We start from the raw sequence: 55,303 nt of genomic DNA on the forward strand, positions 1-55,303 counted from the left end.
GGGCCCCTGACGAAAGTCGGTCCGGGACCTGCCCGGGACGTGTCCGGGACCTGCCCGAGGCCTGCCCGGGACGTGTCCGGGACCGGCCGGGCATCTGACGAAAGTGGGACAGCGACCCTGACGGGGGACGAGTGGCTGTCCGCCTTTAGGAGGTGGGGGCAACCCCACCCGTACAACTTGAGAGGGAGGGCCCTTCGGCACCTGGGGGCGATCCGTCACGGCCCCTCGCGCTTCTAGCGTTGGACCATGACCACGCCAGTGTGCACCAGCGCCTCCCGCGCCGCTGTGTTCCCGTCGTTCACGTCGTACGTACGGGCCCGCGGGCCGGTGCTGCTGCGGACCGCCCGCTCGCTCACCGCGAACCCGAGCGACGCCGAGGACCTGCTGCAGACCGCGCTGACCAAGACATTCGTGGCGTGGGAGCGGATCGAGGACCACCGGGCGCTCGACGGTTACGTGCGCCGCGCCCTGCTGAACACCCGCACCTCGCAGTGGCGCAAGCGCAAGGTCGACGAGTTCGCCTGCGAGGAGATACCCGAGCCCGACCCGGTGCCGGCGCCCGACCCGGCCGAGGCCCAGGTGCTGCGGGACGCGATGTGGCGGGCGGTGCTGCGGCTGCCGGCGCGGCAGCGGGCCATGGTCGTGCTCCGCTATTACGAGGACCTCAGTGAGGCGCAGACGGCGGAGGTGCTCGGGGTCTCCGTCGGTACGGTCAAGAGCGCGGTCTCCCGGGCCCTGGCCAAGCTCCGTGAGGACCCGGAACTGTCCGTCGCGGCGTAGCCCGTCACACCACCCGCACCGCGTCCCCCTGCCGAATCCGCCCCGGCCGTACGACCTGCGCGTACACGCCCGCGCACGGCTCCGGCCCCATGCCTTCCATCGGCACCACCCGGTTGTGCCGCGCCGGTACCCGCAGGGCGTCCGGGTCGCGCGGCAGTCTGCCGTGTTCCAGTGTCGGTACGGCGCAGCGTGGGGTGCGGGCCACGATCCGGAGGGTGAGTTCGGCGCCGATGCGCAGTTCGCGGCCGGGCCAGTCGTTCTCGACGAAGCCGGCGGCCTCGGTGCGGATGACGATGTTGGGGCGGTAGCGCTCGGCCTCGACGGTGGTGGGCCGGGGGCCGAGTTCGGTGATCCGGTCGAGGGTGGCGCGGGTGATCAGGTGCAGCGGCGCGAAGTCGAAGAAGGTGCCGGGCGGGGCCTGCGCGGCGATCTCCAGGGTCTCGTGCGCCACCTCGGCCGCCGCCCCGGCCGCCAGGACCTCCTCGGGCCGGGAGCGCTCCAGCGTGGCCTTCTCGGGCGGCGTGCCGGTCAGTGTGACGGGCTGCCCGAGGTGCGCCGAGAGCGTCCTGTCCACGTGTGCGTCGGTGGACCGTACGGTGCGGCCGGAGGGGAGCGTGATCCGTACGGCGTCGTCGATGATCTCTGCCCGCAACTTCAGCAAGTCGCGCCACAGCCGTGGATTCTTGGCGCTGGCGACCCGGCCGGATGTCGTGTGCACCAGGGCGAACCCGCGGTCCCCGGCCAGCCCGCGGGCGTCCGCCGAGGCGTCCGGCACCTCCTCACCCAGCAGTGATTTCACCGGATAACGCCACAGCGTGGTCACCGTTCCCACCATCGTCCCCATACCCCCAGGCTGCCATGACCGTAGCGCCCGAGACTCCTGATTTCTCGGTGCACGGGTCACATACCGCGTGATAGGGGACAGGAACGCCAGGGCTGGAGCCAGGGCTGGTACCGGGGCTGGAGCCAGGCCTGGTACCGGAGCTGGGACCAGGGCGGGGGGCTCTTCTGGCTCGGGTCCGGGAGAACCGGCGGCGGCCGCCCCGGACATGGCGAAGATGGCCTGATCGCGGCCCGCCGCACGCGGCAGCCGGTGTGCCGCCGTGCCGCTCACCGGCGGTGTGCCGAGCCCGCCGGGCACCGGGACAACGGCTGATTACGCACTCGCCGGGTAGTGACATACCGCGAGGAACACCAGCACAATCGCCAGGAACTTACCCGCGCGTAACAGGCGCACCCTATGGGGAGGCTCCCGGTGCAGAGCACGATGCAAGACGTACCCCTGACCGTTTCGCGGATCCTGACGCATGGCGCGACGATCCACGGAAGGGCCGAGGTGATCACCTGGACCGGTGACGGCGAACCGCACCGCCGCAGTTACGCGGAGGTCGGCACCCGTGCCGCCCAGCTTGCCCACGCGCTCCGCGACGAACTGGGCGTCGACGGCGACGAACGCGTCGCCACCCTGATGTGGAACAACGCCGAGCACTTGGAGGCGTACCTCGCCATCCCCTCCATGGGCGCCGTGCTCCACACCCTCAACCTGCGCCTGCCCGTCGAACAGCTGGTGTGGATCGTCAACCACGCCGCGGACCGGGTCGTGCTGGTCAACGGCTCGCTGCTGCCGCTGCTGGCCCCGTTGCTGCCGCACCTGCCGAGGGTCGAGCACGTGGTCGTGTCGGGCGCCGGCGACCGTTCCGTACTGGAAGGGGTCCGGCCCCGCGTCCATGAGTACGAGGACCTGATCGCCGGCCGTCCGCAGCGCTACGACTGGCCGGAGATCGACGAACGCGAGGCCGCCGCGCTCTGCTACACCTCCGGCACCACCGGCGATCCGAAGGGCGTGGCCTACAGCCACCGCTCCCTCTACCTGCACTCCATGCAGGTCAACAACGCCGAGGCGTTCGCGCTGGGCGGCCAGGACACCGCGATGCCTGTAGTGCCCATGTTCCATGTGAACGCCTGGGGCCTGCCGCACGCCGCCTTCATGGCGGGCTCCTCCCTGCTGATGCCGGACCGCTTCCTCCAGCCGGGGCCGATCGCCGAGATGATCGAGACGGTACGGCCGACCGTCGCGGCCGCCGTGCCCACCATCTGGCAGGGCCTGCTCGGCGAGCTGGACGCCACCAAGCGGGACGTCACCTCGCTGCGCAACGTCGTCATCGGCGGCTCCGCGTGTCCCCCGGCCCTGATGCGCGCCTTCGAGGAGCGGCACGGGCTGCGCGTCGTCCACGCGTGGGGCATGACCGAGACCTCCCCGCTGGGCTCGGTCTCGCACCCGCCGGCCGGTGTGAGCGGCGAGCAGGAGTGGGCCTACCGCGCGATGCAGGGCCGCTTCCCCGCCTCCGTGGAGGCCCGGCTGGTCGGCCCCGACGGCGAGCACCTGCCGTGGGACGGGGAGGCGGCGGGCGAGCTGGAGGTACGGGGGCCGTGGATCGCGGGCGCGTACTACGGGGGCGCGGACGGCGCCGACCTGCGCCCGGAGGACAAGTTCAGCCCCGACGGCTGGCTGCGTACCGGCGACGTCGGCACGATCACGCCGGACGGCTACCTGACCCTGACCGACCGCGCCAAGGACGTCATCAAGTCCGGCGGCGAGTGGATCTCCTCGGTCGAGCTGGAGAACCACCTGATGGCCCACCCGGAGGTCGCGGAGGCGGCGGTGGTGGCCGTACCGGACGACAAGTGGGGCGAGCGCCCGCTGGCCGCCGTGGTGCTGCGGGACGGCGCGAGCGCCGGGTTCGAGGAGCTGCGCACCTTCCTCGGCGAGCGGGTGGCGCGCTGGCAGCTCCCGGAGCGGTGGACGGCGGTGGCGGCCGTGCCGAAGACCAGCGTCGGCAAGTTCGACAAGAAGGTGCTGCGCAAGCAGTACGCGGACGGGGAGCTGACGGTCACCCGGGTGGGGTGAGGCGGCGGCGTACCGCCGTCGCCTCCGGGTTCGCGTACCGGCCGGGGCCGCTCGTGCTGTCCCGGCCGGGTGACGCGTCCGCTCAGTTCGTACCGATCTTCGCGAGCAGGTCGACGATCCGGGCCTGGACCTCGGCGCTCGTCGAGCGTTCCGCCAGGAACAGCACGGTCTCGCCCGCCGCGAGGCGCGGCAGCTGGGCCGGGTCGAGGTCCGCCGAGGTGTAGACGACCAGCGGGGTGCGGTTGAGCAGGCCGTTCGAACGCAGCCAGTCGACGATCCCGGCCCGGCGGCGGCGTACCTGCATCAGGTCCATCACCACCAGGTTCGGGCGCATCTGGGCCGCGAGCGTGACCGCGTCCGCGTCCGTCGCCGCCCTGGCGACCTGCATGCCGCGCCGTTCCAGCGAGGCGGTCAGCGCTCCGGCGACCGCGTCGTTCTCCTCGGTCAGCAGCACCCGGGGCGGGTGCTGCTCGCTGTCGCGCGGGGCGAGCGCCTTGAGGAGTACGGCCGGGTCGGCCCCGTACGCGGCCTCCCGGGTCGCCTGGCCGAGCCCGGCCGTGACCAGGACCGGCACCTCGGCCGCCACCGCCGCCGTACGCAGCGACTGGAGCGCGGTACGGGTGATCGGCCCGGTCAGCGGGTCGACGAACAGCGCCGCCGGGTACGCGGCGATCTGCGCGTCCACCTCCTCGCGGGAGTTGACGATGACCGGACGGTAGCCGCGGTCGCTCAGTGCCTGCTGGGTGGAGACGTCCGGCGCGGGCCAGACCAGCAGCCGGCGCGGATTGTCCAGCGGCTCCGGCGGCAACTCGTCGTCCATCGGCTGCGGTTGCGGCTCGGTCACCTCGACGGCGCCGTTCGGCCCGTCCAGCGGCTCGGGGCCCTCGCTGCCCTCGTCGGGCGCGGAGACGGCGAACGCGCGCCCCTCCGAGGCGTTCAGCAGGTGCTGCTGATGCTGCTGATGCGGCTGGTGCTGCTGAGGCTGGGGCTGGGGTTGCGCATGGGCCTGGGGCTGGGTCTGGGACTGAGGATGCGGCTGTCCCGGCGCGTGGGCGCCGGGCTGCGGGTGCGGCCTGGCCTCGGCGGGGGCGGCGTCGGACGCGGCCGTACGCTCCCCCTCCTGCGGCGGCTGCGCCAGCTTGCGACGGCGGCCCGAGCCGGCGGCGGGGGCACCGGGGGCGGAACCCGCGGGTACGGGCCCTCCAGGCACGGCCCCTCCAGGTACGGCCCCTCCGGGCACGGGCGTTCCGGGTACGGCCCCTCCGGGCGCGCCCGGACGCTGCTGCTCGGCGAGCTGCTGCGAGAACGGCACACCCTGCCCGAGCGTACGCACACTGAACGCGCGCCCGTGGGAGTGACCCGCGCCGGGCCCACCCGCCATGGCGTCACCCTCCGCGGCCTCCGCGGCCTCCGGGGAGGCGGGCGCGGGCATGGCCTGTCGGGCGGCGGCCGGGTCGGACGGAGCCGGTACGGGGGACTGGCCCGCCTGCCCGCCCTGCTCGCCCTCCACCGGGCTGGGGCGCCCACGCCGCCGCCCGGTCGGGGCGGGCGGACCGTCCGTGGCCGCCGGAGCGCTGCCGGGACCGGCCATCGGGGCAGCACCAGGACCGGCCGTGGGCCCGCCCTCGATGGGGTGCGCCACCAGCCCCTCCGGACCGGCGACGAACGTACCCGTCGACTCCGAGTCAGCCATCGCCGCAGCGGCCCGCTCCTCGGCGGCGGCCCGACGCGCACGGCGTCGGCCGGTCGGCTCCGGGCCCCAGCCACCTTCAGGCGCACCCGGCTCGGGCACCGCGCCGGCCGGATCGCCGGCCGCGTCCGCCGTACCGGGGCGGGCGCGGCGTCGGCCCGTACCGCTGCCCGCGCTCGCGTCCGTACCGGTACTCGTACCCGCACCCGTACCTGTGCCGTTCTGCGGCCCGTCGACCTGGCCGGAGTCCCGGCCGGAGTTCTGGCCGGAGTTCTGGCCGGAATGCTGACCGGAATTCTGTCCGGGCAGGACCGGCACCCCGGGCAGCGGGGATTGTGGAAGCTGGTCGGCGGCTGCGGGCGGCAGCGCGAAGGCCGAGTGCGCGGTACGGGCGGGGGCCTGCGACTGGTGGGGGACGGTGCGCTCGGCCGTGTCGGCCAGCGCCCTGCGCGCCCGGCGGCCGGACGGCGGCACCTGGCCCTGCGCCGGTGCCTGCCCCTGCGGACCGCTCGCGACGGCCGGCAGCGCGGCCCGTGCGCCGCCCTCCGGCACGTCCTGCTGCACCTGGCGCCGGCCTCCCGGCGGTACGACCTCGGCCCCGGCCATGCCCTGCGGCATCCCGGGCGCGCCGGTCATCCCCGGGCCGGGCACCGTACCCGGACGCACGCCACCGCCCGCGCCTGAACCCGTACCCGCGCCTGAGCCCGCACCTGGCCCCGTACCCGCGCCTGAGTCCGCTCCCGCGCCCGCACCGCCTACGCCGGGGCCACCCGCGCCCTGCGGCCCGGCGGCATCGGCTTCGTTGCGAGCCCGAGGCACCTGCCCGTGGCCGTTCCCGGCCGCCGCGGGGCCTGCGCCCGGGTGCTGCTGTTCCGGTACGTCACCGTTCCGCGCCCTGCGCCGCCCGGTCGGCGTGCCCTCGGCACCACCGTCCGTACGGGCGGGACCGCCACCCGCGGCGTCAGGCGCCACGGGGCCTCCGGCCCCACCGGGACCGGCCGCGCCCCCTTCAACCCCGTGAGCGCGTCCCTGCTGCCCCTGCTGCCCCTGGGCCCCCTGGCCCCCGGCCCCGCCGGCGCCCCGATCCTCCGCTCGGCCCTGCGCCTGCTCCTGCGCCTGCTCCTGCCGCTGACCCTGCCCCTGCGTCCCGCGGGCCCGCTCGGCGGGCACCGGCATCACGGTCGTCTCGTTGCCCGTGGCCTCGCGCGCCCGGTCCGGGCCCGCGGCGCCCGACACCGGCGCGCCGTCCGCCGTCACCGGCACTTCCAGTACGTACGCGCTGCCGCCCGCGCCCGGCACCGCGTGCGTCTGCAGCACGCCGCCGTGCTGCCGCACGATGCCGCGCACGATGGGCGCGTGGACCGGGTTGCCGCCGCCGTACGGGCCGCGCACCTCGATCCGTACGACCTCGCCGCGCTGTGCCGCGGCCACCACGATCGTCGAGTCCCCGGAAGCGGCCTCGGAGCCGCTTCCGGCCTTGCCCGTGGCGTCCACGCCCGCGACATCCGCGATCAGGTGGGACAGCGCCTGCGCCAGCCGCTCCGCGTCGACCTCGGCGTCGATCGGCGGCGCGTGCACCGCGAACTGGGCGCGGCCCGGGCCGATCAGCTCGATCGCGCCCTCGACACCGGCGGCCACGACCGCGTCGAGCGAGGCCTTGGCGCGCGTGAGCCGTTCGCCGCCCGCGTCCAGCCGCTGGTAGCTCAGCACGTTGTCGACGAGCGTCGTCATCCGCGCGTACCCGGCGGCGAGGTGGTGCAGGATCTGGTTGGCCTCCGGCCACAGCTGGCCGGCCGGGTCGGACGCCAGCGTGCCCAGCTCCGCCTTCAGCTCCTCCAGGGGGCCGCGCAGCGACTGGTCCAGTACGGCCAGCAGCTGCGTGTGGCGCGCGGCCAGCGCGTCGTAGGGGCGCCGGTCGGTGAACGTCATCACCGCGCCGACGAGCTGGTCACCGTCGCGGACCGGCGCGGTCGTCAGGTCCACCGGGACCGAACGGCCGTCCTTGGCCCACAGCGCCTGCCCGCGCACCCGGTGCTTGCGCCCGGAGCGCAGGGAGTCGGCGAGCGGCGTCTCCTCCCAGGGCAGCGGGGTGCCGTCGGCCCGCGAGTGGTGGATGAGCGGGTGCAGTTCCTTGCCGCCCAGCTCGCTGGCCCGGTAGCCGAGGATCTGCGCGGCGGACGGGTTGACGAGGACGACCTTGCCGTCGGAGTCGACGCCGACGACGCCCTCGGCCGCGGCCCGCAGGATCATCTCGGTCTGGCGCTGCTGGCGGGCCAGCTCGGTCTCGGTGTCGAGCGTGCCGGTGAGGTCCCGTACGACGAGCATCAGCAGCTCGTCGCCGGTGTAGCCGTTGCGGTGGTCGGCGTACGCGGCCTCGAAGGCGGACTCGTACGGCGTACGGCCGTCCTCCAGGTTCGCGCTGGTCACCTCGACCAGCAGCTCGGTGCCGTCGGTACGCCGCGCCACCATCCGGGTGGGCTTCGTCCGCGGGCCCTGCTCCTGCTCGTCGTGGCGCCGCATCGAACCGGGGATGCGCTTGGAGTCGAAGGACGGCAGCAGGTCCAGCAGGCCGCGGCCGACCAGGGCGGTGCCCGGGGCCTCGAAGGTCTCCAGGGCGATGGCGTTCGCGTTGACGACCGTGCCGTTGCAGTTCACCAGCAGCAACGCGTCCGGCAATGCGTCGAGTATGGCTGCGAGGCGAGCAGCGCCTCGGGATGGCCTGCTGCTCACGACGACGCTTCCTCCCTGCAGTTACCGCACCTTGCCGAGCCCGCCGCCACGTCCGCAGCGGGTCACTGGAAGGGAGTCTACGGGCACCGGATGTGGACGCGGAGACGGATGACGAGGAGGTACTGCCACGGGATTGTGCGACTCGTCGCACGCCCGACATGTGCCCCGCGTCCTGAACTGGCCCGCTTCTCCGTCACGAAGCGACCGAGGGCAGCACCGGCACGAACCGGTTCCAGCGGCTGATCTCACATCCGTCGGTGCGCTTGAACTGGGCGTTGACCGTGCGCCCCGCCCAGGTCCCGGTGATCCGCGCGGTGGCCGGGCCGCCGTACTGCATCGTGCACTTGCTGCCCTTGGGCACGCCCGCGAACAGGTCCTTGCCCCAGCGCGTCAGGTTGTCCAGCTTGTCGCAGGCACCGCGCGCGTCGGTGTGGGTGCCGCGCGCCGGGTGGCAGTACAGCTCGTACGTGCCGTCCGTGGCGGCCTTGCCGGTGTCGCTGACCGTGATCGTGAGGTGGTCGGAGGAGTGCGTCAGCAGCGGCACGGGAGCCGTGGCGGACGGGGAGCCGACGGAGAGGTCGGCGGGGGCGGCGGACGCGCCGGCCGGAGCCAGCAGCGTGAGGGCGGTGAGGGCGGGGGCAGCAGCCGTGGCGAAGCGGGACAGCCGGCGGAACAGCATCGCGGACTCCAAGGTGGTGGTGCGCGGGGTACGGGACGGTGGCGCGGGGCGGTACGCGGGCGCCCTTGCCGGGGCCCGTCCGCCCCCGCAGCGTCTAACGCGCCGCCGGTCCCGACGTTGCGCACGGCCCCGCCCCCGGCCCGCTGTTTGGCCCCCGTTCGATTCACACCGCCGATCCCCTCCCGAACACCCCCGAACCACCCCGTAAAGACCTTTGCCGGTCGGCCCGTCTGCCGAGTACCGTGGGGGTCGATTGGTGACAGCCCGCCGAGCTGTGCCATCATCTGGTCACGCCACATCGCGCTTGCGCGCGGTCGGGGTGTGTGGAGGCGTCGCCTAGTCCGGTCTATGGCGCCGCACTGCTAATGCGGTTTGGGTTTTAAAGCCCATCGAGGGTTCAAATCCCTCCGCCTCCGCTCCATCGCTTCAGGCCCTGGTCATCACGACCAGGGCCTGAACGCTTTTCTACGCCGCGCCCGGTCCGCCACCCCCGCCGCACGGACCTCGGCCGCCCCGCGCTCCGCCCGCCACACCTGACCGAAACCTTCCGGACGCGCCCCCCTCCCCCGAGCGACCCTGTCCCCATGCCGACCGACCCCGAAAGCTCCCGCCCCCACCCCCACCAGCACCCCCACCCCCTCCAACCCACCCTCACCCCTTCCCCCTCCCCCTCCACCTCCACCCGCCGCGCAACCCACACCTCCCACACCACCCACACCCACATCGCCGGCATCCCCCTCCCGGACTCCGCCCTGGCCAGGGAGGCCACCGAGCTGATCCGCGACACCACCGACGAGCTGCTCTACCACCACTCCCGCCGCGTCTACCTCTTCGGCGCCCGGCACGGCCGCGACCAGGGCCTGCCCTTCGACGCGGAACTTCTCTACATCGCCGCCCTCTTCCACGGCGTAGGCCTGACCGACCGGTTCCGCTCCTCGCGGCAGCGCTTCGAACTGGACGGCGCCGACGCGGCCCACCGCTTCCTGACCGCCCACGGCGCCCCGCCGGACCGCGCCCGCCTCGCCTGGGAGGCCGTGGCCCTGCACACGACGCCGGAGATCCCCCACCGCATGGCCCCGGAGATCGCCCTCCTCGCCACCGGCTACGAACTCGACGTCCTCGGCATCGGCTACGACACCCTCCCGCCGGAGACCCGCACCGAGATCCTCACGGCCCACCCCCGCCCCGCCTTCAAGCGCCACATCCTCCGCGCCCTCCACCGAGGCACCGCCCACCGCCCCGCGACCACCACCGGCACCGTCACCGCCGACGTCCTGGCCCGCCTGGATCCGGACCACACCCGTCCGGACTTCGTACGGATCCTCGACTCCGCCCCCTGGCCCGAGTAGCCCCCACCCGCCCCCCGCGGAACGTTTCCGCAGGTCAGAGGGGGTGGGTCAATCGGATTTCGCCTCACGCCGTGGTTCGTGTAATGTTCTTTCTGCAACGCCGACCGGCAAGAAAAACCGCCGGAAAGCCAAGCGCTCGTAGCTTAACGGATAGAGCATCTGACTACGGATCAGAAGGTTGCAGGTTCGAATCCTGCCGAGCGCACAGCAGGTCAAAGCCCCCGCCGGGTAATCCGGACGGGGGCTTTGTCGTGCCGTACAGCAGCGAAATACAGCAACCGGGTCAGCCGCCGGTACCGCCTGCACCGCCCATCGCTTCGGAAAGCTGTCCCAGAGCCGCGCGGACCTCTTCCTCACTCGCTTCCGCGTAGACCTCCATCGTCATCGCGATCTGCGAGTGGCGAAGGATGCGCTGGGCCACCTTTGGGTGCACCTTCAAGGCCACCAGTAGCGAGCTGCACGTGTGTCGCGTGTTCCGCAGCGGAATCACCCGCAGCCCGGCCCGGCGAGCCCGCAGGGCGAACATGCGTGTCAGGTTGCCGGGCTCGATCGGGGTGCCGTACTTCGTCGTGAAGACCAGGCCGCGATCGTCCTGCCAGAGATCACCGGCCGCCTTCCGGTCACCGGTCTGCTGAGCCCGACGCATCCTGAGCGCCTTGAGGCACAACGCCGGCAGCGGCAGGAAGTCGTCCGACTCCTCGGTCTTCGTCTCCCGGTGCAAGATCTGCCGCCCGGCGCGCTGGATCTGGTGATCCACGTACAGCTCTCCCGCTTCGAAGTCGATGGACTTCCAGGTAAGGCCCAGCACCTCACCTCGACGCAGCCCCAGGCACAGCACGAGCACCCAGGCCGCGAACAGCGGATCTTCCCGAGCAACCCCGTCGGCAAGGAACCGGCCCGCTTCGGCCACGGACCAGGGCTTGATCCGGCGACGACGTGGCTTCGGCACCTTCACCAGCGAGGCGACGTTCTTCCCGATCTCTTCCTCAACCACTGCATGGGTTAGAGCGGCCCTGAGCGCGTCCCGAGCGGCCTGAATCACCCGCCGGGAGGTGAACGCCTCACAGCACTCCCCAGCAGCGCAGCAACGGCGACGAGCAGGCGCCCGCTTCGAGTCCTTCCCCTGAGCGCAGCACTGGCACTCGGACGCGAGCTTGGTCAGCCACTCGCGCACGTCCCGGACGGTCAGCTTGTCCAGCCGCTTGGCGCCCAGGTGGGGCGCGATGTAGAGCCGGACGGACCCCTCGTACGAGACGTAGGTCAGCGGCGCCAGGTTCGGCTTCACGATCGACTCAAGCCAGTACGCCAGGAACGCGGCGACGGTGCGGTGTCGCGTGGCCACCGGCCCCTTCTTCGCGTCGGCGTGCAACTTGATCCACTTGTCGTGGACCTCTTCGCGTGTCTTGCCGTAGACGTACTTGCGCTTCTTCTTGCCATCCGGCGTGGTCACCCAGACGTACGCGGCGAAGCTGTTCTTATACGGGTAGATGGACCCTTCGCCGTTACCGCGCTTGCCGCTCATGCGGACCACTCCTCAGCCGCAGTGGCGCAGCGGTTGATGTACTCGTCCACCCAGGCCGGGAGGATGCGCCGGTTACGCCCGATCTTCACCGAACGGATCTCGCCGGTGAGCACGAGCATCTTGGTCTTGGACAGTCCGAAGCCGAGCATTTCGGCGACTTCGGCGGTGGTGTGCCACTTCCTCTCGATGACGGTGGTGGTCATGACCGGTCGTCTCCTTCAGCGTCGAGCGCAGTGCGGTGTTCGCGGGCGGTGTCACGGGCGAGGGCTTCGGTGAGCCAGGTTTCGGCGTTGGTGAGGCCGGTTCCGGCGTAGACCCAGTGGGCGAGGACGAGGGTGGTGTCCGGGGTGGTCTCGGTCTCTCCTGCGGCCTGAGCACGGCGCCATTCGGCGCGGGCGTCGCGGAGGGCGCCGAGGGTGGTGGAGTAGCGGCGGGACTTGGTGGAGAAATGGCCGCGGAAGCCGAGCATGTGGGCCCAGGCGCGGAGCCGGAGGTCTTCCAGTTCCTTGCGGGCGCCGAGGGTCCAGGCGGTTCGGATCATGTGGCGGGCGTGGTCGTTGATGTCGAGCTGGGCGAGTTCGGCGAGGAACTTCAGCGGGCGGTCGAGGGCTCCGGTCGCGGTCTCGGCGCCCTTGGTGGCGTACTTGGCGATGTACGCGGCAACGGCCCGTTCGGTCAGTTCCTGGCCTCCGTCGAAGTCGGCCGAGCGGATGGTCCGTACGTCGAGCTGGCGGCCGAAGGTGAAGACGTGTTCCCGGCCGTCGATGACGGGGCCGTCCACGCGGGCGGCGGTGGCGGCGGCCTGGATGGCGTCGGTGAGTAATTCGGCGGTGGCCCAGGCGGGCGGCGGGGTGTCGCTGCCGGTCGGGCCGTCGAGGCGGATGACCGCGTGGAAGTGGACGGCGCCGCGCTTCTGGTACTCGGCGACCTTGGCGAAGGACACCCGGGCGTACTGCCGGAATGCGCGCTGAGTGAGGCCGGCGCGCTTGGCGACCTCTCGGCGGAGGTAGATGGAGAAGCGCCGCCAGAGGGCACCGGCGTGCGCGTTCCAGAGGACGGCGGCTTCGTAGTCGTAGGTGTCGGGGTCGAGTGCGGTGCCGAGGGCGGTGTCCTCCTGGTCGTGGAAGGCGCCGCAGCGGCAGCGGCGGACCGAACCGGTCGGCCCGGTGGGGCGGTTGTGGACCGGGCCGAAACCGGGGGCGGTGAAGGTGGCGAAGACGCGGGGGTGAGCGGCGACGCGTTCCGGGACGCCTTTGCCGCCGCGCAGGCCGGAGGTGATCAGTTGGAAGGTGTCGCGGCGGTAGACCTCGGAGCAGGCCGCGCAGCGGGTCGAACGGCGGTTGTTGCAGCGGACCAGGAGGTGACCGGCTGGGAGGGTGGAGGAGTCGAGGTGGTGGAGGACGTTGCCGATCTCGCCGGTGCGGGTGTTCAAGGCGTGTTCGGTGCGGTGGCCGTCGAGGCGGATCGGGTGGGTGCAGCCGCCGAGGCCGGAGAGCTGGCGCAGGAGTGCGGGCATGGTGCCGAGGGCGGCCAGTTCTCCGAGTTCGGTGAGCGGGGGCGGGGTGGCGGGGGTGATGATGGCCTTTCTCCTTCTGGCTTCGGCTGGAAGGGGGAGGGCCCCCGGGGCGGCGGATGCTTGGCGGTATCGAGGCCGACCCGGGGGTTCGGTGTGCTGCTGGTCAGTCAGCGGCGGTGGTGATCGCGGAGCAGCGAGCGCAGGACGACGGCGGCGACCGCCACGGACACGGCCGAGACGGCGACGGCGGCCAGGAGCGCGGTCAGCACCACCCCGCCGACGAGGAGGGCGGCGACCGCTCCGGTGCTGACGGAGATCTGAGGGACGGACCGTCGCGCGGGGGCCGGGGCGGTCGCGGTGGGCGTGATGTGGGTGGGCGGCGGCGTCGGACTGTCGGGGTACTTGGGCAGGAACACGGCAGAGGTCTCCTTACCTACTCGTCTAGTCATGTGAGCCGTTGATGATGTTCACGCCGGAGCGCGTGCCGTTCTCGATGGCCGGCGCCATGAAGGTGTGGGAGAGCCAGAACCCGAAGAGCGCGATCACCACGACGATCCAGATGCGGACGCCGAGGTACTTGACCGCACCCCAGGCGAAGAGACCGAGGACGACGACGAGCGGCAGGCTGACGGTCACGGGGCGGAATCCTTTCGGCGCATGGATCAGCGGACGGGGCAGCGGTGGGTGCGGGCGGCCAGTTCGGCGGCGGCGCGGCTGTCGTAGTCGGCGGAGAAGCCGCAGCGCGGAGCCGTGCAGGCGGCGGTGTGCTTCTCCCGGCCGCGTCCGTCGTAGGACGTGCCGACCTGGACGGGACCGATGCGGGTGACCGAGTGGAAGCGGCGGTTGGCGCTCATGTGGATCTCCTCTCAGAGCTGGGCAGCGATGGCGTCGGCGATCGGCAGGGATACGCCGAGGCGGGCGCGCAGGGTCGGGGTGTCGATGGCGGTGCCGGTGCGGGTGTGGTGCTCGGTGGCGACCTTGCGGGCGTGTTCGACCAGGGCGGCCGGGACGGAGACCGCAGGGGGCGCGGGGGTCGGTTCGGGGGTCGGTGGCGCCGGGAGTACCGGCGCCGGGGCGGGCGCGTCCTCCTGGTCCTCGATGGCCGAGGGCTCCTCCTGGTCCTCGTCGGCGGTGGGTGCCTCTGCCGGAATCGCTGCGGAGTGAGCGAGCAGCGTGCCGCCGAGGAAGGCGACCGCAGGCCATCCCGCGACGAGGATGCGCAGCCAGGCCGGTACGTCGTCCAGGTCGAGCAGTCCGGCGGTGGCTACGTTGGCGCCCAGGGAGGCGCCCAGCGCGATCACGAACCAGCACCACCCGGCCGCTTTCTCGTCGCTGGTTCGCAGCCGCCGCCAGGCAGCCACCAGCAGCAGGTCGACGGAGACGGGGTACGCCCATGCCTTCCACCCGTCCTGACCGGCCGCCGAAGCGATGTCATGCAGGTGGGCGAAGGACAGAGCGGCGGCGATGACCGCCTGGACGAGCACCGCGTCTACGCGGGCCAGCAGGGCGCGCATACTGCGGCTCCTTCCGGATTCAGGCATGGCGGGGGTAGGGACACGGCGCGAGGCGGTCACGCTAACCGGATGGGGAAGGCTGAGTTCAGCCGGTCGTCGGTTGCGGCCGAACGACCGGGGTCGGTGACTTGATCGGCCGTACCGGCACAGCAGGCCGGAACGGCTGGAGTGCGGGCAGGTGGGGTACCAGGTGGGCCGAGGCGGAACAGGTCTCGGCCGCCTCAGCCAGAGACAGGTACGGCGTACGGACGCGGGACCAGCCGCCGGATGCGTCGCCGATCACGGCGAGTCCGGGCTGTTCGGGGGCGATGGCGCAGGCGGCGGCGACCGCTTCGGGCGCGATGTCGCCCAACGCCATCTTCGCGGAGGCTTCATCGTTCACGCGGTGGCAGACGCGGCCGGTCAACTGGGCGCGCAGCATGGTCGCCCCCTTGCCCAGTTCGGCACCGAAGCGCTGGCCGCAGATTTCCAGGTAGATGCCGGCGGCCCGGCCGAGCTGGGCAAGACGGATGAGCTGGGTGACCATCTCGTCCCGACGCTGTTCGTCTTTCTTCGTGGCGACGAGGAAGAGTTCCGCCACCTCGTCCACGAACAGCACCACAGGCACCGGGCGTTCATGTTCAGGCAGGCCCCAGATGTCCGAGGTGATCTCCTCATCCGGTGTGTCCGGGGCGATGCCCTGCCGGGCCTTGATCAGGTCGTATCGGTCCTCCATCTCCTCGATGAGCACCGGCAGCAGGGCCGCAGCCTGCTCAGGATCGGTGGCCAGCGCCGAAAGCCGGGCCGCGAACGGCGCCAGCTCAACTCCACGTTTGCAGTCGATGCCGACCAGGGCGACGGGCTGACGGGCCAGCCCAGTGATGAGGTGGCGCAGGTACATGGACTTGCCCGACAGCGTCGCGCCGAGGGTGAGCCCGTGCGGAACGGTGCGGTAGTCCCGTACGAAGGCCGTGGCGTCCTCCCGCAGCGCCACCGGGACCTTCAGCAGCCCAGCCGGGAGCTTGCGCGGCATGCGGACCTTCCGCAGCACGTCGAACCCGACCAGCCGCAGGTCGATCACGCCAGGCTTGACGGGTGTCACGTACACGGCGTGCACGCCCCAGGCATGGCGCAGCCGTTCGGCCGAGGCCGCGACGTCGGCTGGTTCTTGCCCGGGGGCGAGGCGGAGCCGAAGTCGTAACCCCGTCGTGGTCGGCCGGATGATGCCGCGACGCGGCGGTACGGGCCGGACCTCGCGGCGGGTGCTGGCCTTGACCGCCAGGACTCGCAGCCGGGAGGGGGCCACGGTCAGGCCGCAGGCTTCCATGACCGAGCTGTACGAGCCGAGCAGCCGGGCGGTTGAGACCGGCAGGCCGACCGTGGACCAGTAGACGCCCGGGTGCCGTGCCCGGGCGTAGGCGGCCCCACCGCCGAGGGCGGCGACAGGACCACCTACCTCCAGAAGCGCTGCCAGGTCGGTCATCAGGCCGCGTCCCCCATGGCGGCCGGGAAGGCGGCCGGAGTGACGGCGGCGGCCCGGTAGGCGATGCCGTGCCGCTGCTGGCCGTTGAACACCGACTCCCACGGCCGGGCAACCAGGCCGGGCAGCGAGACCGGAGCGCCGAGCGTCAGGCCCTCGGAGACACCGCCCTCCGGCACGGTGACCTTGATCAGGGAGGACTCCCCTTCCTCGATGTAGACGACGCCGATCGTCATCAACGCTTCGCCGTTGTTGGCGTCCTTGGCGATCTCGCCCGTCTTGCGGTCGCGGACCTTGGGCTCGGGCGCCTCGGTCAGCAGGATCGTCGCGGCCGAGGTCTCCACACGGATGGTGCGCAAGGCTTCTTCCCATCTACTCGTCTAGACAAGTTGCAGTCTTCGCGCCCGGCTCTTCCGGGAACGGGGACCACCTTGCCACACGACTTGCCCACTCGTCTATACGAGTATGCGTGTCGGGGCGTACGAGTCCGAAGAAGTGGCCTCGCGCACCGCCGGTCAGGTGGCCGGGAGCTGGTAGGAGAGGACGTACGCGTCCGCCGCCATCACCGTGTCGCAGACCTCCACGGCCCGCTTCTCCGTGTCGTACGCCGTGCGGATCAGGTGGATCACCGGGACTCCGGACGCCAGTTGCAGCGTCTTGACCTCGGCAGGTGAAGGCATCCGGGCGCGGATCTCCTCCTCGAAGTGGTCGAGGTGGTGACCCAGCTCCTCAAGCCGGGCGTAGATGCCGCCGGGGCCGGGGTTGGGTTCGGCGATCTGAGTGCCGCGGGCGATGTCGAGCGGCAGGTAGGAGGTGGCGAACTCAACCGGCCGGCCGTCGAGCAGATAGCGGCGCCGCCGGGCGAGCACGCGCCGCACGGAGCCGAGCCGGGCAGAGATGTCCTGACTGGCTTTCTCCTCCTTGACCTCCAGACCATCCACCTTCGGATGGCTGCCGACGGCATCGGCTTCCACGATGAACGCGGACTTCCCCTGTTCGCGGTGGCGCCGGGCGAAACGGTCGGAGGCGAGGCGCCGGACGGGCGGGCGCGGCCGGACGAAGACACCCTTGCCGTGCTCGGCGTGTACCAGGCCCTCGCCCTGGAGGACCGAAAAGGAGTTCCGCACCGTCATACGGGAGACCCCGTAGTGCTCGACAAGTTCAGCTTCCGAGGGCAGCTTTTCCCCCTCTTTGAAGCGCCCGCGATCAATGGCCTCACGCAGTTGATCGGCGATCTGCCGGAAAACCGCACGATCACTCGTGGGGTCGAGAGCGCCAAGAACGCTCGGAAGAGACGTCACGTGGACTACTCCTTTAGGTATCTAGACGAGTGGGCGAGTGCTGTTGCTACGGTGGAGAGCCTAGCCATCCGAAGGGGCCGAGGAACGTGAGCACCGACCGTCCGCACTCCGTGAGCGTCGCCGGAGTCATCGTCGACGACCAGGGCCGGGCTCTCCTGATCAAGCGACGCGACAACGGCCACTGGGAGCCGCCGGGCGGAGTCCTCGAACGCGAGGAAACCATCCCGGAAGCTCTTCAGCGCGAGGTGCTCGAAGAAACCGGCATCAAGATCGAGCTTCCGGCGACCTTGACCGGTGTCTACAAGAACATGACGGGCCTGATCGTTTCTCTGGTCTTCCGCTGTCGGGCCGCCGACGGCACCCCCACCACCGGGGACGAAACCCGCGCGCTGCGGTGGGCCACCCGTGAAGAAGTCACCGAACTCGCCGACGAGGCTTACGCGATCCGCGCCCTGGACGCGCTCGACGCCACTACCCCGCCGGCCGTCCGCGCCCACGACGGCGTGAAACTCGTCTAGCCCGAACCCGCTGCACATGGCGGCCTACCAGCACGAAGGAACTTGTATGCACGAGTATACGAGTAGAGTCCAGGTCTGGGGGCTCAGTTGCCCAGGTTCCCCGGAAGAGGTGAGCCGGGCCCGCCGATGGACCCGCGACATACTGCGCGATTCCCCGCTGGCCGAGGACGCCGAGCTGATCGTGAGCGAGCTGAGCTCGAACGCGATCCTGCACACCGCCAGCGGGCGGGACTCCGGCAGCTTCCATCTGTCTCTAGCGGTCACCCCGCAGGTCATTGCCCTGTCGGTCACCGACGACGGCGGCGCAGGCACGATCCCGAAGGTCGAGGACCAGGACGAGGAGGCCGAGCACGGCCGGGGGCTCGGCATGGTCAATGCGATCGCTCACCGAGTGGTGGTCCACAGCAGTCAGGGCGCCCACACCGTCACCGCAGAACTCTTCACGAGCAACCGACCAGGAGCCCACCCATGCTGAAGACCGACAAGCCCCGCCGCGGCTACTGGTGCGAATGCTGGACCCAAGACCTCGCGAACCCGACCGAGAGGCCGGCCCTCCACGCATCCTTCGACGCCTACTCCGCCCACCAGGCCGACAGGTGGGTAGCCGTAGCCCTCCGCACCATCACACCGGCCCTCTCGCCGGACGCCTCACACGAAGCCTGGACATGGCTCTGCGAGGGACGAATGAAGGCCAGGGCAGCCCTACTCCGCCGACAGCCCTACACGGTGACCATCACCCACACCAACACCCGCATCACCTGGACGATCCGCCCCGTGATCTTCCTCCCTCTCGCCCACCGACAGGGCACCGTACTCCCCGCCTGCACAGAGGACTTCAAGCCCCTCCCGCCAGCCTGAGTTACAACTTTCTCTACTGGTTCAAGCCCCGCCCTGCGGGCGGGGAGGGGTGGGGGAAGGGGGAGAGCACTCCAGGAACTCCCACAGCAGGATCGCCATTCCCGGCCGGGGCCGCCCTGACGCCGCTCGCGTACGGACGCGAAGCCCTGATGGAAGTCCGTGGGGAGCTGGTGAGAGCGCGCAAACGGGTTCGTTCCCGTCGGCCAAGTACCCAGCGGCCCGGCCGTCGCCGGAACCGGTGCCGCGGACGACGGCGTTGGCCTTGTGGGTGCTCTTGCCTTCGGCATCCGGCGCGCGGGTCAACGGCTTTGGCAGCCGCCGCTACGAAGCACACCCCACCGGCCCGCAACGCGGGCTGGCGCGGAGCTCGGGGACTCGGGCGCCGCTCCTGCCTCCGGCCCGCTCCGCCCGGCCCCCGGCCCCGCGCCACCTGAAGCTGCCACGGGGTGCTTCGCACACGCTTTGCCCCGCCCAAAAGCAGCGCCGGAACGAGCAAACACCCCACCAGCCAAGACCGTCACCCGCGACGCCGGCCCGGCATGACCAGGTCGCAGACGCCCGCCATCAGGACGAGCCGAGCAGCAGCACCAGAGCCCCCGGCTCAAGAGAGCAGAGCCAGCGGGGAGCCCGGGGGCGGGGAGGGTGCAGATGAGGGGGATGAAGGTGGAGGCGGAAGCGGTGAGCGGTTTACGTGACGGGCGCGCTGCCGACCGCCCCATAGGCAGTAGTGCTGTCGAGACAGGCAGGCTACGGAAGGGGTTGGGTTGGGGGCGCCGAGCACTCCGGACACAACGGCCGGCGGGAGCTGGTCGCCGTACCGCCACCGTCACGGATGCGGCAGCGTGAGCGGACCGACCCTGGCCCATGGCTGAGGGGGAGCAGCTGCTGCCGCGATGTGGTCGAGGCCGTCGTGGGCGCTCCGCTCAGTTCCTCGCCGCTGTGGTGGCCAAGCTTTTGTGCAGCGTGGACTACATGTCCGACCAAGTGGAGAGAACTCCGGCGGCGGTGGCACAGGCCACGCCGAGGCTGGCCAAGATGGCTGGCGTACTGACGTCCGGCAGCGACTGCCTAAGCAGCTCAAGCTCCAGACGCTCACGGATGTACATCACGTCCAGTCCGGTCCCCTCGGGGGGCAGCTCCTCGTTCAGCCGATCGCTCTTATCGCTCGCGGGAATGGTGGGGTCACGCATCACTTGATCGACACGGTCGAGCTTGCCCTGTAGGTGCGTTTGCCGCTCCCCGAAGGCTCGCCAGATGCCGTAAATGCCTGCCGCCGGCAGGAGCCCACCAAGCAGGGTGAGCGCTGTGACTATCCACTTCATTGGGCAGCACGCCTTCCGCGTAGGGGCACCCGCTGTCGTTCCCTCTTAAGCTGTGCCACGAGTGATGCGGCTGTCTCATCGGTGATTGGCCATTGGTTGGACTCCCACTCCGGCTGGAAGAAGGGTTCAAGGGCGGCCAGTTCCCGGTGCATCTCGTGCATGGCCTCCGCTAGCCGCTCGAAGCCGCGAATGGGCAGCTCGCGGTTGAAGTCGAGCGCACGTTGCAGGTCGGGCCCCAGCTCCCTCGGATCTACGTGACGGGGGTAGTACCGAGCGAGTTCTGCTGCTTTGACGGCCGTGATGGCCTGGTCGAAGGCTTCGCGTCGAGCCGTGAGCCAGGACTGACGGCGGAGGCCCCAAGGGTTCAGGAAGGCTCCGATTGCCACCCCGGCAAGCGCGAATACTGGTGCAATCCATGGCGTGAGCCAGGCCACTCGATCCCCCGATCGTCTGTCGCAGAAGAAGGTAGTTTCTCGCCATAGAGGCTGGATCGTCTATGGTCGGCGCAATCTTCGTTTCAGAACCGCTGCATCATGATCGGCGACGCGGCGGGAGTCTGCTGTACAGCAGTGAAGTACAGCAACCGCAGCGGCTCGACCTGCTCAGCAGCGACCCTCCAGAGCCTTACGGTGACCTCTTCGACCGTCTCTGACCGATCTAGTTAGAGCTACGGATCAGAAGGTTGCAGGTTCGAATCCTGCCGAGCGCACAGCAGGTCAAAGCCCCCGCCGGGTTCTCCGGACGGGGGCTTTGTCGTGCCGTACAGCAGTGAAATACGGCAACCGGGTCAGGTCAGCCGCTGGTACCGCTCACGGCCCCGCAAGGGCTGTCGAGCGCGGCTCGCACGTCTTCCTCGCTCGCCTCCGCGTACACCTCCATCGTCATCGCGATCTTGGAGTGCCGCAGGATCACCTGCGCGAACTTCGGGTGCACCCCGAGGGGCTCTCGCACCACCTGGACGATCCGTCCAGTGATCTTCCTTCCCCTGGCTCACTGACAGGGCGCCGTACTCCCCACCTGCACAGAGGACCTCAAGGGCGGGGATGAGGGCCTGATGTCAGTGCCCCGAAGCAGAATGGGCTCATGAGCGATGCCGCTTCGATTGCGCTGATCACTGCACTGTCGACTCTTGCCGGTGCCGGTATCACCGGCTGGCTGGGCTTCCTGACGCACCGCCATCAAGCGCGGCACCAGGAACGGTTGTTGGGCCTGGAGCGGTCGGAGGCCAGGTGGGACCAGTACCGGACGGAGCGCAAGGAAGCGTACGTCCAGTTCATAGACCAGGCAGTGCGTACGGCGCATGCCATAGGGGAAATGGTGAAGCCGGAGGCTCAGGCGTCCGAGGATTCCTACCTCGATGCGGCAGGACAGGCCCAGGAGCGGCTGGCGGAGCTGTATCCGCTCCTTGCGCTGGTGAACATCGAAGGGCCGGAAGAGGTCGCCGATCTGGCAGATCAGACTGCGAGTGCGCTGGTGACCGAGGGGGCGAGGGCCGGCAAGGTGCGCCGGGATCCCGACTCGAAGCCCGAGTTCGTCGCGGCGTCGCGCGCCCGATGGCAGGCGCAACGCAACTTTGTCCGGGCTGCACGAGACGCCGTCGCCATTCCTATGCCGCAGGGCGAGGAAGAGTTGCTGGGGCCTCGGCCGTCACCCGAACTGGCTGCTTAGCGCGGCGCTCGGCTTCGTCGTGTGCTCTGGTGGCGGGGCCGCGGGGAGGGGTGGGGGTAACGATTTCCCTTGGGTGGTGGGTGTGGCGTAGAGTCTGACGAACCGACGCGGGGTGGAGCAGCTCGGTAGCTCGCTGGGCTCATAACCCAGAGGTCGCAGGTTCAAATCCTGTCCCCGCTACTGCGAAGACCGGTCCGGCACGGAAACGTGCCGGACCGGTTTTTTGTGTGCGCACGGGGTTACCGGGTGGCGTCTGTGTAGTGGATGGCGGGGCCGGTGAGGTCCGGGGCGAGGCCGGGGCGGAGGGTGAGGGTTTCCGGGTCGTAGTCGGGGGAGTTCTGGCGGCGGAAGGGGAGGGGCGGAGTCGCGGGAATGTCCAGGAGGCGGGTGCGGAGGTGGGCGGCGGTGTCCTCGAAGGCGGCGGGGGTCATCCGGTCGGCCGAGGGGACGAGGAGCGGCGGGACGACGCTCATGCCCGTGTACCAGAAGGTGCCGTGCTGGAGGGGGAAGAGCAGGTCGTTGAGGTCGCCGTTGACGCCGCGGGGGCCGATGGAGGAGGGGCGGGCGCCGACGGTGACGACGACCATGGCGCGCTTGCCGGTCAGCGGGCCGTCGCCGTAGCGGAGCGCCTGGCCGGTGGCGGGGTCGTCGATGCCGTACGCGAAGCCCTTGATGAAGACGCGGTCGAACCAGCCCTTGAGGATCGCGGGCATCCCGTACCACCAGAGGGGGAACTGGACGACGAAGGTGTCGGCCCAGCGGAGCTTCTCCTGCTCGGCGCGGATGTCGGGGCTCAAGGTGCCGGTGGTGAGGGCATGCTCGGCGGCCCTGCTGACGTGCAGGCGCTCTTCGGGGGCGTGGTCGAAGTCGCCGGCGTCGACGACCGGGTTCCATTTCATGGCGTAGAGGTCGGAGAGCTGGACCTCGTGGCCGTGCTCGCGCAGGGTGCGCAGGCCCTCGTTCTTGAGGGAGCTGTTCAGGGAGCGCTCTTCGGGGTGGGCTGTGAGCCACAGGACCTTCATGGGAGACCTTTCCGGGGGCGGGGGAGGAGGAAGGGGGGTGAGGGGGTGGGTCGATCTTCCGGCCGGCGGTCCCGGCCGGACGAGTGGCTGGATGGCCAGCATGTGCAAGGATCGGGCCATGGGTGTCTTCGCGGGCGACGGGCGGCACCGGGTCGCCGTACTGGTACGGGACGGGCTGCTGCCGATGGAGCTGGGCATCGTCCACCGGCTCTTCGGTCATGCCGAGGCGGCCGACGGGCGGCGGCTCTACGAGGTGGTGACGTGCGCGCCGGAACCGGGGGAACTGCGTACGGATGCGGACTTCACGGTCAACGTGCGTCACGGGCCCGAGGCCGTGGCGGAGGCCGACACCGTCGTGGTGCCGGCCTCGGAGCAGGACTACGGGGCGGACGGCGGCTGTCTGACCGCGGACATGGCACGGGCCGTCGCGGCCGTCCGGCCCGGTGCCCGCATCGCGTCGATCTGTACGGGGTCGTTCGTGCTGGCGGCGGCCGGGTTGCTGGAGGGGCGGCGGGCGACCACGCACTGGCGGTCGGCGGAGCGGTTCCGGGAGTTGTTCCCGGAGGTCGAGCTGGACGCGGATGTCCTGTACACGGACGAGGGGGGTGTGCTGACGGCCGCGGGTGTCGCGTCCGGGATCGATCTGTGTCTGCACATGATCAGGTGTGATCACGGGGCGGCGGTGGCCAACGAGGTGGCGCGGCGTACGGTCGTGCCGCCGCACCGGGAGGGCGGCCAGGCCCAGTTCATCCGCCGCCCGGTGCCCGAGCCGCAGCACTCCTCGACGGCCGCCGCCCGGGCCTGGGCACTGGAGCACCTGGACCGGCCGGTGACGCTGCGGGAGCTGGCCGCGTGCGAGTCGATGAGCGTACGGACCTTCACCCGGCGGTTCCGGGAGGAGGCCGGCGTGTCGCCGTTGCAGTGGCTGACCCGGCAACGTGTCGAGCGGGCCCGGCAGTTGCTGGAGGAGACGGAACTGACGGTGGACCGGGTGGCGGCCGACGCGGGCTTCGGCACCGCGGCCTCGCTGCGGCAGCACCTCCAGGCGGCGGTGGGGGTGTCGCCGAGTACGTACCGCGCCACCTTCAGGGGCGGAGGGGGCGGGGACGAGGGCAGGGACCGGGGCGGACCGGCCGAGGCGGGGGCCGTGGCGTGACCGGCGGGGCGGGCGCGTGGTGGTGTACGGGGCCGAGCTGGGCCGGGACCGAGCCGGGGCTCGGCTGGTACCGCCCCGGGCGCGACGCGCGGCGGCGCAGTGCGCTGCCCGCGGGCAAGGCGCTGGCGTTCGCCGTGACGGGCGAGCGGCGGTGTCTGGGGGTACGGCGAAGCGCGCGGTGGATCGCCTGCCCGTACGCGGCGGTGATCGACGCCGGCGTCGCGCGCGACCAGTGCGCGGACTGCGCGCGGCTGGACCGTTCGCGGTCGGTGGCGGCGGACACCATGGCCGACGACCCCCGTACGTACGGCGTGTACCTCGCGTATTTCGGCCCTGGGCTGCTCAAGGTGGGCATCACGGCGGCCGAGCGCGGGGCGGCGCGACTGGTCGAGCAAGGGGCGATCACGTACGCCTGGCTGGGGCACGGGCCGCTGATGGCCGCGCGGCGGGTCGAGGCGCTGCTGGGGAGCGCCCTGGACGTACGGGACCGGTTCGGGAAGGCGGAGAAGCGCGCGGCACGCGGCGCGCTGCCACCCGTGCCGGAGCGGGTGGCGGACCTGGCCGCCCTGCACGCGGCGGCCCGCGGGCTGGCCGGGTGGCCGGAAGCGCTGGAACCGGCCGCCTTCGCGTGGACGGATCACACGGAGGTGTACGGGCTGGAGCGGATTCCGGCGGGGGCCGGCGAGGTCGCGGGGCCGGCGTCCGGGGACGAGATCGTGGGGGACGTGGTGGCGGGGGTGGGCGCGGATCTGTATGTGCGGGGGGTGGTGGCCGCGTCCGGAGCGGCGGAGACGGGGGAGGCAAACGCGGCGGAGGTGTTCGTGGTGGATGTGCGTGGACTGGCGGGGTGGGTGTTGCGGGGTGCGACGGGTGGGGTGACGACGGCGGTGGTGCGGGCGCCGAAGGGCGGGGCGGCGGGGGAGGAGCAGGGGAGTCTGTTCTGAGGGGGGAGGGCCGGGGCGGTGGTGTACGGAAGCGATGAGAGGGGCCGGACCGACAGCCGGCCCGGCCCCTCTCCTTTCGATTCTCCTGGCGATCCGGTGTGACCGGCAGCGGTCAGTACTGGATGGTGTGCTTGTAGAGGATGTTGCGGGCCGTCGCGCCCGTGTTCAGGCCGTAGGCGGGCCGGTCCGTGAGGAAGTACTCGCGGAAGCTGGACTGCGGGTTCCGGGACATCATGGTGTTGCTCTGCACCCAGTTGCCGTCGACCTGGGACCACAGGTCGACCAGGGCGGTGGCGACGCGGGCCTCACAGGCGTCGCCCGGGTCGATGCCGTTCGTGGCGCGGTCGTTGGCGAGGTTCATGGAGCTGCCGTTGCCCCAGTAATAGGTGGTGTCGTTGAAGGTGTGGAACGACACGGCGTCGGCGAAGCCCTCGGACCAGCCGCAGCTCGGGGAGGAGGCGCGGTTGACGTAGTGGGGCGAGCAGTTGCTCACCTGCGGCCACCAGCCCCGGTACAGCTTGCCCATGAGGGCGTGGCCCGCCTCGTGGACGGTGGTGTGCTCGGAGTCCGGGTCGTCGTCCGCGAGGTGGATCTTGTCGTCGCTGGTGGTCCAGTACGTGCCGTCGGTGGAGCCGGGGTACCACTGGACGGTGATCGGGGTGCAGCGGCCGTCCTGCTGGCTGCTGGCCCAGCAGTTGGTCGTGGAGCCGCGGTTCCACCACAGCTTGTTGAGGGTGTCGAAGGCGTGCCAGGCGCGGCTCTGGCCGCCGTTGGCGTACACGTTGCCCAGGCTGGTGCTGCGCGAGAGGTTGTTCAGCGCGTACGTCGCGGTGGCGTAGGAACCGCCGTTGTAGTCGACCACCGACCACATCCGGCCGGCCTGGGTCCGGAACTCCACCCAGGCGACGGACGTGACGGCCGTGTTCGGGGTGTAGCAGAGGTTGAACTTGCCGTCGCCGTTGCCGGTCATCCCGGTGGCGAGCTTCTGCGTGGCGCCGTTGGCGGTCGCCTTGCCCCACAGGGTGATGTTGGCGTTGCTGACCGGTTCGTCCCGGTTGGCCTTGCCGTTCCAGTTGCCGCCCTCGGCGGACTGGAAGCGGTTGCGGAAGGTGCCGTTCACGCAGAGCGGTGCGCGGGCCGCGGCCGGAGCGGCGGCAGCGGCCGGGGCCGGGGTCTTGGGGGTGACCTTGCGGGGCTTACGGGTGCCGGGTCCGGCGCCGTGGGCCGGCGCCGGGTGGCCCTTGGTGACCGAGACGCCCTTGTCGGAGGAGCCCTTGGCGGTGCCGACGGTCAGTTCCACCGAGTCGTGCCCGGCGCGGTGCGGGTCGGGCCGGTCGATGTCGCTGATGTCCGCCTGGACCTGGGTCGGACCGGCGGCGACGGCCTTGACCTTGAGCTTGATGGTCCGCGTGCCGGGGGTGAGGGCGAGCGTCCGGCTGGTGCGCTGCCCGAAGGTGTCCGTCGTGGGCTCGGTGAGGCCGGAGTCCTTGTCGGTGACGCGGAGCGTCGGCGGGAGCTGGACGGACAGGCCGGCGTGCTTGACCTCGGCCTGTGCCTTGACGTCGACGGTGAGGGTGGCCTGCTCACCGACGGCGGGCAGGCGGTCGAGGGAGGCGGTGACACCCAGGCAGCTCAGCGGCGCCTCGGAGTTCTTCTGCGCGGAGCGGATCGTGCAGGTACCGGACTGCGGGGCCGAGTCGGCCGGGTTGGTCTTGCCCGCGAAGGCGGACGGCACGACGACGACGGCCAGACAGGCGCTCACGCCTGCCAGTGCGGCCAGAGGAACAGGTCTGAGGACCCGTATTCGGGACATGGGCGTGCCTTTCCGCGGCGTGTACGTGCCGGACCCGGCGCGACCGGGCCCGGCGCGGGGGAGCGCCGCTGTGGGGAGGTGGGGCACTGCACCCCCGGGGTGTTGCGGCGTCCGACCACCGACCGACCGATGGCCAGAGCAACACCCAGAGTTACGCAGCGGCCGTGACTCTACACCATGGCCGGGGCATGTCATCGCGTCGACGGACGCGCTCAACTAAGGGCTTGGCCAGCGACGTTGTCGTTTCGGTCGGTACTTGACCTTCGGCTGAGAGAGTTTTAAGGCTGGCTTAAGTTGCGGACGTGAACTACAGGCAGTAATCGGCGGGGCCGGGTGACCGGGGTGATCGGAAGGGGCGGCGTGGGCGGCATCAGCTCATGAACGCAGTGCTGCCATGGCTGTTCGCAGCTCCTGGAGGGTGGCGGGGTCGGTCACGGTGCCGGTGGCCGGGTCGGTCTTCGGGGCGATGGAACCGAAGTTGCGGCAGGCGTCCGGGATCACGCGGGCCGACATCATGCGCAGGGTCTCGCGAAGCTGCTCGTGCGCGTACTCGGCCCCGGTCGGTGAGGGCGAGGCGGTCAGGACCGCGGCCGGCTTGTCCAGGAACTCGGCGCTGCTGACCAGCCAGTCGAGGGCGTTCTTGAGGACGCCGGGGACGCCGTGGGCGTACTCCGGGCTGACGACCAGGACGGCGTCCGCTTCCGCCGCGGCGCGGCGCAGGGCGGCCACCGGGGCGGGCGGCGTGGCGCCCTCGGTGTCCAGGTCGGGGTGGAAATGGGGAAGCGCGGCGATGTCGGCCACGGCTGACGTGGCGTCGGTGGCGGCGAGGGCTGAGCGGAGGATGGCGGCGTTGGAGGAGCGGGCGCGCAGGCTGCCGTTCAGGGCGAGGATCTTCATGGCGTGACGGTACGGATTGACGTCGGGGTCAAGGGAAGCGCGGGGTGCCGGCCGCGCCCCCTGGAACCGGTAAACCCGCAGGTCAGGGCGATTGTCAGTGGTGGGTGCGATGCTGTTTCCAGTGGTGACCGGCTGGACCGCGCGGGGGGCGGCCCAGTCCGGTTCCACTGAAGCAGTGCTGCGGTGACGGGTGTTTCTCAGGAGATTCACAGGTACGCGCAAGACGGCTCTCAGAGGGGGTGGTCAGCCTCGACAGCATGACCGTGACAGCGTCCACATCCACCGCCAAGAAGCCTGCCGAGCTGCTGCGTCCCGACGGGAGCCCGGTACGGGTGCTGGTCGTCGACGACGAGGCGTCGCTCGCCGAACTGCTCTCCTTGGCGCTGCGTTACGAGGGCTGGGACATCCGCGCCGAAGGTGACGGTACGGCCGCGCTGCGGGCGGCTCGTGAGTGGCGGCCGGACGCGGTGCTGCTCGACGTGATGCTGCCGGACATGGACGGCCTGACCGTACTGGGGCGGCTGCGCCACGAACTGCCCGAGGTGCCGGTGCTGTTCCTGACCGCGAAGGACGCGGTCGAGGACCGGATCGCCGGGCTGACGGCGGGCGGCGACGACTATGTGACCAAGCCTTTCAGCCTGGAGGAGGTGGTGGCACGGCTGCGCGGTCTGCTGCGCCGTGCGGGTGCGGCGGCGGGACGCGGCGAGTCGCTGCTCTCGGTGGGCGACCTGCTGCTCGACGAGGAGAGCCATGAGGTGTGGCGGGGCGGCCAGGAGATCCATCTGACGGCCACCGAGTTCGAGCTGCTGCGTTACCTGATGCGCAACCCGCGCCGGGTGCTGAGCAAGACACAGATCCTGGACCGGGTGTGGAGCTACGACTTCGGCGGCCAGGCCAACGTCGTGGAGCTGTACATCTCGTACCTGCGCCGGAAGATCGACGCGGGCCGCAGCCCGATGATCCACACGCGCCGTGGCGCCGGGTACCTGATCAAGCCGGGCGAGTAGCGGGTGACCGGAACCGCGGGGGCGGGCGAGGGGCCGGCTGCCGTGGGGTCCGGGGCGGGGGGTTCGGGTGCGGGGGCGGTGGGAGCTGCGGCGGGTGTCGCAGGGCCGGAGGCAGTTGCGGGAGGTGGTGCGGGAGCGGATGTGGGTGCTGGAGGTGGTGCGGCTGCTGCGGCTGCTGCGGCTGGGGAGGTGGTTGCGGTGGTGGTTCCGGGCGGGCGGGGGGCCCGGCGGCATCGGCGGCCGCGGCGGATCAGGTTGCGGCCGCGGCGGTGGAGTCTGCGGACGCGGCTGGTGGTGTCGGCGGTACTGCTGATCGCGGTGGTCTGCGCGGTGATCGGTACGGTCACCACCATCGCGCTGCACTCCTACCTCCAGAACCAGCTCGACGGCAAACTGCGCGAGTCGGCCCGGCACGCCGTCGGCCGGCAGGGAGACTTCACCGGTCACCGCGACCTCGGGTTCATCGCCGGCCCCGGCCAGCCCATCGGCACCGTCGGGGCGCGGCTCTCCGCCGAGGGTGATGTGATCGCCGCTGCCCGCAGTGTCGACGCGCGCAATCCGCTGCCCGCGCAGAACGTGATCACGCTGACCGACGAACAGGCGCAGGCGCTGGCCACGGTGGAGCGGGACGGCCGCCCGCACACCGTCACCCTTCCCGACCTGGGTGATTACCGCGTCGAGTCGGCGCCGGACGACTCCGCGCTGGTCGGCCTGCCGTCCGGCGAGGTGCAGGACGTCGTCGGACGGCTGGTCGTCGTCGAGGTCTGTGTGACAGCCGCGGGCCTGGTGGCGGCCGGTCTCGCGGGCGCCGCCACGGTCCGTATCGCGCTGTGGCCGCTGCGCCGGGTCGCCGCGACCGCCACGCGCGTGTCCGAACTGCCCCTGCACCGCGGCGAAGTGGCGCTGCACGAGCGGGTGCCGGCTGCCGAGGCGGATCCGCGTACGGAGGTCGGGCAGGTCGGCGCGGCGCTCAACCGGATGCTCGGCCACGTGGGTTCGGCGCTCACCGCCCGGCAGGAGAGCGAGACGCGGGTGCGCCGCTTCGTCGCGGACGCGAGCCACGAGCTGCGGACGCCGCTGGCGTCGATACGCGGCTACGCCGAGCTGACCCGGCGGGGCCGCGAGCGGCCGGGCCCGGCCACCCGGCACGCGCTGGGCCGCATCGAGTCCGAGGCGGAACGGATGACCGGCCTGGTGGAGGACCTGCTGCTGCTCGCCAGACTGGATTCCGGGCGCCCGCTGTCGTACGAGTACACCGACCTCGCGCCGCTCGTCGTGGACGCCGTCAGCGACGCCCGCGCGGCCGGCCCCCGCCACAAGTGGCGCCTGGAGCTGCCGGTGGATCCCGTGTCCGTACGGGCCGACGCCGACCGGCTGCACCAGGTCCTGGTCAACCTGCTGGCCAACGCCCGTACGCACACGCCGGAAGGCACGACCGTCACCGCCCGCCTGCGGCGCGAGATGCCATGGCCCGGGGCGGGCCACTTCGTCCGGGTGGAGGTGCAGGACGACGGCCCCGGCGTGCCGCCCGAACTGCTGCCGCACGTCTTCGAACGCTTCGCCCGCGGCGACGCCTCCCGGTCCCGTACGCCCGGAGCAGGCGAGGAGGGGGACTCCCGTTCCGGTGGCGGGACCGGCTCCCGTACCGGCGGAAGCACCGGCGGCAGCACCGGCGGAAGCACGGGCCTGGGGCTGGCGATCGTGCAGGCCGTGGTCGGGGCGCACGGTGGCACGGTCGGGGTGGACAGCGTGCCCGGACGGACCGTCTTCCGCGTCCGGCTGCCCGCCGACGGACCGGCGCGCGACGCCTCCCGCGCCCCTCAGCATTCCCGTACGCCCCTTGCATACGCCCATTCACAGCCTGGGCACAGCAGCACCACACAAGGGTGACAGCGCGCTTGGCGAGTGTCGGTGCCATGACGACGACACAGCCGGCCCGTACCCCCCTGGGCTCCCTGCCGCCCCGTGAGCATCTGCGCCTCGGCCAGATCGACACGGTGCTCGATGTCGTGATCCCCGTCTACAACGAGGAGTCCGACCTGGAGCCGTGCGTCCGCCGGCTCCACGACCACCTCTCCCGCACCTTCCCCTACGGCTTCCGCATCACCGTCGCCGACAACGCGAGCACCGACCGCACGCCCGAGATCTCCGCGGCACTGGACGAGGCGATCGAGGAGGTGACAGCCGTACGCCTGGAGGAGAAGGGCCGCGGCCGCGCGCTGCGCACCGTGTGGTCCCTCTCCGAAGCGCCGGTGCTCGCCTACATGGACGTCGATCTGTCCACCGACCTGAACGCGCTGCTGCCGCTGGTCGCCCCGCTCATCTCGGGCCACTCCGACCTGGCCATCGGCTCGCGGCTGGCGCGCAGTTCGCGGGTGGTGCGCGGCCCGAAGCGGGAGTTCATCTCCCGCTCCTACAACCTCATCCTGCGTGGCTCGCTGGCCGCGCGCTTCTCCGACGCACAGTGCGGATTCAAGGCCGTACGGGGCGATGTGGCCGAGCGGCTGCTGCCCATGGTCGAGGACAGCGGGTGGTTCTTCGACACCGAGATGCTGGTGCTCGCCGAACGCGCCGGGCTGCGCATCCACGAGGTGCCGGTGGACTGGGTGGACGATCCGGACAGCACCGTACACATCGTGCGGACGGCCACCGAGGACCTCAAGGGCGTCTGGCGGGTGGGGCGCGCGCTGGCCACGGGCGCGCTGCCGCTGGACCGCCTCGCGCGCCCCTTCGGCGACGACCCGCGCGACCGCGACCTGACCGGCGTACCGCGCGGCCTGGCCCGCCAGGTCATGGGCTTCTGCGTGGTCGGCGCGCTGAGCACCCTCCTCTACCTGGGCCTGTACTCGCTCTTCCGGCTCGGCGTCGGGCCGCAGCCGGCCAACGCCGCGGCGCTGCTGCTGTCGGCGATCGGCAACACGGCGGCGAACCGGCGGCTGACCTTCGGCGTACGGGGGCGGGAGCGCGCCGTACGCCACCAGGCCCAGGGACTCGTCGTCTTCGGCATCGGCCTGGCCCTGACCAGCGGATCGCTGGCCGCACTGGACGCCGCGACCGGCGACCCCGCGCACGGCACCGAGATGGCCGTACTGGTGGCCGCGAACCTCGCGGCGACACTGCTGCGGTTCCTGCTCTTCCGGGCGTGGGTCTTCACGGACCGGGAGCGGGACGGCGGGGCCGCCGAAACCGGCGGAGGCCCCGTGGACGCCGGAACCGGCGGAGACCGCCGGTGCGCCGCACCGGATCAGCACACGGCCGTACCGGCCCGCCTCGGCAGGAGCGCTCGATGACCACGTACCACCCCCGTCGCACGGAAGAACCGGGAGAGGGCCCGGCCCCGGCCCCGGTCTCGGACGTGCAGCCACCACCCCCCGCCCCTACGAACCCCCGCCGCCCCCGCCTCGCCCTCCTCGCGCTGCTGCTCGCGTCCGCCGTCCTCTTCCTCTGGGACCTCGGCGCGTCCGGGTACGCGAACCAGTTCTACTCGGCGGCCGCCCAGGCCGGTTCCGCGAGCTGGAAGGCGCTCTTCTTCGGGTCCTCGGACGCCGCCAACTCCATCACCGTCGACAAGCCCCCGGCCGCCCTGTGGCCGATGGCCCTGTCCGTACGGCTCTTCGGCCTCAGCTCGTGGGCGGTCCTCGTGCCGGAGGCGCTGATGGGCGTCGCCACGGTCGGTGTGCTGTACGCGGCCGTACGGCGCCGGTTCGGCGCGGGCGCCGGGCTGCTGGCGGGGGCGTTGCTCGCGCTGACGCCGGTCGCCGCCCTGATGTTCCGCTTCAACAACCCGGACGCGCTGCTGTGCCTGCTGATGGTGTGCGCCGTGTACGGCGTGCTGCGCGCGCTGGAGGACGCCCGGACGAAGTGGCTGCTGCTGGCGGGCGTCTGCTTCGGCCTCGCCTTCCTGACCAAGACGCTCCAGGCGTGGCTGATCCTGCCGCCACTGGCGCTGGTGTACGCGGTCTGCGCTCCGACGCGGCTGCGCAGGAGGTGCGGCCAGCTCCTGCTCGCCGGCCTGGCGATGATCGTCTCCGGCGGCTGGTGGGTCGCGATCGTCGAACTGTGGCCGGCCGGCTCCCGCCCGTACATCGGCGGCTCGCAGAACAACAGCTTCCTGGAGCTGACCTTCGGCTACAACGGTCTCGGCCGCATCAACGGCAACGAGACCGGCAGCGTGGGCGGCGGCCGCCCGGGAGGGGGTGGAGGCGGCGGGGGCGGCGGAAGCTGGGGCGACACCGGCATCACCCGGCTCTTCACCTCCGACATGGGCGGCCAGATCTCCTGGCTGCTGCCCGCCGCGCTCCTGCTGCTGGTCGCGGGCCTGGTGGTGCTGCGGCGGGCCGGGCGGACCGATGCCGCGCGGGCGGCGTTCCTGGTGTGGGGCGGCGCGCTGCTGATCACGTTCGCGACCTTCAGCTTCATGTCCGGGATCTTCCATCAGTACTACAACGTCGCCCTGGCCCCGTACATCGCGGCGCTGGTCGCGATGGGCGCGACGCTGCTGTGGCGGCGGCGCGACCGTACCGCCGCCGCGCTGACGCTCGCGGGCACGGTCGCGGTGACGGCTGCCTGGGCGTACGTCCTGCTGGCCCGGTCGCCGCAGTGGCTCCCGTGGCTGCGCTGGTCGGTGGTGACGGTCGGCGCCGTGGCGGCGCTGGGTCTGCTGCTGTCCGTACGGCTGGGCCGGCGGCTGGCCGTGGTGGCTGCCGGGCTGGGGGTCGCCGCGGGGCTGGGCGGCCCGGTGGCGTACGCGCTGAACACGGTCGCCACCCCGCACACCGGGTCGATCGTCACCGCGGGCCCGGCGGTCGAGGGCGTCGGCGGCCGGCACCGCGGCATGATCGTCATCGGGGGACCGGGGCCCGGCGGGAAGGGCGGCAAGACCGGCCCGCCACCTGGCCAGGGCCGGGGCCAAGGCCAGGGGCAGGGGCAGGGGCAGGGCCAAGGCCAAGGCCAAGGTCAGGGCCAGATCCAGGGCCAGGGCCACCAGGGCCAAGCCCAAGGCCAACCCCCCACCACCCCCACCACCCCCACCCGCCCCGGCGACGGACCCCACAACGCCCTGGGCGGTCTCCTCAATGGCCAGCAGGTCAGCGCCAAGGCCAAGGCCGCCCTCCGGAAGGACGCGGACGAGTACACCTGGGCCGCCGCCGCCATCGGTTCCCAGAACGCCGCCAGTTACCAGCTCGCCACCCAGCTGCCCGTCATGCCCGTCGGCGGCTTCAACGGCAGCGACCCGTCACCGACCCTCGCGCAGTTCCAGGAGTACGTACGCCAGGGGAAGATCCACTACTTCATCGGCGGCGGGACGGGCGGCGGTTTCTTCGGCGCGAAGGGCGCCGAGAAGTCCACCACGTCCGACATCACCAACTGGGTCGAGAAGAACTTCAAGAAGGTGACCGTCGGCAGTTCGGCGCTGTACGACCTGACGAAACCCGCCTCATGACGTGGCCATGGAGTCATTCGCACCACCTCATCGCCTCCGCCTAATTGGCTGTACGGCGTATAGCGCTCCCTGTACGGTGTAGATGTCCCGTGACTCCGCACCCTGATCCGCTCGATCACTCCGTACAGGGAGCCCGATATGTCCTCCGTGGCCTCCAGTGCCACTCCGTCCGTGAGCCCGGCGCGCAATCCCACCCGCTGGCTCATCCTCGCCGTCATCTGCCTCGCGCAGCTGACCGTCCTGCTCGACAACACCGTCCTGAACGTCGCCGTCCCCTCGCTCACCTCGGAGATGGGCGCGACCACCGCCGACGTCCAGTGGATGCTCAACGCGTACTCCCTGGTCCAGTCCGGCCTGCTGCTCACCGCCGGCAACGCCGCCGACCGGTACGGCCGCAAGAAGATGCTCGCCGCCGGCCTGGTGCTGTTCGGCGTCGCCTCGCTCGCCGCCTCCCTCGCCCAGTCGCCCGGCCAGCTGATCGCGGCCCGCGCCGCCATGGGTGTCGGTGGCGCGCTGCTGATGACGACCACGCTCGCCGTCGTCATGCAGATATTCGACGACGCCGAGCGTCCGAAGGCGATCGGCATCTGGAGCTCGGTGAACTCGCTCGGCTTCGCCGCCGGGCCGCTGATCGGCGGCACGCTGCTGGCCCACTTCTGGTGGGGCTCGCTGTTCCTGATCAACATTCCGGTCGCCCTCATCGGTTTCGCCGCCGTGCTGCGGCTCGTCCCCGAGTCGAAGAATTCCAGCGGTGACCGTCCTGACCTGGTCGGCGCGCTGCTCTCCATGATCGGCATGGTGGGCGTGGTCTTCGCGATCATCTCCGGGCCCGGGAGCGGCTGGCTCTCCGGCCGGGTGCTGGGTTCCGCCGCCGTCGGCGTCGTGGGCCTCGCCGTGTTCACGCTGTGGGAGCTGCGCATCCCGAACCCGATGCTGGACATGCACTTCTTCCGCAACAGCCGGTTCATCGGCGCGGTGTCCGGCGGCATCCTGGTGGCGTTCGGCCTGGGCGGGTCGATGTTCCTGCTCACCCAGCACCTGCAACTGGTGCTCGGGTACGGGCCGCTGGAGGCCGGGCTGCGGATGGCGCCGCTGGCGCTGATGGTCGTGGCCCTGAACTTCACCGGCCTGGGCGTCAAGCTGCTGCCCAGGCTGGGCACCCCCGGCATGATCGTGGTGGGCATGAGCCTGCTGGCCGGCGGCCTGGCCGCCATCGCGACCCTCGGCAGCGACAGTTACGGTGGCATGCTGCTCGGCCTGCTGCTGATGGGTGTCGGTGTGGCGTTCGCGATGCCCACGATGGCCAACGCCATCATGTCGTCGATCCCGGTGGAGAAGGCCGGGGTGGGCGCGGGCGTGAACGGCACGCTGATGGAGTTCGGCCAGGGCCTGGGCGTCGCCGTCCTCGGCGCGGTCCTCAACTCCCGCTTCGCCGCGCTGCTGCCCGCGGTCGCGCTGGGCGCGGGTTCGCTGCCGGCCGCGCTGGCCATGGTCCGTACGGACGCGGACCGGGCGGCCGTCCACGACGCGTTCGCCTCCGGCATCGGCACCAGCCAACTGGTGGGCGCGGCCGCGGTCTTCCTCGGCGGCCTGCTCGCGGCGTTCCTGCTGCGGCGCGCGGAGCGGGGCCTCGCCGCGCCTGCTGCCGCCGCGCCCGGGCCCGCCGGCCCGGAAGACGACCCCGTACGCCCGGGACCGGCCGCCGCCCGACCGGAATAGCATCGACTCCGTACCACTGCGTGAACGAGAGGGAGGGCGCGAGATGGCAGCGACTTCGAGCCGCGCCGGGAAGCAGCCGAAGAGCGTGTGGCTGGCCGAGCGCCCCCCGGTGAAACGCAAGGCGGACCAGCCGGCCGGACTGGACCTCGACAAGATCGTCGCGGCCACGGTCCGGCTGCTGGACGCCGAGGGCCTGGCGAAGTTCTCCATGCGCCGCCTCGCCGCGGAGCTGGGGGTCACGGCCATGTCCGTCTACTGGTACGTCGACACCAAGGACGACCTCCTGGAACTGGCCATGGACGCGGTGGCCGGCGAACTCGACCTCCCGGACGAGTCCGACGAGCAGGCCGACTGGCGCGACCAGCTGCGCCACCTCGCCCACGAGTACCGCAAGCTGCTGCTGGCCCACACGTGGTTGCCGAGGCTCCTGGGGGAGTACCTCAACTTCGGGCCGCGCTCGATGGCGTTCTCCAACGCGACCCTGCGGGTGATGGCTCGCAGCGGCCTGTCGAAGGAGTCGACGTCGGGCGCGCTGGCGGCGGTCTACCAGTTCGTCTACGGGTTCTGCAGCATCCAGGGCCAGCACCGTGCCCGCTGCCGGGCCGAGGGCACCACCTTGGACGAGTACTTCCACCAGGTCGTGCAGGCGGTGCAGGGCCGGCCGCGGTTCGCCGAGACGATGGAGCTGTCCGTCAACGCCACGTATGCGCGTGCGGACATGTCCGCGGAACGGATGCTGGACGAGGACTTCGCCTTCGCACTGGAGCTGCAGATCGCGGGCATCGAGGCGATGCGGGAACGGGAGCGGGCGGCCGCCGCCGGCGCTCCGGACCATGGCGCCGGCTCCTCCGCCGACCAGCCGGACCGGACCCCTCCGAGGTAACGGAAAACGCCCCTACCACCCCGCACTCCCGTACGAACGCTGCGCGCGTCCACTCGGATGAAGGCCCCCCGCCGAACGTGGGCATCGGCGGACGCGGCGGTTTCCGATCACGGCACCGCGTGAACCTCTTATCTGATCATTCTTCAGCGCAGCGTAAGGAGCTCTACATGCGCGTTCGTACTGCCATCAGCGCGGGTGTCCTGACCGTCGCCGCCGTCCTGGGCAGCGTCGGTACCGCCGTCGCCGACGCAGGTGCGGGGGCCAAGGTCGCCAACTCGCCCGGTGTCCTGTCCGGCAACGCCATCCAGGTACCGGTCGACGTCGGTGTGAATGTCTGCGGCAACAGTATTCTCGACATCGTCCCGCTGCTGAGCCCCACCTCGGGCAAGTGCAAGACCGACTGACGGGCCGCCCCGACACGACGGTGCCCCGCCCCTTGCAGTGCAAGGGCGGGGCACCGTCGCATGCGACCCCGGTCGGGAGGGAGGGGCCGCGGGTCGTCAGGCCGTGGGCAGGTTCTCGCCCTGTACGGCCTGAATGTCCAGTTCGACCCTGAGGGTCGTGCCGATCGCCGCGATACCGGCGGCGACGACCTGGTTGTAGTTCATCTTGAAGTCCTCGCGGCGCAGCTCCGCGGTGGCGTTGAAGGCCGCCCGCACCCCGCCCCACGGGTCGGGGCCGGTGCCGAGGTAGCTCAGGTTCAGGTCCACCGGGCGTACCACGCCGCGCAGCGACAGCTCGCCGTGCACGGTCCAGCGGTCCGGGCCGGCCGGCTCCAGGCCGGAGCTGCGGTAGGTCATCTCCGGGTACTGCTCGACGTCGAGGAAGTCCCCGGTCCGCAGGTGCCCGTCGCGCATCCCGTTGCCGGTGTCGATCGACGCCGTCTTGATGACCGCCTCGACCGACGACTTCTCCAGGTCCTCGGCGATCTCGATCCGGCCCGCGAAGTCCAGGAAGCGGCCGTGCACGCTGGTGATGCCCAGGTGCTGGGCGGTCGCCGCGACCGTCGAGTGCATCGGGTCGATGGTCCAGGCGCCGGGCGGCGGCAGCTCGGCCCCGCCCTGCCGCGCCAGCGTCACGTTGCCGACGTCCATCCGGCCGCTCGCCGTGACGATCGCGCTGGAGGCGACCGGCGCGTAACCGACGGCCGTCACGATCACCGTGTACGGGCCGGGGGCCAGCGGCTGTGCGTCCCGTACGACACCGTCCTCGTCGGCCGCCGCGCGCAGCACCTGGGCGCCGGTCATGTCGGTGACGGTCAGCACCGCGTGCTGCACCGCCCAGCCGTCCCGTGTACGGACCTGTGCGCGTACGCCCGCGCCGTTGGCCGCTCCCGCTGCCGCGCCCGTCGAAGTCATTCCCACTCCCGTTCTTGCCTCTCACATGTCGGGCTCCGGGCGGCGGCACGCAGGCCGTCCCCTGCCTGTGCGCGTACCGCCGCCGGAGCCCTGGGGTCCGGTCCGCGCCGCCTTTCCGCTCAGAAGGCCGCCGCGCACCGGGGTTCTGTCCCCCGGCCGGCCCGGGGCTGCCGGGCTCGGCCGGGGCTCCCGGGGGCCCGCCGCCGTACGGCAGGCCCCCGGGCCCGGGATCACTCGCCGGGGTGGGCGAGCTCGACGTCGTACCCGTCGACCCCGCGCGCGTCGACCGTCAGGCCGTTGGCGACCGGCGGGTAGCCGCTCGCGATGACCGTGTAGTCGCCCGCGTCCAGGTCGGTGAAGGCGTACGCGCCGTCCTCACCGGTGGTGGAGGTGGCCACGACGTTGCCCGCCGCGTCCACGAGCGTGACCCGCGCGTCCGGCAGCGGCCGCCGGTCGGCGCCGGCCCGTACGACGCCCTGCACCCGGGCGCCGGACAGCAGCTCGATCTCCATCCGGGTGGTGCCCTGCCCGCCGACCTCGACCGGCAGTGCCGTCGGCCGGAAGTCGGCCGCGTTGACGGCGATGGTGTACGTGCCGGGGGCCAGCTCGTCGAAGGAGAAGTACCCCTCCGGCGCGGTCTTGCCGGTGGCCAGCACCTCACCGCGTACGTCGGTGACCACGACCATCGCGTCCGCCACCGGCTCGCCGGTGACCGCGCTGCGGACCTGGCCGCCGAGGCCGCTGGTGCCGCTGAGCAGGATGTCGTAGGCCAGGGCCTGGTCGCCGACGACGACCGTGGACGCCTGCGGCTGGTGGCCGTCGGCCGCCGCGATCAGCACGTACGAACCGGCGCTCGGAGCGTTCAGCACGTACGAGCCGTTGGCCTGGACCACCGAGCGGCCCAGCTGGCTGCCGCTGAGCGAGATCAGCGTGACCGCGGAGTTGACGACCGGGTGGCCCTCCGCGTTGCGGACCGAGCCGTGGATCGCCGGACCGGCCGGGACCTCGGCACCGCCGCCCGCCGAGGCGTACGCCGCCAGCGGCTGGGTGGTGGCCGACGCCGCCGGCTGCTGCGCCCAGGAGGGCGCCCGGCCGTCGTCGTCCTGGCCCGCCGGGGCACCGGCGCCCACGAGGGCGGGCTCCGGCTGCGGCGCCGCGGCGGCGGCCGCACCGGCGGCGGCGGGCGCCGCCTCCGACTCGCTGGACTGCGCCAGGCCACCCTGGGTCTTCAGCGCGACCTCCTTGATGAACAGCGTCAGCAGGAAGGCGAGCAGCGCGCACGGAGCGGCGTACAGGAAGACGTCGGCGACGCCGTGCCCGTAGGCGCTCTCCATGATCGTCCGGAACGGGGCCGGGAGGGCGTCCAGGTCCGGGATGCCGCCACCGCCGCCGGCGCCGCCCTGCGCGAACTTCGCTGCGGCCTGCGGGCCGAGCTCCTGCACGCCGTCCTTGACGTAGTGCGTGACGCGGTTGGCGAGCACCGCACCGAGCGCCGAGACGCCCACCGCACCACCGAGGGAGCGGAAGAAGGTCACGACGGAGGAGGCGGAGCCGAGGTCCTTCGGGGCGACCTGGTTCTGCGTGCACAGCACCAGGTTCTGCATCATCATGCCGATGCCGAGGCCCATCAGCGCCATGAAGATCGCGATGTGCCAGTACTCGGTGTCGTACCGGATGGTGCCCAGCAGGCCGAGGCCCGCGGTCACCAGCACGCCACCGGAGACCAGCCAGGCCTTCCAGCGACCGGTCTTGGTGATGATCTGACCGGAGACGGTCGAGGAGATGAACAGACCACCGATCATCGGGATCGTCATGATCCCGGACATCGTCGGCGACTCGCCGCGCGCCAGCTGGAAGTACTGGCTGAAGAAGACGGTGCCGGAGAACATCGCGATACCGACGAACAGCGAGGCCAGCGAGGCCAGGGTGATCGTCTTGTTGCGGAACAGCCGCAGCGGGATGATCGGCTCGCTCGCCTTGGACTCGACGAACACGAAGATCGCGCCGAGCACAATCGCGCCGCCGACCATGGCGAAGGTCTGGCCGGAGATCCAGTCGTACTTGTCGCCCGCCAGGGTCACCCACACCAGCAGCAGCGAGACCGCCGCGCTGATGAAGAACGCACCCGCCCAGTCGACCTTGACGTCCCGCTTGACCACGGGCAGCTTCAGGGTCTTCTGGAGGACGATCAGGGCGATCACCGCGAACGGCACGCCGACGTAGAAGCACCAGCGCCAGCCCATCCAGCTGGTGTCGGTGATGACGCCGCCCAGCAGCGGGCCGCCGACGGTGGCGACCGCGAAGGTGGCGCCGATGTAGCCGCTGTAACGGCCGCGCTCCCGCGGGGAGATCATCGCGGCCATGACGATCTGGGCCAGCGCGGACAGACCGCCCACGCCGATGCCCTGCACGACACGGCAGGCGATCAGCATGCCGGAGTTCTGCGACAGACCGGCCACCACCGAGCCCGCCACGTAGATCACCAGCGCGACCTGGACCAGCAGCTTCTTGCTGAACAGGTCGGACAGCTTGCCCCACAGCGGGGTGGTCGCGGTCATCGCCAGCAGCGACGCGGTGACGACCCAGGTGTACGCGCTCTGGCCGCCCTTGAGGTCATGGATGATCTCGGGCAGCGCGTTGGAGACGATCGTCGAGGACAGGATGGCGACGAACATGCCGAGCAGCAGCCCGGATATCGCCTCCATGATCTGACGGTGCGTCATGGGCGCCCCGTCGGGGGCCGGGTGGCCCCCGTGCTTGGCGTGGCCGCCCCGCACACCGGATGGTGTGGTCGTAGCCATGTAATTCCTTTTCATTCCGCGGGTGTGCGGGTGGTGGGTTCGTGATGCGCCCGGGTCCGGCAGTCGCCGAAGCTCGTACGGAGCCTGGCGAGCAACTCGTTGAGACGGCCGACGTCGCTGTCGGACCAGTCGTCCAGATACCGGGCGAGTGATGCTGTGTAGCGCTCGGAGAGCTCTGCGAGGAGCAGCCTGCCGCTCGGTGTCAGCCGCAGCAGCCGCGACCGCTTGTCCTGCGGGTCGGGCTCGCGCTCGATCCAGCCGCGCTCGGCGGCGTGGGCCACATGCCGGCTCGTGACCGACATGTCGATCGCGAGCAGCTCCGCCAGCTTGCTCATCCGCATCTCGCCGAACCGGTCGAGCAGGGTGAGCACACCGGCCGAAGCGGGCGGGCAGTCGGGCGGCAGGATCCGCCCCATCTCACGCTTGACGGCACCGATGGCACTGAGCTGCCGGGCCAGCTCCTCGTACTGACTCTGAGCGGCCATGGGCACCTCCGCACTTCTTCTTTTGTTGCCTTGAGCAACCGTAGAACCACTTGGTTGCTGAAGGCAAACGATTCCGTGGGGTACGAAGGTAAAAGAACCCAAAAGGTTGGCAAGATCAACGGTCAAGGGGGTGGGGTGGGGAGGTGAAGGGGCAGGTCAGGTGGGGGTGCGCCGAGGGGCACGGCATCAAGGGCGAGGTCGACGCCCGGCTCTCCTTGCTGAAGGTCGGGGGCGTCGCCCGCCTCTCCTTGCTGAAGGTCGGGGGCATTCGCCTGCCTCTCCTTGCTGAAGGAGGGGGTCGTCGCCTGCCTCTCCCTGCTCAGGGACGGGGTCGAAGCCCGCCTCTCCCTGCTCAAGGACGGGGTCGAAGCCCGCCTCGACCCGCTCAAGGATCGGCATATCGACTTCGTGTGCCGCTACCTGTTCGGCATTGCCGCCTGCGGCCCCGGCCAGAGCCTGTGCCCCTTCCGGTATCCGGGTGCTGCCGAAGACGGCGAGGATGACGGGGACTGAGGGACCAGGCCCCGGCCCCGGCCCCGGCCCTGGCCCGCCCCAGGCCCCGGCGCCGACCGACGTCGTGGCCGGAGCCTGGGAGTGGCTCAGTCGGCGTGGTTGCCGGCGTGGTTGCCGACCTGCTTGTCGGCCTGCTTGTCGGCCTGCTTGGGCAGGCAGAACAGCAGGGCCCACATCAGGGCGAGGAGGCTGCCGACCCACCACAGCACGGTGATGAACGCGTCGCGGTTGAGCCCGGCGTCGGGTGAGCCGCCGGTGGTGGCGAAGAACACCAGGGCGGTCAGCGCGGTCCCGAGGGCGATGCCCAGGTGCATGACGGTATTGAACAGGCCCGAGGCCGACCCGGCGTCCTCATGCGGAACCCTGGCCAGCGACATGTCGGCGAGCGGACCGCCGACCATGCCGAGGCCGAATCCGATCAGCACCACCGGAGCGGTCATCGCCGGCAGGGTGAGGTCCCCCTGGCCTGCGTCGGCCTGGAGCCCGTAGGCAGCCGTCGCAGCGAGCGTGATGAGGGCTCCGGCCTGAGGAAGGCGGCGGGCGAAGCGTCCGCCGCTCTTCGCCGTGACCGTCGCGTCGGCCAGCTCTCCGAGGGAGAGCAGCACGAAGGCCAGGGCCGCGTGGAACGGGCTCATGCCCAGTCCGTGCTGGAGGTAGAGGGTCCAGGTCATGAAGAACAGCCCGCACAGCAGGCCGTGCATCAGCTGTGCGGCCATGCCGCCGGAGAACTGCCTGTTCCGGAAGAGGGACAGGGCTACGAGGGGTGCGCTGTTCTGCTTGCACTGCTGGTGGCGCAGGAAGACAGCGAGGACGAGGAGGCCGGTGGCGAGCAGGGCGAAGCACCACAGGGGCCAGTGATGGAGGTGCCCCTCGGTGAGCGGGAGGACGATCAGGACGATGGCCAGTGCGGACAGCAGCATGCCGGTCAGGTCGAGCCGGTCGGCCTTCTGGACGGTCGATTCGGGGATGAAGCGCCGTCCCAGGAGGATCACGGCGAGGCCGACGGGCACGTTGACCAGGAAGATCGGCCGCCAGGACAGCCCGAACAGGTCCGCCTCGGCCAGCAGTCCGCCCATCACCGGGCCCAGGACATTGGCGAGCGACATGACGGCCCCGTACAGCCCGAACACTGTGCTGCGGTTCTGGTTCTGCCCCTCGAAGGTGACATGGAGGGTGGCGAGGATCTGCGGGATCATCAGGGCCACTCCCACGCCCTGGAGCCCGCGGGCGCTGATCAGCACGCCCGGCCCGGCGGCAAGGCCGCACAGCAGCGAGGCCGTGGTGAACACGACGGTGCCGATGAGGAGGATCCGGCGCCGGCCGTAGCGGTCGCCGAGGCGTCCGCCGGTGATCAGCCCGACGGCGATGGGCAGGGAATAGCCGGTGGTCAGCCACTGCACCACGTCCGGCCCGGCGCCAGTGGACTCCTGGATCGCGGGCAGCGCGGTCAGGACGACCGACTGGTCGATCATGTCCATCAGCTCGGCGCCCAGCAACACCAGGAGGGCGATCCAGGCAGCCACGCCCATCTTCGACAGGCCGGGTGCGGGGCGGTCCAGGGATGCGGGGTGGTCCGGGCGTGTGGGGTGGTCCGGGGGCGTGGGGTGGCCCGGGGGTGGAGTGGTGTGCTGCGGCTCGTTGTCGAGCGCGGAGGAAGACACGACGGGAAACTCCTGATCCAAAGGAATCGGGGAGCCCTGCCGACAGCCGCACCGAGGCCGGAACACACGAAACCCGGGGCAGACGGCAGAGCTGCACCCGGGAAAAGACAGAAAACTGCGGGGGGGGTGACGCAACTCAGGCCAGCGCGACGTCCGCCCCCGGACACGTGCGACACAACAGCACGCGGGGAACGCGGACGACTACATGGCCTGGTTGATAGGACGTCACCTCAAGATCGACACAGCAGGAAACAGGAAACAGGCAATCGGGTCACTGTCCCCGGCATCTCGGCACAGGAACCCGTCCACGGTACGACACCCCGGGCCCCGACGCCCACCAGATAGTGGGCCCGCCCCTGTGAGGGAGTGAGGGGGTGAGGGCGTGAGGGGGCGAGGAGGTGAACGGGTGAAAGGCACCACGGGGCGTCCCTCGGTGCCGGGGTGTGGGCGATCTTCATCCTGTCGCCGCTGCCCGGGCGCGCCGCGCCCGTAGCCCTTCGACGATCAGGTCGAGTCCGAACTCGAAGAGCGCGGTGAAGTCCGTGCTGGTCAGGGCGGGCAGGGTGGCGGCGAGGTGGGGATACGTGCCCGTCGTCACGGCGTCGCGCAGGGCCCCCGCGCCTTCGGGGACCGCGCCCTCCGGCCTCCCGCCTCCGGTGTCGGCGCCCTCCGGCCTCCCGCCCCCCGTGTCGGCGCCCTCCGTCCTTCCGCTCTCCAGCTGAAGAGCCGCCTGCTCCTCCAGGGTGTGCCCCACCGTGAAGTTGATCACCGAGTAGAGGGTGCGGGCCGCGTCGTCATCGGGAAAGCCCGCTTCGCGCAGGACGCCCACGAATGCGTCCGCGAAGCCGAGGACGCTGGCGCCGGTCGCGTGGGTGCCGGCGAAGACGCGGGCCCCGTCGCGGTGGGTGAGCAGGGCGTTGCGTGCGGCGCGGGCGAGGGCGGTGAGCTGCTGTTGCCAGGTGTAGCCCGCGCTCGCCCCGGTGGCCGCTTCCGCGGCGCCTTCCATCATCCGTTCCGCCATCGCGGTCAGCAGTTCCTGCTTGGTCGCGAAATAGCGGTACAGGGCGCCGGCCTGTACGCCCATGGCGTCGGCGAGCCGGCGCATGGTCAGCGCGTCGAGGCCCGACTGATTCAGCAGGTCAAGGGCGGTTTGCAGGGTGCGCGTGCGGTCGAGCCGGGCGGGCCGGCCGCGGGACGGGCTTGACGGGGAGCTCATGGGCCTCACTATAGTGAACGCCGTTCACGTGAACGCTGTTCACTAATTGAGGAGGGGCACTCCGATGAACGTTGACGTGGTGGTCGTGGGCGCGGGTCCGACGGGCCTGATGCTCGCCTGCGAGCTGGCGCTGGCCGGCGTACACACCCGCGTACTGGAACGCCGTACCGCACCGCAGCGCGACTCCCGGGCGCTCAGCCTGCAACCGCGCAGCGTGGAGCTGATGGACCAGCGCGGGCTGCTCGACCGCTTTCTGCCGCTCGGCCGCACCGTCCCCGGCTGGCACTTCGCCCAGCTCCCCACCCACCTGGACTTCTCCACGCTGGACTCCCGGCACGGCTACTCGCTGTTCCTCGCCCAGGCGCACACCGAGGCGCTGCTGGCGGAGCGCGCCCGGGAGCTGGACGTCGAGATCGAGCGCGGGTACGAGGTCGCCGGGGTGAGCCAGGACGGCGACGGGGCCGAGGTCAAGGTGCGGGGAGGTGACGGCGGCGTCGCGACGATACGGGCCCGTTACGTCGTCGGCTGCGACGGCGGCCGCAGCGTCGTACGGCAGTCCGCCGGCATCGCCTTCCCGGGTACGGACGAAACCTTGACCGGCGTGCTCGGCGACTTCGCGGTCACCGACCCCGCCGCCCTCGACACCGCCCGCGAGCGGGGCGTACTGGTCGCGCCCATGGAGGACGGCGTCGTCCGGCTCGTCTACCTGGACCCGGAGCGCATCCGGGTGCCGTCCGGCGACCCCGTGACCCTGGAGGAGTTCCGCGCGTCCCTGACCCGGATCTGCGGCTCCGACTGTGGCGTTGCCGAACCGCGTTGGCTCTCCCGCTTCGGCAACGCCACCCGGCTCGCCGAGAGCTACCGCGCCGGGCGCGTCCTCCTGGCGGGCGACGCCGCCCACCTCCACTTCCCCGCGGCGGGCCAGGGCCTCAACACCGGCCTCCAGGACGCGATGAACCTCGGCTGGAAGCTGGCCGCCGTGGTCAACGGCTGGGCCCCGCCCGGCCTCCTGGACAGCTACGACGCGGAACGCCGCCCCGTCGGGCAGTCCGTCACCGAGAACACCGAGATCCAGACCCTGCTGGCCGAACTGACCCTCGTACCGCAGTACCAGCGCCCCGCCACGGCCCTGCGCGCCCTCTTCGACGAACTCCTCACCATGCCGCAGGTCAACCGCACCCTCGCCGCCCGGGTCTCCGCCCTCGGCACGGCCTACCCGCCGACCACCCCCGGTGCCGACCCGCTGGTGGGGCACCGGATGCCGGACATCGGCCTGACCGCCGCCGGATCGGAGGCGATACGGGTGTACGAACTCCTCCCGGCCGCCCGGTACGTCCACCTCGATCTCGCGGGCGACGCGCCGGACCTCGGGCCGACGGTCACCGAAGGCTGGGGCTCGCGCGTCACCCCCGTCACCGTCACCGCACGGGACGCCCACCCCCACCTGGACGGCGTGACCGAGATCCTCGTACGCCCCGACGGCCACGTGGCCTGGGCCACCCGTACCACCGACGCCCGCGCTCGCCGGGCCGAACGGACCGAGGCGCTCACGGCCTGGGCGGGAACGCCGTCGTGAACCCCGGGCCCCGAGAGGGCGGCGCCGTCACGCCTCCACAGCGCCTCAATCCCTCCGCCTTGCCCAGCCAGGCACCCTTTGTCAACCAAGTCGTCGTCACCGAAGGCGTACGGCTGGCGCACCTGTCGGGGCAGGTCGCCTGGGACGCCGACGGACGGCCCGTCGGACTCGGCGATCACGCGGCCCAGGCCGCCCAGATAGCCCGCAACCTGGATACGGCCCTCGCGGCGGTCGGCGCCACCCGGGACGACATCATCAAAGAAACCGTCTACGTAGTGGACTACACCCCCGCCTTGCTTCCTGAGATCTTCGCCCCGCTGCGAGCGGGCACTACGGAGGCACCGGCGAGCACACTGGTGGGCGTCGCCGCCCTCTTCGCACCTGAGTACCTGCTGGAAGTCGAAGTGGTGGCGGCGTTGCGCACCCGTTAGGGCCGGTGGGGCCTGAGGTTGGTGGAGCCGGTGGAGCCGGTGAAGCGGATCGGCGGGGCAACTGTGCTGTGACGCACGAGGCCCAGGGGTGTGCCGTCCATGCCGGGTTCGCTAGTGTCCTGGCCTATGGCGAACTACCAGCAGAACCCGGCCAACGGCCAGCCCGACCCGGCCGGCAGCACGCAGATGTTCCGCGCCTTCGTGGACGAGGGCACCCCCGAGCCCGGCGGCCGCCGGGCGGCGGCCCGGCAGCAGTCGTCCGGCGGCCCCCGCATCGGTGTCATCGTCGGCGTGATCATCGCGATCGCGGTCGTCGTCGGCGCCGTCTGGCTCGCCCTGAACTGACCGGCCCGCCCTCGGCCCCGCCGGCCTGACGTCCCCTCACTCGGCCGCGGCCGAGCGGCCGACACCCCCCTTTCCGCTCGCACCGCCCAGGCCGGGAATCCGCCGGCCTCGGCTGTCGGCGACCCGCAACGCGTCGTGCAGCGCCTCGACCAACCGATTGGCGAGAAAGCGCAGCTCACTGGCGGACGCGTCAGGTTCGCCCAGCATCATCCCGGCGTGATCGAGCAGCTCCGTACCCATGTCGAGCTGCGCCGCCTCCATGTCGTCCGCGAACCGCGCCACGTAGCCGTCACCGTCGGTCGACAGCAGACACTGCTTGCCACCCTCCTGCGACCAGGGCAGCAGGCGCATGCCCGGTACGGGCCCCTCCGCCGCGCTCATACGGCGAACTCCCCGTGCATCGCGCGGATGCGCGCGAAGCGGCGGGCTTGCCGTTCGGTGTACTGCGCTTCGTAGGCGGTGAGGTAGGGGCGTACGAGGGGGGAGGTGTCGGTGTTCAGGGGGGTGTCGAGTGAACTCGGCACGCGGTGCACCGGCCTCGCGGTGCGGGTGGGGCGCACAGGCGCGCGAAGGGTAGTGACGGGGGCAGACGCTGGCGGTGCGAGGTGATACCTCAGCCAGGTCATGGCGCGGCGGATACGGTGGTGCACGTCGACGCTCTTTTCGCTTTTGGGACAGTCGGCCATGCCCCGGGGCCGGTTGCAGCGGTCGCCGGGGCTCACCTTCCTTCGGAAAGCTCATACAGCCCTGTTAGCTCCTGTATACACCTAGGTGCCTACGGGCGCATCTATGCCGGGTTAGTTACCCATGCGTAGAGTCCCGTTCGTGATGGAGTTCGATCCGACGCGGCCCAAGTGGATGCAGATTGCCGACGTGATCCGAGAGCGGATCGCGAGTGGGGCCTACCCTCCGCGCCACCTCATCTCCGAAGTGAAGATGGAGCAGGAGTTCGGTGTCGCGCGCGTGACAGTTCGGAAGGTGACTGCCGCCCTCCGAAAGGACGGGCTCATCGTCACCACACCTGGCATGGGGTCATTCGTGACCGAGCGCAACGTCGACGAATCGACCGACGAGGGCTGACGCCGCCGCCGTACACCCGCCTGACCCGGCCAGGACCTTGGCCGTAGGGGCCGCTGATTCGGCCCAGCCGAGCCGGTCGCTCACAGGTCGCCCGTGTTCAGGTCCGTCCCGAACGGGTCGGGGACGCGCAGCGGCGTCCCGTACGGCAGCGGGCCGGTGATGCGGGTGTAGCCGAGTCGGCCGGGCTCGGCGAACAGGGTGAGCGTGCGCTGCTGTCGGTCTACGAGCAAGTACAGCGGCGCTCCGTACTCGGCGTAGCGGCGGCGCTTGGCGATGCGGTCGGTGTGGGCATCCGCCTCCGACGTGACCTCCACAACCAGCAGTGTCTGATCAGGGAGGAGGGCGCCGGCGCCTTTGGCTACGGCGGCCGGGACGACGGCGAGGTCGGGTATGTACCAGTTGGGTGAGCCGGGCAGGTCGAGGTCGCCGGAGCCGATGATGCAGTGGAGGTCGGCGGCGCGGGTGCCGAGCTGATGGCGGAGGCGGTCTGCGGTGGTCTCGTGGGCCCAGGACAGGCGCAGCGGCTCGATGACTCCCTCGATGAGCTGGGCCCGGCCGCCGTGGGCATGCCGGAGGGCGGTCTTCAGGGCACGCTCCGGGGCGACGGTGTCGCCGACGGCCTGCTTGTGGCTCATGCGCGCATCTTCACGGAAGGCGACGGCCGGCCATGCTCCCATTCAGTGCCGTCACCCGACCGTGTAACTACGGCACCGGACGGAGCCACGGGGATGGCTCCGGCCGGTGGTGAGGCACGGCTCGCGCTCGGCTGTGCTGTCGGCGCGCTACCCGATCCCCGTCAGTAGATCTCCAGGACGAAGTCACCGGGGCCGGCCGGCATGCAGCGGAAGCCCCTGATGTTGCCGGGAGCCATCGCCGCGTTGCCGGCGTCGAAACAGGCGGCCTTCGTCGGGAAGTGGCGATTCTCGGCGGACGCCGAGCCTGCCGTGGCGACCGAGATGCCCGAGACCGTGGCCAGGGCGGCCAGGCCGACTGCTGCCTTCTTACGGAGGTTACGCACTTCTTGTCTCACTCCAACGTTTCTCTTCCCGGTTGGGTGCGCCAGGCGCTGCGGGCAGCGAGCGCACCCGACGTTCCGAATGCTGCGGAACGATCACTGCCGGAACGATCCTGTCGAAGTGGACTAACGCACGGCTAACGCGTTGGCCTGGCCAAAGGGGCCCAGGCCCCGGGGCCCCGGACCGGCCGCCCGGACTACTCCGGCCGGAAGGGGAACGGACCCCCCTGGGCCAGCGCGCGCTCGCAGGCGGCGTCCACGGCCGCCTTCTGGTCCTGCCCCGCTGCCTTCAGGAACTCCTCGTCCAGTTCGGACAGGATGCCCCGCGCCTGGGTGAGCAGCGTGCGGCCCTGCTCGGTCAGCTCCAGACGTGCGCGGTGGCCCTGGCCGCGCAGATTGCGTTCTACCGCGCCCAGTTCCTCCAGCATGAGGACGGTCGCGCGCATGCTCTGGCTCGTCACGCCCGCGCGGCGGGCCAGGTCGCTGTACGACAGGTCGGGGTCGCGGGAGATGTGCCCGAGCGCCCCGAACAGCCGCATCGACAGGCCGATGCCGGTGAGCCGCGTTTCCAGCTGCTCCTGCAGACGCCTTCCGGTGGCGATCACCATCATGACCGTCGACAGGGGACTCTCCGGCGCCTTGCTCACCTGTGACTCTCCCTACCGGTGTGCGCGAGTACGGGGCTCTTCCGGTCTCAGTGTCCCAGGTGGCGGGGGCGGAGCCTGGGGTTGATCGGTTAATCGGTCGTCCGTGGTGGTGGCGGTTGGGATCATGACGTGCGGGCCGGGAGCACGGTACGGCCCCACCCGTATCCCGCCTGTACCCCTTACGAGAGGTCGATGCCCGATGCCACTGGTCCCCGCTGACCCGAACGTCGTACACCCGATGCCCGGCCAGCCGCGGGTGGTGCTGCTGAAGCCCCTCGTCACCTCGCCGCTCATCGAGGCCGGTGACTTCTCGTACTACGACGACCCGGACGACCCGACCGCGTTCGAGACGCGGAACGTGCTGTACCACTACGGGCCCGAAAAGCTGATCATCGGCAAGTACTGCGCGCTGGGCGAGGGTGTGCGGTTCATCATGAACGGCGCCAACCACCGGATGGACGGCCCCTCGACGTTCCCCTTCCCGATCATGGGTGGGTCGTGGTCCGACCACTTCGACCTGATCAGCGGGCTGCCGGGCAAGGGCGACACGGTGGTCGGCAACGACGTGTGGTTCGGGTACGGGTCCATGGTCATGCCCGGCGTACGGATCGGACACGGCGCGGTCATCGCCTCCGGGGCCGTCGTCGTGGACGACGTACCCGATTACGGCATCGTCGGCGGCAATCCGGCCAAGCTGATCCGCCGCCGCTACGACGCGGCCGACACCGCCCGGCTGCTCGAACTGGCCTGGTGGGACTGGCCGGTCGAGCACATCACCGAGCATGTTCGGACGATCATGTCGGGGTCGGTGGAGGATCTGGCGGCGGTGGCGCCGTAGCCGTAGCCATAGCCATAGCCATAGACGTGACCGGGGCATCAGGTGCCCCGAGGCCGTGGCCGCACGACCTCGGCGGCTTGCCGAGCAGGGCGGCCGCTATCAGGCGCTTCGTGAGTTTCTTCTGTCGGCGGTGGGTCATGCTCGGCCTGTTGCTGTTGCTGCCGCTGCTGTGTGGGTGGGGGCGGGCAGGGCCGGGTTCGGCTGCGGTTTCGGCTATGGCTCCGGCTATGGCTTCGGCGGCAACTCCGGTAGCAGCGCCGGTACGTCGGCGAACGCCGCATCCGCCGGCTGACCGCAGACCTTCCCGGCGGTCTCACCCGCGAAGCTGAAGATGCCGGCCAGCTCCGGGCCGCGCCGTCCCCAGGTCACCAGCGGACTGCCGCTGTCGCCGAAACACATGGTGGTGGGGGTACGTTCCGGGCGCGCGGCCTGTCGGTCCCGGGCACAGAAGACCGAGGCTTCGTCCACCACCGCCGGGGTCTGGGCGGCGCAGTGCGCGTGGCTGCGTACGGTGAGGTCGCCCCGGCGCAGTACGTCGCCGCGGATGTCCTTGCCGGGCCGGGACGGATCCCAGGCGGCCGTGGTGCCGTGGCTGAAGATCGAGACGGGGGTGCCGGGGCGTGGCCGGTGCCGGGCGACGGGGAGCGGGTTGACGCCGCCTACGGGGGCGCTGAGGCGGATTTCGGCCATGTCGTAGGCCGCGGAGGAGAGTTCCGGGCGGTCGGGGGCGGCGGGGGACGGGAGCAGCGTGTAGCGCGGGTGCAAGGTGGCGCTGCGTACGTCCCGGACCGTGCCCGGGTCCTGCGAGAGGACCGCGGAACCGAGGTGGACCTCTACGCGTTGTACGTCCACACCGTCCACGCAGTGGGCCGCGGTGAGGACGCGGTCGGGGGCGATGAGGGCACCGCCGCAGGACGCCCGCCCCAGCAGCGGGCCGTCACCCTTCACAGCCAGCGTCGCGAGCCAGGGCGCGGCGCCGGGCCGGGGCAGCTGCGTGCCGCCGGACATGGCCTGCGCCGGCCCGGCGAGGGCCACGGTGGTGGCCAGGGCCCCCAAGGCGCCCACGGTGGCCATGGCGACTGCACCGAGTGCCGCCCCGGTACGCGCGCCGTTCCGACGAGACCGAGACCATCCGAACGTGTCCCGGTGCTGCGGCTTCCCGGCCATGCACCGCCCCCTGCTCCCTGTTCCTGTTCCTGTCATTCCTGACATCCCCACCACCCCCACCACCCCTGTCACCCCTGTCACCCCTGTCATTCCTGCCTTCAGAACCGCGCTGGATGCGCCGGTAGCAACAGGAGTTGAAGGTAATGAGCAGGTGGGCGGAAGTAATCAGCCTCCGGTCGCGTCAGTGGTCAGCCTGCGGGCTGACGCCCCTGACACTCTCTCGGGGGCCGACCCTCAGGCCCCGCACTTCACCCCTGCTTCGGCTGTGTGAAGCGGATCCGGTTGCCGAACGGGTCGCGGAGGCCGCAGTCGGTGCCGTACGGGCGCTCGGTGGGCTCCTCGGTGAACTCCACGCCACGGGCCAGCAGCGTCTCGTACGTCTTGCGGCAGTCGGCCGTGGTGAGGATCAGCCAGCCGCCCATCGCCCCCTTGGTGACCAGCTCGCGGACCTGCTGCGCCGTCTCCTCGGACATCGCCGGCGCGCCCGGCTTCTCCAGCAGGATCTGGCGTTCCGGGTGGCCGGGGACGCTGACGGTCAGCCAGCGCATGAAGCCCATGTCGATGTCGGCGGTGACCTCCAGGCCCAGCTTGCCCACGTAGAAGTCGAGGGCCTCGTCCTGGTCGAGGACGTATATCTGCGATTGCGTGATGGCGTTGAACATGCACATCACGTTAGTGAGCGGACGCGACGGAAACTTATCCAAAACTGCTCAGTCGGCCTGGTCAGGGCCCTGTGCGGGGAGCGGGCAGCGGTGCCGGAGGCCCGGCGCTCGGTCGCATCCACGCCATCGCGAAGCACGTCGGTACGACCGTGGCCACCGCCTCCTTCCGGTACGTACGCGGGGACCGGCCGACGATGTCGCGGAAGGTACGGCTGAAGGTGCCCGGGCTGCCGAAACCGACCTCGAAGCAGATGTCCGTCACGCTGCGGTCGGTCTCGCGCAGCAGGAACATGGCCCGCTCGACGCGCCGTCGTTGCAGGTAACGGTGGGGTGTCTCACCGAACGTGGCCCGGAAGGTACGGGAGAAGTGCGCCTCCGAGACGTGCGCGATCCGGGCCAGGGCGGGAACGTCCAGCGGCTGCGCGTAGGCGCGGTCCATCGCATCCCGGGCCCGCAGCATCCGGCGGTTGGTGTCTTCGAGGGCACGGTTCACGGCGTCATCACATCATGGGGGGCCAAGACGTCTGCCGGGTCATGAGCGCACCGGCCTACGGCCCTACGGGCCAGCTCGGCCCGTCCGCATACCTGAACCACGTCCGTTGCCCACCACCGCCCCCACCGTCACTACCACCGCCCCCGCCCCCACCCCCGCTGCCCACCGTGATACCGAAGTCGAACACCTCCGGCCTGCCCGCCCCCAGCCACCACTCATAGGCCCGCTCGACCTCGGTGGCCAGTTCCCGGTCGCCCCACTGGTACGCCTCCCCGGCGCACACGTACGCCCAGGCAGTGTCCGTAGACAGCCACCAGGCGGGCGTGGCGCCCGACGTTGCCGCACGGGTCGCGTGGACGCCGGGCAACTGGAGACCGAGGGCGAAACGGGCATGGAAGTCGTCGAGGAAGTCCGGGGGGAGGGCGGTCGTGCCGTACCGGCTCTCGCTCCAGCGCTGCGGTGTGTAGACGCGCGGGAGCGGGGTGCCGGGGCGGCGCTGGCCGCGCAGGTCCATGAAGGTCAGCGGCACGCCGAAACGGCCGGTGGCACTGCGGCGGTCGTCCCAGACGGTCAGGACGGCCAGGCCGGCGGGCTGGAGCGTGGACTTCCACGGTGTGACGATGCGCGCGCCGGGCGCGGACTGGGCGATCCACGCGGCGGGGACGCGGGACAACGACGCCGTGCAGAGGATGCGGTCGTACGGCGCGTCCGGCGCATGGCCGCGCTCGCCGTCCGCACAGACCACGCGGGGCCGGTAGCCGAGGCCGAACAGCCGCGCGCGGGCCGCGTCGGCCAGGGTCCGGTCGACCTCGACGGTGGTGAGGCCGGCGTCACCGACCCGCTCGCACAGCAGCGCGGAGTCGTACCCCGTACCCGTACCGATGTGCAGCACCCGGCTGCCGGGCTCAGGGTCGGTGGCGGCGAGCATGGTCAGTACGGCATTGACCGCGCTGATCGAACTGGTGGGCAGCTCACCCGTACCGTCGGCGTACACGGGCCGGCCGTCATCCACCTGCGTGACCACGGCCTCGGTGGGATGGTGCACCATCCCCACCCACTGCTCCTCGTCGTCGGCGCGGGCGACAGGGTGATACCGGTCGTCATCGGAATGCCACACCCAGACGGTGTCAGGAACGAACGCCCCCCGGGGGACGGAACGAAACGCGTCGCGCATCCAGGGGTGGTCGAACTCAGCGCCAGACGACATCTGCATCCCGGGTCTCGATATGCATCCCCAGAGGTACGCGCCAGGCCGCCACGCAGACGCGCCAGGTGGCTGTGCGGTGGGTGTGGCCGGTGATGGGGGTGGGGAGGGAGTGGGTGGTGGTTCTGGTGGTCCAGTCGATGCCCAGGGCGCCGATGATGTGGGTGTTGAAGGTGACGGTTCCTGAAGTGGCGGGGCGGTCGCCGGTGTTGCGCAGGGTGAGGGAGACGTTTTCGCACCAGCGGACTTCGGCGTTGGTGCGTTTGATGGGGGTGGTGGTGAGGTGGGGTGGGGTGTTGGGTGTGGGGGCGGGTGTGGGTTTGGGCTTGGGGGAGGTTGGGTTGGGAGTGGGAAGGTGGGTGGCGGGGCGTTCGGGTGGGCTGCCGGGGGGTGGGGCCTGCGGGCGTCTGGGCGGGGAGTTGGGGGTGGGGGAGGCTGCGGGGGGAGTGGTGGGAGTGGTGTCGCGGTCCGCGCTGCGGGCGTTGTCGTAGACGTGGGGTCCTGGAGCGGATGGGGGAGTGCCCGGGCTCGTCGGGGGGCGCGAGGCGGGGGTATGGCCCGGGGTGGCGGAGCCGGGTTCCGTGGCGGGGTCGCCGGTGCCGTCCAGCGGGGTGAGGGTGATCCCGTCGTGCGGGGGTACCGGGCTCGTCGGGGACCGGCCGTCCGCGGGGCCGGCGGCGCCCACTGCGGCGTGACCGCGGGCGCTGTCGCTGCCGCAGGCGCAGAGCAGCGTGACCAGGCACAGGGCGGTGACGGGGAGGGCAGCACGGGCGGCGCGGGGAGGATGGCCGGCGCGAGGAGTGCGGGCAGCACGGGGAGTACGAGCGGTACGAGCGGTACGCAAGGCGCTGGTGGTCCGTCGCATCGGGCCAGTGTCACTGACGGCGCGTCAGTTGCATAGGCCCGGTACGGCAGGGCGTCGGCCCGTACGGGGACGGGGCGGGTGACCGGCCGTTGCCGGCTGTACCGGGACGGCGGTCCGCCCGGAGGCAGTCCGGGGGAAGCCCGGGGGCAGTCCGAGATAACCCGGGGCTGTCCGGGGGCAGTCCGAGATATCCCGGGGCTGTCCGGGGGGCAGGCCGGGATTGGCCAAGGCCCGCCCAGGCTCAGTCC

General features: G+C 71.3%; 56 protein-coding genes, 3 tRNA genes and 1 pseudogene (1 of these 60 only partly in view). 25 read left to right on the forward strand and 35 right to left on the reverse strand.

The annotated features are described in order from the left end of the window. The first annotated feature begins 246 nt into the window (after window positions 1-246). The gene (locus AB0L45_RS06975) at window positions 247-780 is read left to right on the forward strand and encodes a SigE family RNA polymerase sigma factor (protein WP_365836918.1); all 534 of its coding nucleotides are present in this window, start codon (window positions 247-249) and stop codon (window positions 778-780) included. A 4-nt stretch (window positions 781-784) separates the two neighbouring features. Here the strand turns inward: AB0L45_RS06975 and AB0L45_RS06980 are convergent, their stop codons facing one another. Then, window positions 785-1,624 carry an MOSC N-terminal beta barrel domain-containing protein gene (locus AB0L45_RS06980; protein ID WP_365836920.1) on the reverse strand — a complete coding sequence of 280 codons (840 nt, stop codon included), beginning with the start codon at window positions 1,622-1,624 and terminating at the stop codon, window positions 785-787. Between the two features lie 411 nt (window positions 1,625-2,035). Here AB0L45_RS06980 and AB0L45_RS06985 point away from each other — a divergent pair, with 411 nt between their 5' ends. Beyond that, entirely contained in the window at window positions 2,036-3,688 is a 1,653-nt protein-coding gene (locus AB0L45_RS06985; RefSeq protein WP_365836922.1) for a long-chain fatty acid--CoA ligase, read from the forward strand. 82 nt (window positions 3,689-3,770) lie between these two features. On the opposite strand, the gene AB0L45_RS06990 is transcribed toward AB0L45_RS06985, so the two are convergent. Both AB0L45_RS06990 and AB0L45_RS06995 read right to left on the reverse strand, forming a co-directional pair. Then, window positions 3,771-8,108, reverse strand: coding sequence for a PAS domain-containing protein (locus AB0L45_RS06990; protein WP_365836924.1), 4,338 nt, complete (start codon window positions 8,106-8,108; stop codon window positions 3,771-3,773). 193 nt (window positions 8,109-8,301) lie between these two features. Continuing rightward, complete coding sequence (locus tag AB0L45_RS06995) at window positions 8,302-8,787, reverse strand: SSI family serine proteinase inhibitor (RefSeq protein WP_365836926.1); 486 nt, start codon at window positions 8,785-8,787, stop codon at window positions 8,302-8,304. A gap of 325 nt (window positions 8,788-9,112) precedes the next feature. On the opposite strand from AB0L45_RS06995, the gene AB0L45_RS07000 reads away from it, so the two are divergent. The 3 genes from AB0L45_RS07000 to AB0L45_RS07010 all read left to right on the forward strand — a co-directional run bounded on the left by AB0L45_RS07000 (window position 9,113) and on the right by AB0L45_RS07010 (window position 10,341). Continuing rightward, window positions 9,113-9,203: transfer RNA gene (locus AB0L45_RS07000), tRNA-Ser, on the forward strand. 168 nt (window positions 9,204-9,371) lie between these two features. Further along, entirely contained in the window at window positions 9,372-10,136 is a 765-nt protein-coding gene (locus tag AB0L45_RS07005; RefSeq protein WP_365836928.1) for an HD domain-containing protein, read from the forward strand. 132 nt (window positions 10,137-10,268) lie between these two features. Beyond that, a tRNA-Arg gene (locus tag AB0L45_RS07010) sits at window positions 10,269-10,341 on the forward strand. A gap of 78 nt (window positions 10,342-10,419) precedes the next feature. On the opposite strand, the gene AB0L45_RS07015 is transcribed toward AB0L45_RS07010, so the two are convergent. From AB0L45_RS07015 to AB0L45_RS07060, 10 genes are all read right to left on the reverse strand, one after another. Next, window positions 10,420-11,667 carry a site-specific integrase gene (locus AB0L45_RS07015; RefSeq protein WP_365836931.1) on the reverse strand — a complete coding sequence of 416 codons (1,248 nt, stop codon included), beginning with the start codon at window positions 11,665-11,667 and terminating at the stop codon, window positions 10,420-10,422. Further along, on the reverse strand, window positions 11,655-11,861 hold the full coding sequence (locus AB0L45_RS07020; RefSeq protein WP_365836934.1) for a helix-turn-helix domain-containing protein: 207 nt from the start codon (window positions 11,859-11,861) through the stop codon (window positions 11,655-11,657). The genes AB0L45_RS07015 and AB0L45_RS07020 overlap by 13 nt, the downstream gene beginning before the upstream one ends. Next, window positions 11,858-13,174 (reverse strand): replication initiator, encoded by a 1,317-nt coding sequence (locus AB0L45_RS07025; protein ID WP_365836936.1) that lies wholly within the window; start codon window positions 13,172-13,174, stop codon window positions 11,858-11,860. Before AB0L45_RS07025 ends, AB0L45_RS07020 begins: the two co-directional genes overlap by 4 nt. 167 nt (window positions 13,175-13,341) lie before the next feature. Further along, window positions 13,342-13,590 carry a SpdD protein gene (locus AB0L45_RS07030; protein ID WP_365836939.1) on the reverse strand — a complete coding sequence of 83 codons (249 nt, stop codon included), beginning with the start codon at window positions 13,588-13,590 and terminating at the stop codon, window positions 13,342-13,344. Window positions 13,591-13,615: 25 nt separating this feature from the next. Next, entirely contained in the window at window positions 13,616-13,810 is a 195-nt protein-coding gene (locus AB0L45_RS07035) for a hypothetical protein (RefSeq protein WP_030023165.1), read from the reverse strand. 26 nt (window positions 13,811-13,836) lie between these two features. Next, complete coding sequence (locus AB0L45_RS07040) at window positions 13,837-14,028, reverse strand: mobile element transfer protein (protein WP_030184330.1); 192 nt, start codon at window positions 14,026-14,028, stop codon at window positions 13,837-13,839. Between the two features lie 12 nt (window positions 14,029-14,040). Then, window positions 14,041-14,688, reverse strand: a complete 648-nt coding sequence (locus tag AB0L45_RS07045) for a DUF2637 domain-containing protein (protein ID WP_030184327.1) — start codon at window positions 14,686-14,688, stop codon at window positions 14,041-14,043. A gap of 85 nt (window positions 14,689-14,773) precedes the next feature. Beyond that, window positions 14,774-16,150 carry an FtsK/SpoIIIE domain-containing protein gene (locus tag AB0L45_RS07050; protein ID WP_365836942.1) on the reverse strand — a complete coding sequence of 459 codons (1,377 nt, stop codon included), beginning with the start codon at window positions 16,148-16,150 and terminating at the stop codon, window positions 14,774-14,776. Further along, complete coding sequence (locus AB0L45_RS07055) at window positions 16,150-16,506, reverse strand: hypothetical protein (protein WP_030184321.1); 357 nt, start codon at window positions 16,504-16,506, stop codon at window positions 16,150-16,152. Before AB0L45_RS07055 ends, AB0L45_RS07050 begins: the two co-directional genes overlap by 1 nt. A 156-nt stretch (window positions 16,507-16,662) precedes the next feature. Beyond that, window positions 16,663-17,448, reverse strand: a complete 786-nt coding sequence (locus tag AB0L45_RS07060) for a GntR family transcriptional regulator (protein WP_030184318.1) — start codon at window positions 17,446-17,448, stop codon at window positions 16,663-16,665. Window positions 17,449-17,558: 110 nt separating this feature from the next. Between AB0L45_RS07060 and AB0L45_RS07065 the strand changes: the two genes are divergently transcribed. From AB0L45_RS07065 to AB0L45_RS07075, 3 genes are read left to right on the forward strand one after another with little or no spacing between them, the layout of a single operon-like run. Continuing rightward, complete coding sequence (locus AB0L45_RS07065; RefSeq protein WP_365837062.1) at window positions 17,559-17,966, forward strand: NUDIX domain-containing protein; 408 nt, start codon at window positions 17,559-17,561, stop codon at window positions 17,964-17,966. Between the two features lie 46 nt (window positions 17,967-18,012). Next, window positions 18,013-18,441 (forward strand): ATP-binding protein, encoded by a 429-nt coding sequence (locus AB0L45_RS07070; protein WP_030645218.1) that lies wholly within the window; start codon window positions 18,013-18,015, stop codon window positions 18,439-18,441. After that, window positions 18,435-18,824 (forward strand): hypothetical protein, encoded by a 390-nt coding sequence (locus AB0L45_RS07075; protein WP_125519952.1) that lies wholly within the window; start codon window positions 18,435-18,437, stop codon window positions 18,822-18,824. The genes AB0L45_RS07070 and AB0L45_RS07075 overlap by 7 nt, the downstream gene beginning before the upstream one ends. A 968-nt stretch (window positions 18,825-19,792) precedes the next feature. Here the strand turns inward: AB0L45_RS07075 and AB0L45_RS07080 are convergent. The 3 genes and pseudogenes from AB0L45_RS07080 to AB0L45_RS07090 all read right to left on the reverse strand — a co-directional run. Next, entirely contained in the window at window positions 19,793-20,146 is a 354-nt protein-coding gene (locus tag AB0L45_RS07080; RefSeq protein WP_365836945.1) for a hypothetical protein, read from the reverse strand. Next, window positions 20,143-20,580 carry a hypothetical protein gene (locus tag AB0L45_RS07085; protein WP_365836947.1) on the reverse strand — a complete coding sequence of 146 codons (438 nt, stop codon included), beginning with the start codon at window positions 20,578-20,580 and terminating at the stop codon, window positions 20,143-20,145. Before AB0L45_RS07085 ends, AB0L45_RS07080 begins: the two co-directional genes overlap by 4 nt. 358 nt (window positions 20,581-20,938) lie before the next feature. After that, window positions 20,939-21,085 (reverse strand): annotated as a pseudogene (locus tag AB0L45_RS07090) (site-specific integrase); the annotation flags it as partial. Window positions 21,086-21,229: 144 nt separating this feature from the next. On the opposite strand from AB0L45_RS07090, the gene AB0L45_RS07095 reads away from it, so the two are divergent. Both AB0L45_RS07095 and AB0L45_RS07100 read left to right on the forward strand, forming a co-directional pair. Then, complete coding sequence (locus AB0L45_RS07095; RefSeq protein ID WP_365836949.1) at window positions 21,230-21,814, forward strand: hypothetical protein; 585 nt, start codon at window positions 21,230-21,232, stop codon at window positions 21,812-21,814. Between the two features lie 106 nt (window positions 21,815-21,920). Continuing rightward, a tRNA-Met gene (locus AB0L45_RS07100) sits at window positions 21,921-21,994 on the forward strand. A gap of 59 nt (window positions 21,995-22,053) precedes the next feature. Here the strand turns inward: AB0L45_RS07100 and AB0L45_RS07105 are convergent. Continuing rightward, the gene (locus AB0L45_RS07105) at window positions 22,054-22,836 is read right to left on the reverse strand and encodes an NAD(P)H-dependent oxidoreductase (protein ID WP_365836951.1); all 783 of its coding nucleotides are present in this window, start codon (window positions 22,834-22,836) and stop codon (window positions 22,054-22,056) included. 91 nt (window positions 22,837-22,927) lie between these two features. Here AB0L45_RS07105 and AB0L45_RS07110 point away from each other — a divergent pair, with 91 nt between their 5' ends. Together AB0L45_RS07110 and AB0L45_RS07115 are read left to right on the forward strand one after the other, a co-directional pair. After that, a complete protein-coding gene (locus AB0L45_RS07110; RefSeq protein WP_365836953.1) occupies window positions 22,928-23,992 on the forward strand; it encodes a helix-turn-helix domain-containing protein in 1,065 nt (354 codons plus the stop codon). Continuing rightward, the gene (locus tag AB0L45_RS07115) at window positions 23,989-24,936 is read left to right on the forward strand and encodes a DUF2797 domain-containing protein (RefSeq protein WP_365836955.1); all 948 of its coding nucleotides are present in this window, start codon (window positions 23,989-23,991) and stop codon (window positions 24,934-24,936) included. Before AB0L45_RS07110 ends, AB0L45_RS07115 begins: the two co-directional genes overlap by 4 nt. Before the next feature lie 112 nt (window positions 24,937-25,048). Here the strand turns inward: AB0L45_RS07115 and AB0L45_RS07120 are convergent, their stop codons facing one another. Further along, window positions 25,049-26,698 carry a mycolysin gene (locus AB0L45_RS07120; RefSeq protein WP_365836956.1) on the reverse strand — a complete coding sequence of 550 codons (1,650 nt, stop codon included), beginning with the start codon at window positions 26,696-26,698 and terminating at the stop codon, window positions 25,049-25,051. 426 nt (window positions 26,699-27,124) lie between these two features. After that, window positions 27,125-27,646 carry an NADPH-dependent FMN reductase gene (locus tag AB0L45_RS07125; RefSeq protein WP_365836958.1) on the reverse strand — a complete coding sequence of 174 codons (522 nt, stop codon included), beginning with the start codon at window positions 27,644-27,646 and terminating at the stop codon, window positions 27,125-27,127. Between the two features lie 257 nt (window positions 27,647-27,903). Between AB0L45_RS07125 and AB0L45_RS07130 the strand changes: the two genes are divergently transcribed. The 7 genes from AB0L45_RS07130 to AB0L45_RS07160 all read left to right on the forward strand — a co-directional run bounded on the left by AB0L45_RS07130 (window position 27,904) and on the right by AB0L45_RS07160 (window position 37,102). Beyond that, on the forward strand, window positions 27,904-28,653 hold the full coding sequence (locus AB0L45_RS07130; RefSeq protein ID WP_365836960.1) for a response regulator transcription factor: 750 nt from the start codon (window positions 27,904-27,906) through the stop codon (window positions 28,651-28,653). A 288-nt stretch (window positions 28,654-28,941) separates the two neighbouring features. Next, the gene (locus AB0L45_RS07135) at window positions 28,942-30,543 is read left to right on the forward strand and encodes an ATP-binding protein (RefSeq protein WP_365837064.1); all 1,602 of its coding nucleotides are present in this window, start codon (window positions 28,942-28,944) and stop codon (window positions 30,541-30,543) included. A gap of 26 nt (window positions 30,544-30,569) precedes the next feature. Next, window positions 30,570-31,943 (forward strand): bifunctional glycosyltransferase family 2/GtrA family protein, encoded by a 1,374-nt coding sequence (locus AB0L45_RS07140; protein ID WP_365836963.1) that lies wholly within the window; start codon window positions 30,570-30,572, stop codon window positions 31,941-31,943. After that, on the forward strand, window positions 31,940-34,096 hold the full coding sequence (locus tag AB0L45_RS07145; protein ID WP_365836965.1) for a glycosyltransferase family 39 protein: 2,157 nt from the start codon (window positions 31,940-31,942) through the stop codon (window positions 34,094-34,096). The genes AB0L45_RS07140 and AB0L45_RS07145 overlap by 4 nt, the downstream gene beginning before the upstream one ends. Window positions 34,097-34,234: 138 nt before the next feature. Next, complete coding sequence (locus tag AB0L45_RS07150) at window positions 34,235-35,815, forward strand: MFS transporter (RefSeq protein ID WP_365836967.1); 1,581 nt, start codon at window positions 34,235-34,237, stop codon at window positions 35,813-35,815. A 43-nt stretch (window positions 35,816-35,858) separates the two neighbouring features. Beyond that, window positions 35,859-36,698, forward strand: a complete 840-nt coding sequence (locus AB0L45_RS07155; protein ID WP_365836969.1) for a TetR/AcrR family transcriptional regulator — start codon at window positions 35,859-35,861, stop codon at window positions 36,696-36,698. A gap of 167 nt (window positions 36,699-36,865) precedes the next feature. Then, window positions 36,866-37,102 (forward strand): chaplin, encoded by a 237-nt coding sequence (locus AB0L45_RS07160; RefSeq protein ID WP_365836971.1) that lies wholly within the window; start codon window positions 36,866-36,868, stop codon window positions 37,100-37,102. A 96-nt stretch (window positions 37,103-37,198) separates the two neighbouring features. On the opposite strand, the gene AB0L45_RS07165 is transcribed toward AB0L45_RS07160, so the two are convergent. The 3 genes from AB0L45_RS07165 to AB0L45_RS07175 all read right to left on the reverse strand — a co-directional run bounded on the left by AB0L45_RS07165 (window position 37,199) and on the right by AB0L45_RS07175 (window position 41,342). Next, entirely contained in the window at window positions 37,199-38,056 is an 858-nt protein-coding gene (locus AB0L45_RS07165) for a YceI family protein (RefSeq protein WP_365836973.1), read from the reverse strand. A 230-nt stretch (window positions 38,057-38,286) separates the two neighbouring features. Further along, window positions 38,287-40,857 carry an MFS transporter gene (locus tag AB0L45_RS07170; protein ID WP_365836975.1) on the reverse strand — a complete coding sequence of 857 codons (2,571 nt, stop codon included), beginning with the start codon at window positions 40,855-40,857 and terminating at the stop codon, window positions 38,287-38,289. A gap of 11 nt (window positions 40,858-40,868) precedes the next feature. Next, window positions 40,869-41,342 carry a MarR family transcriptional regulator gene (locus AB0L45_RS07175; protein WP_365836977.1) on the reverse strand — a complete coding sequence of 158 codons (474 nt, stop codon included), beginning with the start codon at window positions 41,340-41,342 and terminating at the stop codon, window positions 40,869-40,871. Window positions 41,343-41,624: 282 nt separating this feature from the next. Here AB0L45_RS07175 and AB0L45_RS07180 point away from each other — a divergent pair, with 282 nt between their 5' ends. Then, complete coding sequence (locus tag AB0L45_RS07180) at window positions 41,625-41,855, forward strand: hypothetical protein (protein ID WP_365836979.1); 231 nt, start codon at window positions 41,625-41,627, stop codon at window positions 41,853-41,855. Window positions 41,856-41,941: 86 nt separating this feature from the next. Here AB0L45_RS07180 and AB0L45_RS07185 read toward each other — a convergent pair whose 3' ends face one another. Together AB0L45_RS07185 and AB0L45_RS07190 are read right to left on the reverse strand one after the other, a co-directional pair. Continuing rightward, window positions 41,942-43,516 carry an MFS transporter gene (locus tag AB0L45_RS07185; protein WP_365836981.1) on the reverse strand — a complete coding sequence of 525 codons (1,575 nt, stop codon included), beginning with the start codon at window positions 43,514-43,516 and terminating at the stop codon, window positions 41,942-41,944. 454 nt (window positions 43,517-43,970) lie between these two features. Further along, entirely contained in the window at window positions 43,971-44,732 is a 762-nt protein-coding gene (locus AB0L45_RS07190; RefSeq protein ID WP_365836983.1) for a TetR/AcrR family transcriptional regulator, read from the reverse strand. Between the two features lie 64 nt (window positions 44,733-44,796). Here AB0L45_RS07190 and AB0L45_RS07195 point away from each other — a divergent pair, with 64 nt between their 5' ends. From AB0L45_RS07195 to AB0L45_RS07205, 3 genes are all read left to right on the forward strand, one after another. Further along, window positions 44,797-46,308 (forward strand): monooxygenase, encoded by a 1,512-nt coding sequence (locus tag AB0L45_RS07195; RefSeq protein WP_365836985.1) that lies wholly within the window; start codon window positions 44,797-44,799, stop codon window positions 46,306-46,308. 59 nt (window positions 46,309-46,367) lie between these two features. Next, entirely contained in the window at window positions 46,368-46,739 is a 372-nt protein-coding gene (locus AB0L45_RS07200) for a RidA family protein (RefSeq protein WP_365836987.1), read from the forward strand. 126 nt (window positions 46,740-46,865) lie between these two features. Next, a complete protein-coding gene (locus AB0L45_RS07205) occupies window positions 46,866-47,084 on the forward strand; it encodes a hypothetical protein (protein WP_365836989.1) in 219 nt (72 codons plus the stop codon). A gap of 36 nt (window positions 47,085-47,120) precedes the next feature. Here AB0L45_RS07205 and AB0L45_RS07210 read toward each other — a convergent pair whose 3' ends face one another. After that, window positions 47,121-47,465 (reverse strand): hypothetical protein, encoded by a 345-nt coding sequence (locus tag AB0L45_RS07210; protein ID WP_365836991.1) that lies wholly within the window; start codon window positions 47,463-47,465, stop codon window positions 47,121-47,123. Next, on the reverse strand, window positions 47,462-47,608 hold the full coding sequence (locus tag AB0L45_RS07215) for a hypothetical protein (RefSeq protein ID WP_365836993.1): 147 nt from the start codon (window positions 47,606-47,608) through the stop codon (window positions 47,462-47,464). Before AB0L45_RS07215 ends, AB0L45_RS07210 begins: the two co-directional genes overlap by 4 nt. 301 nt (window positions 47,609-47,909) lie before the next feature. On the opposite strand from AB0L45_RS07215, the gene AB0L45_RS07220 reads away from it, so the two are divergent. Beyond that, window positions 47,910-48,164, forward strand: a complete 255-nt coding sequence (locus AB0L45_RS07220) for a GntR family transcriptional regulator (RefSeq protein WP_125045912.1) — start codon at window positions 47,910-47,912, stop codon at window positions 48,162-48,164. Between the two features lie 80 nt (window positions 48,165-48,244). Here the strand turns inward: AB0L45_RS07220 and AB0L45_RS07225 are convergent, their stop codons facing one another. The 3 genes from AB0L45_RS07225 to AB0L45_RS07235 form a co-directional block, all read right to left on the reverse strand. Beyond that, window positions 48,245-48,799, reverse strand: coding sequence for a Uma2 family endonuclease (locus AB0L45_RS07225; RefSeq protein WP_365836995.1), 555 nt, complete (start codon window positions 48,797-48,799; stop codon window positions 48,245-48,247). A gap of 161 nt (window positions 48,800-48,960) precedes the next feature. Continuing rightward, complete coding sequence (locus AB0L45_RS07230; RefSeq protein ID WP_365836997.1) at window positions 48,961-49,182, reverse strand: hypothetical protein; 222 nt, start codon at window positions 49,180-49,182, stop codon at window positions 48,961-48,963. A gap of 194 nt (window positions 49,183-49,376) precedes the next feature. Beyond that, complete coding sequence (locus AB0L45_RS07235; protein ID WP_365836999.1) at window positions 49,377-49,826, reverse strand: MarR family winged helix-turn-helix transcriptional regulator; 450 nt, start codon at window positions 49,824-49,826, stop codon at window positions 49,377-49,379. Window positions 49,827-50,025: 199 nt separating this feature from the next. Here AB0L45_RS07235 and AB0L45_RS07240 point away from each other — a divergent pair, with 199 nt between their 5' ends. Next, on the forward strand, window positions 50,026-50,664 hold the full coding sequence (locus tag AB0L45_RS07240; protein WP_365837001.1) for a CatB-related O-acetyltransferase: 639 nt from the start codon (window positions 50,026-50,028) through the stop codon (window positions 50,662-50,664). 225 nt (window positions 50,665-50,889) lie between these two features. On the opposite strand, the gene AB0L45_RS07245 is transcribed toward AB0L45_RS07240, so the two are convergent. The 6 genes from AB0L45_RS07245 to AB0L45_RS07270 all read right to left on the reverse strand — a co-directional run. Further along, on the reverse strand, window positions 50,890-51,738 hold the full coding sequence (locus AB0L45_RS07245; RefSeq protein ID WP_365837003.1) for a serine protease: 849 nt from the start codon (window positions 51,736-51,738) through the stop codon (window positions 50,890-50,892). A gap of 341 nt (window positions 51,739-52,079) precedes the next feature. After that, a complete protein-coding gene (locus AB0L45_RS07250; RefSeq protein WP_365837005.1) occupies window positions 52,080-52,493 on the reverse strand; it encodes a VOC family protein in 414 nt (137 codons plus the stop codon). Between the two features lie 61 nt (window positions 52,494-52,554). Beyond that, a complete protein-coding gene (locus AB0L45_RS07255) occupies window positions 52,555-52,986 on the reverse strand; it encodes an AraC family transcriptional regulator (protein ID WP_365837007.1) in 432 nt (143 codons plus the stop codon). A 55-nt stretch (window positions 52,987-53,041) separates the two neighbouring features. Further along, window positions 53,042-54,103: a methyltransferase domain-containing protein gene (locus AB0L45_RS07260; protein WP_365837009.1), complete on the reverse strand. Its 1,062-nt coding sequence runs from the start codon at window positions 54,101-54,103 to the stop codon at window positions 53,042-53,044. Between the two features lie 73 nt (window positions 54,104-54,176). Further along, window positions 54,177-55,055 carry a hypothetical protein gene (locus AB0L45_RS07265; protein ID WP_365837011.1) on the reverse strand — a complete coding sequence of 293 codons (879 nt, stop codon included), beginning with the start codon at window positions 55,053-55,055 and terminating at the stop codon, window positions 54,177-54,179. A 241-nt stretch (window positions 55,056-55,296) separates the two neighbouring features. Continuing rightward, a protein-coding gene (locus AB0L45_RS07270) for an RNA polymerase sigma factor SigF (RefSeq protein ID WP_365837013.1) crosses the window boundary here: on the reverse strand, window positions 55,297-55,303 show its 3' portion. It continues 830 nt past the right edge of the window; only the last 7 of its 837 coding nucleotides appear in the window; its start codon lies off the right edge, out of view; its stop codon occupies window positions 55,297-55,299.

The sequence above is a fragment of the Streptomyces sp. NPDC052496 genome (assembly GCF_040679095.1).
Classification (GTDB): Bacteria; Actinomycetota; Actinomycetes; order Streptomycetales; family Streptomycetaceae; genus Streptomyces.

Bases quoted from the DNA above. Each gene is read 5' to 3' on its own strand.
- AB0L45_RS07150 (WP_365836967.1), top strand. From the start codon at position 34,235: ATGTCCTCCGTGGCCTCCAGTGCCACTCCGTCCGTGAGCCCGGCGCGC.
- AB0L45_RS07005 (WP_365836928.1), top strand. From the start codon at position 9,372: ATGCCGACCGACCCCGAAAGCTCCCGCCCCCACCCCCACCAGCACCCC.
- AB0L45_RS07210 (WP_365836991.1), bottom strand. From the start codon at position 47,465: ATGAGCGCGGCGGAGGGGCCCGTACCGGGCATGCGCCTGCTGCCCTGG.
- AB0L45_RS07160 (WP_365836971.1), top strand. From the start codon at position 36,866: ATGCGCGTTCGTACTGCCATCAGCGCGGGTGTCCTGACCGTCGCCGCC.
- AB0L45_RS07045 (WP_030184327.1), bottom strand. From the start codon at position 14,688: ATGCGCGCCCTGCTGGCCCGCGTAGACGCGGTGCTCGTCCAGGCGGTC.
- AB0L45_RS07130 (WP_365836960.1), top strand. From the start codon at position 27,904: ATGACCGTGACAGCGTCCACATCCACCGCCAAGAAGCCTGCCGAGCTG.
- AB0L45_RS07020 (WP_365836934.1), bottom strand. From the start codon at position 11,861: ATGACCACCACCGTCATCGAGAGGAAGTGGCACACCACCGCCGAAGTC.
- AB0L45_RS07105 (WP_365836951.1), bottom strand. From the start codon at position 22,836: ATGAAGGTCCTGTGGCTCACAGCCCACCCCGAAGAGCGCTCCCTGAAC.
- AB0L45_RS06980 (WP_365836920.1), bottom strand. From the start codon at position 1,624: ATGGGGACGATGGTGGGAACGGTGACCACGCTGTGGCGTTATCCGGTG.
- AB0L45_RS07245 (WP_365837003.1), bottom strand. From the start codon at position 51,738: ATGGCCACCGTGGGCGCCTTGGGGGCCCTGGCCACCACCGTGGCCCTC.
- AB0L45_RS07095 (WP_365836949.1), top strand. From the start codon at position 21,230: ATGAGCGATGCCGCTTCGATTGCGCTGATCACTGCACTGTCGACTCTT.
- AB0L45_RS07025 (WP_365836936.1), bottom strand. From the start codon at position 13,174: ATGCCCGCACTCCTGCGCCAGCTCTCCGGCCTCGGCGGCTGCACCCAC.
- AB0L45_RS07170 (WP_365836975.1), bottom strand. From the start codon at position 40,857: ATGGCTACGACCACACCATCCGGTGTGCGGGGCGGCCACGCCAAGCAC.
- AB0L45_RS07125 (WP_365836958.1), bottom strand. From the start codon at position 27,646: ATGAAGATCCTCGCCCTGAACGGCAGCCTGCGCGCCCGCTCCTCCAAC.
- AB0L45_RS07140 (WP_365836963.1), top strand. From the start codon at position 30,570: ATGACGACGACACAGCCGGCCCGTACCCCCCTGGGCTCCCTGCCGCCC.
- AB0L45_RS07240 (WP_365837001.1), top strand. From the start codon at position 50,026: ATGCCACTGGTCCCCGCTGACCCGAACGTCGTACACCCGATGCCCGGC.
- AB0L45_RS06975 (WP_365836918.1), top strand. From the start codon at position 247: ATGACCACGCCAGTGTGCACCAGCGCCTCCCGCGCCGCTGTGTTCCCG.
- AB0L45_RS07050 (WP_365836942.1), bottom strand. From the start codon at position 16,150: ATGACCGACCTGGCAGCGCTTCTGGAGGTAGGTGGTCCTGTCGCCGCC.
- AB0L45_RS06995 (WP_365836926.1), bottom strand. From the start codon at position 8,787: ATGCTGTTCCGCCGGCTGTCCCGCTTCGCCACGGCTGCTGCCCCCGCC.
- AB0L45_RS07040 (WP_030184330.1), bottom strand. From the start codon at position 14,028: ATGAGCGCCAACCGCCGCTTCCACTCGGTCACCCGCATCGGTCCCGTC.
- AB0L45_RS07165 (WP_365836973.1), bottom strand. From the start codon at position 38,056: ATGACTTCGACGGGCGCGGCAGCGGGAGCGGCCAACGGCGCGGGCGTA.
- AB0L45_RS07080 (WP_365836945.1), bottom strand. From the start codon at position 20,146: ATGAAGTGGATAGTCACAGCGCTCACCCTGCTTGGTGGGCTCCTGCCG.
- AB0L45_RS07110 (WP_365836953.1), top strand. From the start codon at position 22,928: ATGGCCAGCATGTGCAAGGATCGGGCCATGGGTGTCTTCGCGGGCGAC.
- AB0L45_RS07250 (WP_365837005.1), bottom strand. From the start codon at position 52,493: ATGTTCAACGCCATCACGCAATCGCAGATATACGTCCTCGACCAGGAC.
- AB0L45_RS07190 (WP_365836983.1), bottom strand. From the start codon at position 44,732: ATGAGCTCCCCGTCAAGCCCGTCCCGCGGCCGGCCCGCCCGGCTCGAC.
- AB0L45_RS07265 (WP_365837011.1), bottom strand. From the start codon at position 55,055: ATGCGACGGACCACCAGCGCCTTGCGTACCGCTCGTACCGCTCGTACT.
- AB0L45_RS07225 (WP_365836995.1), bottom strand. From the start codon at position 48,799: ATGAGCCACAAGCAGGCCGTCGGCGACACCGTCGCCCCGGAGCGTGCC.
- AB0L45_RS07175 (WP_365836977.1), bottom strand. From the start codon at position 41,342: ATGGCCGCTCAGAGTCAGTACGAGGAGCTGGCCCGGCAGCTCAGTGCC.
- AB0L45_RS07205 (WP_365836989.1), top strand. From the start codon at position 46,866: ATGGCGAACTACCAGCAGAACCCGGCCAACGGCCAGCCCGACCCGGCC.
- AB0L45_RS07070 (WP_030645218.1), top strand. From the start codon at position 18,013: ATGCACGAGTATACGAGTAGAGTCCAGGTCTGGGGGCTCAGTTGCCCA.
- AB0L45_RS07155 (WP_365836969.1), top strand. From the start codon at position 35,859: ATGGCAGCGACTTCGAGCCGCGCCGGGAAGCAGCCGAAGAGCGTGTGG.
- AB0L45_RS07075 (WP_125519952.1), top strand. From the start codon at position 18,435: ATGCTGAAGACCGACAAGCCCCGCCGCGGCTACTGGTGCGAATGCTGG.
- AB0L45_RS07195 (WP_365836985.1), top strand. From the start codon at position 44,797: ATGAACGTTGACGTGGTGGTCGTGGGCGCGGGTCCGACGGGCCTGATG.
- AB0L45_RS07145 (WP_365836965.1), top strand. From the start codon at position 31,940: ATGACCACGTACCACCCCCGTCGCACGGAAGAACCGGGAGAGGGCCCG.